This window comes from Acidimicrobiia bacterium, assembly GCA_040289475.1.
Lineage (GTDB): Bacteria > Actinomycetota > Acidimicrobiia > ATN3 > PSLF01 > PSLF01.
Map to the genome: position 1 here is coordinate 1 of PSLF01000001.1, position 57,671 is coordinate 57,671.

General features: G+C 55.3%; 48 protein-coding genes, 2 tRNA genes, 2 pseudogenes and 1 riboswitch (1 of these 53 running past the window's edge). Of the genes and pseudogenes, 16 read left to right on the plus strand and 36 right to left on the minus strand.

Annotated elements, in window-relative coordinates; all coding sequences use genetic code 11:
- Positions 1-124: 124 nt before the first annotated feature.
- The gene (locus tag C4318_00005) at positions 125-2,677 is read right to left on the minus strand and encodes a hypothetical protein (protein MER3453533.1); all 2,553 of its coding nucleotides are present in this window, start codon (positions 2,675-2,677) and stop codon (positions 125-127) included.
- A 161-nt stretch (positions 2,678-2,838) separates the two neighbouring features.
- Between C4318_00005 and C4318_00010 the strand changes: the two genes are divergently transcribed.
- The 10 genes from C4318_00010 to C4318_00055 all read left to right on the plus strand — a co-directional run bounded on the left by C4318_00010 (position 2,839) and on the right by C4318_00055 (position 10,047).
- Positions 2,839-2,911 (plus strand) — tRNA-Thr (locus C4318_00010).
- A gap of 24 nt (positions 2,912-2,935) precedes the next feature.
- A tRNA-Met gene (locus C4318_00015) sits at positions 2,936-3,010 on the plus strand.
- 59 nt (positions 3,011-3,069) lie between these two features.
- Positions 3,070-3,231, plus strand: coding sequence for a 50S ribosomal protein L33 (gene rpmG, locus C4318_00020; protein ID MER3453534.1), 162 nt, complete (start codon positions 3,070-3,072; stop codon positions 3,229-3,231).
- 41 nt (positions 3,232-3,272) lie between these two features.
- Positions 3,273-4,229 carry a hypothetical protein gene (locus C4318_00025; protein ID MER3453535.1) on the plus strand — a complete coding sequence of 319 codons (957 nt, stop codon included), beginning with the start codon at positions 3,273-3,275 and terminating at the stop codon, positions 4,227-4,229.
- 179 nt (positions 4,230-4,408) lie between these two features.
- Positions 4,409-5,011: an RNA polymerase subunit sigma gene (locus C4318_00030; GenBank protein MER3453536.1), complete on the plus strand. Its 603-nt coding sequence runs from the start codon at positions 4,409-4,411 to the stop codon at positions 5,009-5,011.
- A gap of 102 nt (positions 5,012-5,113) precedes the next feature.
- A complete protein-coding gene (locus C4318_00035) occupies positions 5,114-5,515 on the plus strand; it encodes a hypothetical protein (GenBank protein ID MER3453537.1) in 402 nt (133 codons plus the stop codon).
- A 158-nt stretch (positions 5,516-5,673) separates the two neighbouring features.
- Positions 5,674-5,794: riboswitch (SAM riboswitch) on the plus strand.
- Between the two features lie 140 nt (positions 5,795-5,934).
- Entirely contained in the window at positions 5,935-7,167 is a 1,233-nt protein-coding gene (locus tag C4318_00040; GenBank protein MER3453538.1) for a threonine synthase, read from the plus strand.
- A 138-nt stretch (positions 7,168-7,305) separates the two neighbouring features.
- Complete coding sequence (locus C4318_00045; protein ID MER3453539.1) at positions 7,306-7,581, plus strand: molybdopterin synthase sulfur carrier subunit; 276 nt, start codon at positions 7,306-7,308, stop codon at positions 7,579-7,581.
- Positions 7,582-7,767: 186 nt separating this feature from the next.
- The gene (gene groL, locus C4318_00050) at positions 7,768-9,384 is read left to right on the plus strand and encodes a chaperonin GroEL (GenBank protein ID MER3453540.1); all 1,617 of its coding nucleotides are present in this window, start codon (positions 7,768-7,770) and stop codon (positions 9,382-9,384) included.
- A 438-nt stretch (positions 9,385-9,822) separates the two neighbouring features.
- A complete protein-coding gene (locus C4318_00055; GenBank protein ID MER3453541.1) occupies positions 9,823-10,047 on the plus strand; it encodes a hypothetical protein in 225 nt (74 codons plus the stop codon).
- 13 nt (positions 10,048-10,060) lie between these two features.
- Here the strand turns inward: C4318_00055 and C4318_00060 are convergent, their stop codons facing one another.
- The 7 genes from C4318_00060 to C4318_00090 all read right to left on the minus strand — a co-directional run bounded on the left by C4318_00060 (position 10,061) and on the right by C4318_00090 (position 19,044).
- Complete coding sequence (locus tag C4318_00060) at positions 10,061-10,417, minus strand: hypothetical protein (GenBank protein ID MER3453542.1); 357 nt, start codon at positions 10,415-10,417, stop codon at positions 10,061-10,063.
- 233 nt (positions 10,418-10,650) lie between these two features.
- Positions 10,651-15,348, minus strand: a complete 4,698-nt coding sequence (locus tag C4318_00065) for a hypothetical protein (protein MER3453543.1) — start codon at positions 15,346-15,348, stop codon at positions 10,651-10,653.
- Positions 15,345-15,737, minus strand: coding sequence for a hypothetical protein (locus C4318_00070; protein ID MER3453544.1), 393 nt, complete (start codon positions 15,735-15,737; stop codon positions 15,345-15,347). The genes C4318_00065 and C4318_00070 overlap by 4 nt, the downstream gene beginning before the upstream one ends.
- A 3-nt stretch (positions 15,738-15,740) precedes the next feature.
- Complete coding sequence (locus tag C4318_00075; protein ID MER3453545.1) at positions 15,741-16,226, minus strand: hypothetical protein; 486 nt, start codon at positions 16,224-16,226, stop codon at positions 15,741-15,743.
- A gap of 64 nt (positions 16,227-16,290) precedes the next feature.
- Positions 16,291-16,839, minus strand: coding sequence for a hypothetical protein (locus tag C4318_00080; GenBank protein ID MER3453546.1), 549 nt, complete (start codon positions 16,837-16,839; stop codon positions 16,291-16,293).
- Positions 16,839-17,960 (minus strand): hypothetical protein, encoded by a 1,122-nt coding sequence (locus C4318_00085; protein ID MER3453547.1) that lies wholly within the window; start codon positions 17,958-17,960, stop codon positions 16,839-16,841. The genes C4318_00080 and C4318_00085 overlap by 1 nt, the downstream gene beginning before the upstream one ends.
- Positions 17,961-18,009: 49 nt before the next feature.
- A complete protein-coding gene (locus C4318_00090; protein ID MER3453548.1) occupies positions 18,010-19,044 on the minus strand; it encodes a hypothetical protein in 1,035 nt (344 codons plus the stop codon).
- 500 nt (positions 19,045-19,544) lie between these two features.
- On the opposite strand from C4318_00090, the gene C4318_00095 reads away from it, so the two are divergent.
- The 3 genes from C4318_00095 (at position 19,545) to C4318_00105 (ending at position 22,244) form a co-directional block, all read left to right on the plus strand.
- A complete protein-coding gene (locus tag C4318_00095) occupies positions 19,545-20,771 on the plus strand; it encodes a hypothetical protein (GenBank protein MER3453549.1) in 1,227 nt (408 codons plus the stop codon).
- A gap of 216 nt (positions 20,772-20,987) precedes the next feature.
- Entirely contained in the window at positions 20,988-21,395 is a 408-nt protein-coding gene (locus tag C4318_00100; GenBank protein MER3453550.1) for a hypothetical protein, read from the plus strand.
- A gap of 63 nt (positions 21,396-21,458) precedes the next feature.
- Positions 21,459-22,244 (plus strand): enoyl-[acyl-carrier-protein] reductase FabI, encoded by a 786-nt coding sequence (locus C4318_00105; GenBank protein ID MER3453551.1) that lies wholly within the window; start codon positions 21,459-21,461, stop codon positions 22,242-22,244.
- Between the two features lie 91 nt (positions 22,245-22,335).
- Here the strand turns inward: C4318_00105 and C4318_00110 are convergent, their stop codons facing one another.
- Positions 22,336-22,539: a cold-shock protein gene (locus C4318_00110; protein MER3453552.1), complete on the minus strand. Its 204-nt coding sequence runs from the start codon at positions 22,537-22,539 to the stop codon at positions 22,336-22,338.
- 466 nt (positions 22,540-23,005) lie between these two features.
- On the opposite strand from C4318_00110, the pseudogene C4318_00115 reads away from it, so the two are divergent.
- The 3 genes and pseudogenes from C4318_00115 (at position 23,006) to C4318_00125 (ending at position 27,512) form a co-directional block, all read left to right on the plus strand.
- Positions 23,006-24,226: pseudogene (locus C4318_00115) on the plus strand (hypothetical protein).
- Positions 24,227-24,268: 42 nt separating this feature from the next.
- A pseudogene (locus tag C4318_00120) lies at positions 24,269-24,607 on the plus strand (transcriptional regulator).
- Entirely contained in the window at positions 24,504-27,512 is a 3,009-nt protein-coding gene (locus C4318_00125) for a hypothetical protein (GenBank protein MER3453553.1), read from the plus strand. Before C4318_00120 ends, C4318_00125 begins: the two are co-directional and overlap by 104 nt.
- Here C4318_00125 and C4318_00130 read toward each other — a convergent pair.
- The 27 genes from C4318_00130 to C4318_00260 all read right to left on the minus strand — a co-directional run.
- Entirely contained in the window at positions 27,488-28,903 is a 1,416-nt protein-coding gene (locus C4318_00130; protein MER3453554.1) for a hypothetical protein, read from the minus strand. The two genes, C4318_00125 and C4318_00130, sit on opposite strands and share 25 nt — an antisense overlap.
- Complete coding sequence (locus C4318_00135; protein MER3453555.1) at positions 28,903-30,426, minus strand: NADH-quinone oxidoreductase subunit N; 1,524 nt, start codon at positions 30,424-30,426, stop codon at positions 28,903-28,905. Before C4318_00135 ends, C4318_00130 begins: the two co-directional genes overlap by 1 nt.
- Positions 30,423-32,108 (minus strand): Fe-S-binding domain-containing protein, encoded by a 1,686-nt coding sequence (locus C4318_00140; protein MER3453556.1) that lies wholly within the window; start codon positions 32,106-32,108, stop codon positions 30,423-30,425. The genes C4318_00135 and C4318_00140 overlap by 4 nt, the downstream gene beginning before the upstream one ends.
- Positions 32,109-32,110: 2 nt before the next feature.
- Positions 32,111-34,045, minus strand: a complete 1,935-nt coding sequence (locus tag C4318_00145) for an NADH-quinone oxidoreductase subunit L (protein ID MER3453557.1) — start codon at positions 34,043-34,045, stop codon at positions 32,111-32,113.
- A 19-nt stretch (positions 34,046-34,064) separates the two neighbouring features.
- Entirely contained in the window at positions 34,065-34,328 is a 264-nt protein-coding gene (locus C4318_00150) for an NADH-quinone oxidoreductase subunit NuoK (GenBank protein MER3453558.1), read from the minus strand.
- Between the two features lie 38 nt (positions 34,329-34,366).
- Positions 34,367-34,885 carry a hypothetical protein gene (locus C4318_00155; GenBank protein MER3453559.1) on the minus strand — a complete coding sequence of 173 codons (519 nt, stop codon included), beginning with the start codon at positions 34,883-34,885 and terminating at the stop codon, positions 34,367-34,369.
- On the minus strand, positions 34,878-35,507 hold the full coding sequence (locus C4318_00160; GenBank protein ID MER3453560.1) for an NADH-quinone oxidoreductase subunit NuoI: 630 nt from the start codon (positions 35,505-35,507) through the stop codon (positions 34,878-34,880). The genes C4318_00155 and C4318_00160 overlap by 8 nt, the downstream gene beginning before the upstream one ends.
- Positions 35,508-35,601: 94 nt before the next feature.
- Positions 35,602-36,648: an NADH-quinone oxidoreductase subunit NuoH gene (locus C4318_00165; GenBank protein ID MER3453561.1), complete on the minus strand. Its 1,047-nt coding sequence runs from the start codon at positions 36,646-36,648 to the stop codon at positions 35,602-35,604.
- 86 nt (positions 36,649-36,734) lie between these two features.
- Positions 36,735-39,350: an NADH dehydrogenase (quinone) subunit G gene (gene nuoG, locus C4318_00170; GenBank protein ID MER3453562.1), complete on the minus strand. Its 2,616-nt coding sequence runs from the start codon at positions 39,348-39,350 to the stop codon at positions 36,735-36,737.
- A complete protein-coding gene (locus C4318_00175) occupies positions 39,347-40,684 on the minus strand; it encodes an NADH-quinone oxidoreductase subunit F (protein ID MER3453563.1) in 1,338 nt (445 codons plus the stop codon). The genes nuoG and C4318_00175 overlap by 4 nt, the downstream gene beginning before the upstream one ends.
- Positions 40,685-40,715: 31 nt before the next feature.
- Entirely contained in the window at positions 40,716-41,255 is a 540-nt protein-coding gene (locus tag C4318_00180; GenBank protein MER3453564.1) for an NAD(P)H-dependent oxidoreductase subunit E, read from the minus strand.
- A gap of 21 nt (positions 41,256-41,276) precedes the next feature.
- Entirely contained in the window at positions 41,277-42,554 is a 1,278-nt protein-coding gene (locus tag C4318_00185; GenBank protein ID MER3453565.1) for an NADH-quinone oxidoreductase subunit D, read from the minus strand.
- Between the two features lie 67 nt (positions 42,555-42,621).
- A complete protein-coding gene (locus tag C4318_00190) occupies positions 42,622-43,275 on the minus strand; it encodes an NADH-quinone oxidoreductase subunit C (GenBank protein ID MER3453566.1) in 654 nt (217 codons plus the stop codon).
- 110 nt (positions 43,276-43,385) lie between these two features.
- On the minus strand, positions 43,386-43,868 hold the full coding sequence (locus C4318_00195) for an NADH-quinone oxidoreductase subunit B (GenBank protein MER3453567.1): 483 nt from the start codon (positions 43,866-43,868) through the stop codon (positions 43,386-43,388).
- A 125-nt stretch (positions 43,869-43,993) separates the two neighbouring features.
- Entirely contained in the window at positions 43,994-44,449 is a 456-nt protein-coding gene (locus C4318_00200; GenBank protein ID MER3453568.1) for an NADH-ubiquinone/plastoquinone oxidoreductase chain 3, read from the minus strand.
- A 256-nt stretch (positions 44,450-44,705) separates the two neighbouring features.
- Entirely contained in the window at positions 44,706-45,620 is a 915-nt protein-coding gene (locus C4318_00205) for a hypothetical protein (GenBank protein MER3453569.1), read from the minus strand.
- A 281-nt stretch (positions 45,621-45,901) separates the two neighbouring features.
- Positions 45,902-47,161, minus strand: a complete 1,260-nt coding sequence (locus tag C4318_00210; protein MER3453570.1) for a hypothetical protein — start codon at positions 47,159-47,161, stop codon at positions 45,902-45,904.
- A gap of 17 nt (positions 47,162-47,178) precedes the next feature.
- Entirely contained in the window at positions 47,179-48,069 is an 891-nt protein-coding gene (locus C4318_00215) for a hypothetical protein (GenBank protein ID MER3453571.1), read from the minus strand.
- 60 nt (positions 48,070-48,129) lie between these two features.
- Positions 48,130-48,675, minus strand: a complete 546-nt coding sequence (locus C4318_00220; protein MER3453572.1) for a hypothetical protein — start codon at positions 48,673-48,675, stop codon at positions 48,130-48,132.
- A 296-nt stretch (positions 48,676-48,971) separates the two neighbouring features.
- Positions 48,972-49,883 carry a hypothetical protein gene (locus C4318_00225; protein MER3453573.1) on the minus strand — a complete coding sequence of 304 codons (912 nt, stop codon included), beginning with the start codon at positions 49,881-49,883 and terminating at the stop codon, positions 48,972-48,974.
- A gap of 13 nt (positions 49,884-49,896) precedes the next feature.
- Positions 49,897-50,250: a cytochrome C oxidase subunit IV gene (locus C4318_00230; protein ID MER3453574.1), complete on the minus strand. Its 354-nt coding sequence runs from the start codon at positions 50,248-50,250 to the stop codon at positions 49,897-49,899.
- Positions 50,251-50,264: 14 nt separating this feature from the next.
- Positions 50,265-50,789 (minus strand): hypothetical protein, encoded by a 525-nt coding sequence (locus tag C4318_00235; protein ID MER3453575.1) that lies wholly within the window; start codon positions 50,787-50,789, stop codon positions 50,265-50,267.
- A 114-nt stretch (positions 50,790-50,903) separates the two neighbouring features.
- Complete coding sequence (ctaD, locus tag C4318_00240) at positions 50,904-52,802, minus strand: cytochrome c oxidase subunit I (protein MER3453576.1); 1,899 nt, start codon at positions 52,800-52,802, stop codon at positions 50,904-50,906.
- Between the two features lie 107 nt (positions 52,803-52,909).
- Entirely contained in the window at positions 52,910-54,034 is a 1,125-nt protein-coding gene (gene coxB / locus C4318_00245; protein MER3453577.1) for a cytochrome c oxidase subunit II, read from the minus strand.
- A 54-nt stretch (positions 54,035-54,088) separates the two neighbouring features.
- Positions 54,089-56,218, minus strand: a complete 2,130-nt coding sequence (locus C4318_00250; GenBank protein ID MER3453578.1) for a hypothetical protein — start codon at positions 56,216-56,218, stop codon at positions 54,089-54,091.
- A gap of 133 nt (positions 56,219-56,351) precedes the next feature.
- Positions 56,352-57,419: a c-type cytochrome biogenesis protein CcsB gene (gene ccsB, locus C4318_00255; GenBank protein ID MER3453579.1), complete on the minus strand. Its 1,068-nt coding sequence runs from the start codon at positions 57,417-57,419 to the stop codon at positions 56,352-56,354.
- A 111-nt stretch (positions 57,420-57,530) separates the two neighbouring features.
- Positions 57,531-57,671 carry the end of a hypothetical protein gene (locus tag C4318_00260; GenBank protein ID MER3453580.1) on the minus strand. Its footprint extends 1,647 nt past the window's final position, so the window shows 141 of its 1,788 coding nt (coding positions 1,648-1,788); its start codon lies beyond the right edge, outside the window; its stop codon occupies positions 57,531-57,533.

The window sequence follows — 57,671 nt, forward strand, 5'->3', positions numbered from 1 at the left end:
CTGTAGAAAAATTCTCTACAGAAGTCGTGTCACAGCTCGCGACAAGTTAGCTGATTGCTCTCTCGGTAACGCTTTCCGGGCGGGAAATGGGGCTGTCACGACCTGGGCCTAGCTACGCGCCGCTTTATAACTCGCCTTGGGTCTCGCCGAAGATTTTGCGCGCCGCAAGAAGGGGTCCCGCATGGGCGTTCGAGTTCATCACCGGATACTGCGACATGGGCGTAGCGGGGAGGTTGAAAGTCTCTCCGGGACGCTCCGCGTAGTGTGCGTTGTACGAGTCGGGTCCGCTCCAAATTCCGTACCAGATGTTGGGGTAGGAGCGGGCGTGGGAAGCTAGCGTCTGTTTTCTGAGGCACTCAATAGCGAGATCACGGTCGTACCGGGCCAGCCCCCAAGCCAGAAATGCGTTGATCGCCGCCCAGACCCCGCCGTTGCAGTCCCACCCGGCCGGAATGAGACCCAGACGAACCGGGTGAGGACGATCGAGTATTACAGCTCCTATGGGCGAGGGGTCTATGCAATTAACTTTGATTTCCTCTATGAGGGTTCTGATATTGGCGTCCGAGCCGACCCCGGCTATGAGGCAGAAAGCCTGTACATCAAGGAAAAGATGGGAATTTCCAAGAGGCTTGTCGTTGCCATCCCACCCTCTCAGATACCACGAGCCAGTCCAAGATCTCTCCATGGCCTCTGACAGCTCTTTAGCGAAGCTCTCCATCTCTGTCGCGAGGGCCGGGTCTCTTTTCCGAAGCAAGTGCGAGGCTCTGGATAGTGCATATGCTGCAAACGCCGTGTTGAGCCCCGACTCCCCCTTTCGGTGGAATGCCTTAGCATTGTCTACCATCATCGAGATTGGGTCGGCCCAATCACCTGAACCAACCCTCAGCATCCCGTGCGGTCCTCGCCCTAGCGTGTTTACGAGCCAGCGATAGGCCAACGCGATGCGCTCAGCGACAGTAGCCTCGGCCCTTTTATGCAGCGGGTAGAAGGGTACAGACACATCGAGGAAGCCCTCGTCCCCTGATCCCTCGACGTACTCGCAAACGGCCCATATCAAAAAAATGGGAAGGTCCGATGGATGGGGGTGCACCACAGCATCGGAGCACCAACCTCTACCGGCGTGCATGTAAAACATCGATCCCGACGGCGTGGTCATCATCATCATCACCTCGAGCGTTGATTTAGCCAGATCGGGATCCGCCTCCGAGAGGGCCGCAGCGGCTATTGCGTAGTCACGGGGCGCTCCGTGCGCACCTTGCAAAAATGTGTAAGCAGATCCTTGGGTAACGAAGCGTCTCTTGAAGTAAGCATCCGCCACTGCTAGCTGACGTAAGTACGAAAGATGCCACAACAGTTCTCGCGCTAGAGGCCTGTCTCGCACGGGTGGAATTCGCTCTGGAACACCTGGACGAATGGCGTGGAGACAAGGGGCTATCGCTTGGCTCGGAGCTTGACTTTGAGGCGGCAACAAAGCTTCGTCATCGGTCACCGAGATAGCGAGGGATAGGGTGTTCTCTTCGTTTGGCTCGAACTGAATCGTTATTTCTGCTTTGGCCCGCTCGGCTGATCCAAATACAGCCCCAGAGGCACCATCGCTAGAAGGCTTATAACTAGCCACGGTTCCGATAGGTCTGCTATCCGGACAACTCGCCTCCGCGGAAACGCTGTCTCCCTGTGGACCTTGCATTAGCCGGAAAGCGATTTTCGGAAATGAGGCGTCGACTGGAGCTGGTTCTTCGGGCCTACCTCCTTCTAGTGCAACCATCACGTCCCTAGGCCTCGCTGGAGGGAGCCTTGTAACTAATGGGAGTCTTCGGACCAGTGGGAGACCTCTATACAAGGGGAGTTCGTCACCAAAGGGGAGCCCGAAAGAGTCAGACGACAAAACGACAGCGCTCCTTCCAACAGGCTGGACTCGGAGGCGATATGCAAAGCGAGAAGCCGAACGAACGACAGAGCCGATTCCCCTTATTACACCGGATACCGCATACGCTACATACCTCGACACTATGTGGGAAAAGTTCGCGTCGGCGACCGGAACCGGTCCGCATCCCATCAATGGAATTGGGACTAGGGCTTCAGGAGCCAGGGTCCACTCTTCCTTGTAAAGGCAGTTCCTCGGAGCGCCTTCTACGATAATTGTCAAAGAGAGGCACCCTTCGGACTCCAGTGTGAGTCGCCTCCTAATTGAGATTGAGACCTCTTCACGCAACGGCAAGGACACTTCGGGCTGATAGGGCGCTTTCTGAGACTGCCCGGTCTGTGACTCCAAAACAGGGACTCGATACCGCCACTCGCAATATCCACATCCGAAGACCACCCGCTCGGGCTGATCAAGAGGCACTACCCTGGCTCCTATAGAGAGAGTCCTTCTCTGCGAACCGGGCTCTCCTGTGAGCTTCATGAGAGTGCGAGGAGTGAAATAAAGGGTGATGTCCCCCGATAGATGCGAGGTGGCCACCAAGCTAGCTGCACCAACCAAGTGCCAAAGGCGCCCCACTCCCCCCTCGGGTAGCACGAGTGTCGATAGGCCTGCGGGGTTGGCTTCGGTTGAATGACCATCCCCTAGCCCGCTCTCTTCCCACCCTAAACTTCCGATCATCGCGGGAACGATCTCAAAGGCGGGAAGCCCCGCGGTATCGGTAACCCACCTTCCAAAAGAGCCGCCATCGCTCATGGTTCGGGGACTTTACTGGCCATCAGAAGACATCCAGTCTCCAGCTCGCACGCACCAGAGTAGCGCCACTGTGTTGGTAGAGAAAAACGCGACAATCAAAGCCTTGAAGCACCCTGAATTGGGAAGGGAGACTTCGCCCCTTTACTTACAATGCATGCGACGCCCCCTTAGCTCAGTCGGCAGAGCGTCTCCATGGTAAGGAGAAGGTCTACGGTTCGAGTCCGTAAGGGGGCTCGGGCCCCAACTCGGGGCTGGCGCGGCGGCGTAGCTCAGAGGTAGAGCAAGCGGCTCATAATCGCTGGGTCGGAGGTTCGAGTCCTCCCGCCGCTACGAGCCGAGCCCGCATCGCCACGAGGAAAGCGTGTATTTGCTAGCGAACAAAAGGGGAAGTTATGGCCGGTGACAAAAGAGTGATAGTCACCCTGGCGTGTGATCAGTGCAAAAGGCGGAATTACACCACATCAAAAAACCGCCTCAACAACAGAGAACGGCTGGAGCTCAAGAAGTTCTGTCCGTTCTGCCGCCGTCACACCAGCCACAAAGAAACTCGTTGAGCTAAACCGACGTACACTTTCGTCCTCATTGAGCGAAAGCTTTGGAAAACGTATCCGATCCTGCATCACTCTCAAAGCCGGACCTATCCAGCGAACAGGTATCGCAAGCGGTGTCCGCAGCGATAGGCGCGCTGCAAGACTCGAGTCCGATACCTGTAAGGATCCTACCCGAAAAAGCTGGCGAACTCGAAGCTGCAGTACGTTTCTCTCTGCGCATTCTCCCCATCCCTGAAAACGACGAAATGCCAGGAAAGCCAAGTTCGCGCTCACGAAGCTGCCTAGGGCGAGCGGAAACATGGCCGGCGGTCGCGGGATTGTGCTCGCTAGTGAGCCTTAGGCCGCTCGGCGTCGCATTGGAACCGCTCGTGACCAAAGAGGGGGTAGGGGTCTTACACGCAGAGCAAACCTTCGAGTTACTGCGGATTCCCCGGGACGAAGAGCAGCTTACGGCATCCGCTACGCTTTCGAAAAGTAGACAAATGCGTGGTTCGTACATTCTCCAAGTCGTCGAACGGCTACAAGACTCGGAAGGAAAGGATGTGACAATCGGCTCAAGTACCCTTTTCGTAGGCGGGCAGAGGGCGCTCCGCCATGAAAACGGCTCTCGACGCTCCGCTCCTGGAGCTTCTGCTTCTACCGAGAACCGGCGAGTCGTAGCCTCTTCAATTGGAGTCGCGGGACCGGTCGAATTGGCACGTTATGGGGGTGCGAGTGGAGACTTCAACCCCATTCACTTTGATGCCGAGTATGCCACCAAGGCAGGCTTTGCACGTCCTATAGTTCACGGAATGCTCATTTACAACTGGGTGATCTGGACGTGGGCGTCCCTACTAAAGGACCTAGCCCCCTCCTTCAAGACAAAGATAAGATTCGTGAATCCGTTGCTAACATCGGAGCCCGCTACTGTCAACATCTACGACGAGTTGTCCTTCGAAGTCTTTAAGGAATCCAGCTCGGAGGCAGAACCAGTTGCGAAAGGATCTATCCGCACCTATTGAGATAGGCAGTCCGAGGCAGCCAGGCGCACGCCGGTTGCGAAGATGGTCCTAGCGGAGTAGTTTCGAATCGGGAACGACCGCCAAGAGCTGGTTGGCTTGTTCTTCCCTGGTAAATGTCGAGACAGGACTAGCAAGCGAAGCAAGCACAGTAACTACTATCGGAGACGGGCAGTCTTATTATGAGCGAAGAAACGCACCCCAATGGGGCAAGCCGCATCGATCCGGAACTGGTAACCGCAGCCCAGCAGGGGAATAGAGACGCTTTGGAACAGCTGATAAGGCTGACCCAGAACGATGTCTATACCCTTGCACGGCGGCTAGTGGGAGACCCAGAGGAGGCATTCGACGTTGCTCAGGAGGCATATATAAGAGCAATTCGCAGCCTCGACAAGTTTCGAGGCGACTCGGCCTTTTCAACTTGGATGTACCGAATCACAGCAAACGTCGCCTTTACCAACAGATCTCGGGCTAAGCGGAGGCGGGCCGAGTCTCTAGACAGACTCGCATCCGAGAATATGCCTGTGCCAGCTTCCCGAGAGGGTGGCCCGGAGCGGTCTGCCATTACGGCGATTGCGTACGAGGAAGTTGTCGAGGCATTGGACAAATTACCGGAGGGCTCTCGCGCGGTGGTGGTTCTAAAAGACGTTTACGGACTGTCTCATGAGGAAATAGCGGAGTCTTTGGGCATCACCGTGGCAGCGTGCAAAGTACGGCTTTTCCGAGCGAGACAGCGGCTGAAAGAGATGCTCACAGCAAGAGGATCGGCTGCGGCAGGGGCTTAGAGTTGCTCTTGCGGCTGGGCCCTAAAACCAAAATGACCGAATGGGAAGCCGTCCTTGAAGGAGTAGATGTTGACGCAGGGACCGAGCGAGGATCGGGGTAGAATGCTGGAGAAGAAAGAGCGAGGAGCGCTGGGGAAGGAAATGAGCAACGAAACAGCGTGCCTGAGGGCAGCACAGCTGCTTCCAGGCGTAGTAGACGGCGATATTCCAAAACCGGTTGCTAAGCACTTGCGGAGCTGCATCCGCTGCCAAGCAGAAGCCTCTCGCTACCGCAAGATCGCCCGCGAGCTGGCGAAACTAAACAGTCAGTTTGCCACACCGCCTATGGATCTTGTAGGTCCGGTGCTGGATGCTTTAGACAACGCCTCCGCCCGTAGGTCCAAGCTCAAGATTGCTGCCGTCGGCCTCGGCCTCGGCAGCGTCGTGGTGGCTCTGGGAACTGTGGCGGGAATCGCTATAAAGCTTCGGCACCGAGTCGCCCCCGGACTGGCACCAGCTAGTTAAAAAGCACGCTGCAAAGACCAACTTTTCGTTGGGTTTGTGAGACGAGCAACCCCACGTAGACTCCTCCAAAAGACCTGACGTAGACTTACTTTTCCAATACCTGCTTGACCCCTACTAGTAGTCATGGTCTAGGCTTTTTGAAATCCGCGATGAGTGGACGCTCATCAAGAGAGGTGGAGGGACAGGCCCTGAGAAGCCTCGGCAACCTCCTTCGGGGAAGGTGCCAACTCCTGCCCGGCGGTTTCTATCCAGACTGCAGGAGCCCGGGAGAGATGAGCGGAAGGCAAGGTAATCTGAGAATTAGTTCCTAGCCTCGTATCCGTCTCTCCTAATCACCCCTCCGCGGCTCTTGGTTTGCGCGCCGGAATCGCCAGTGTCAGTGCACGTATTTACGTGTGGAGACGTAATCGGAGCGCTAGATGTCGTACCTGACTGGGCTGAGATGCAAAGAGTGCAACAGCGAGTACCCCGCAGAGGCTTTACACGTCTGTGAGTTGTGTTTTGGCCCCCTCGAAGCCGAGTACGACTACGAGAAAATAGCAGCCAATATCTCCAGAGAGGCCATTGAAGCTGGTCCTCACACACTTTGGCGTTACGCCGATTTATTGCCAACCTCGGCCTCTGATCGCATCGAGTTAGGTGCAGGTATGACTCCGCTTCGCAAAGCGCCACGCTTGGCTGCCGAGCTGGGACTTGAAGAACTGTACCTAAAAAATGAGATTCCCAATCCCACTAACTCTTTCAAAGATAGGGTAGTCTCGGTTGCTTTGACGAAAGCCAAAGAGCTCGGCTTCACAGTGGTAGGTTGCGCCTCAACTGGCAACCTTGCAAATTCTGTGGCAGCTCACGCGGCTGCTTCGGGCATGCGTTCGGTAGTTTTTATTCCTCATGACTTGGAGGCGGGAAAAATTGTGACCACCGCGGTCTATGGCGGCGTCGTAGTCGCAGTGGAAGGAAACTACGACGACGTCAACCGCTTGTGTGCAGAGATTGCCGGTAACTACCCCTGGGCGTTCGTGAACGTCAATATCCGCCCGTACTACTCCGAGGGATCAAAGACCATAGCGTTTGAAACAGTCGAGCAGCTGGGATGGTCTTACCCCGATCATGTCGTCGTGCCGGTGGCGTCGGGATCATTGCTAACTAAGATCAAGAAAGGCTTCGAGGAACTCCACAAGGTAGGAATCGTCGAGGAACCACCTTCCGTGCGTGTCTCGGGCGCCCAGGCAGAAGGCTGCTCCCCAGTAGCCACTGCGTTCTTGGAAGACTTGCCTTCAATTAAGCCGCAAAAGCCCAACACAGTAGCCAAGTCGCTAGCTATTGGGAATCCTGCCGATGGTTACTACGCCCTCGATGCAGTATCTTCGACAGGCGGAAGCTTCGGGAAGGTTTCCGACGAAGAGATCGTCGAAGCCGTCAAGTTGCTGGCTCGCACCGAAGGAATTTTCACTGAGACTGCGGGGGGGGTGACGGTGGCCTCATTGATACAGCTCATCGAGAGAGGAGTGGTACGGCCAGACGAAAAGGTCGTAGCTTACATAACGGGATTAGGCCTCAAAACGTTGGAGGCCTTCGAGCCCGACAACAAGCCGAGTATAACGGTCAAGCCAACTCTCGATGACTTCGCTCGAGCCTACGAGTCTCTCGGGTGACCGATGAATACAACGGGACGAGTAGCGCCAGCGGTAACAGAGGATTCGAGAGGCTGGTGCAAGGGCCCGTGGTTTGATTGGCGAACCGCTCGCAGCTTAAAGCAATCGTTTTAGTCCGAGCCATTACAGGAGGAGCAGATGCCGAAAGTCCGCATCCCAACACCGCTGCGAACCCTCACAGGCGGGGTAGCAGAAGTCGAGGTGCCGGGCACCACCGTAAAGGAAGCTCTCGACAACCTAGAGAAGAATCATCCGGGGATGGCGCAGAGAATTTACGACGACTCCGGGGAATTGCGTAGGTTCGTAAACGTCTACGTTGATGACGAAGACATTCGCTTCGTCGACGGACTTTCCACTTCCCTCCGGGAAGACTCAGTTATCTCTATTGTCCCCGCCGTAGCAGGTGGCGGATGATATCCGCAACTGCACAGCCGTCGGTAAGCACGCAAGCGCTCCTCCAAAGACCGTTAGACAATTTCCTATAGGGCTTGCACTAGCCGGCCAATGTTTGATAGAAGTTTATTAGCACTCTCAAGGCCTGACTGCTAATGGAGCTCGAGTAGGAAACGAGCGGCAAGTAGACAAGAGGAGGAGTTCCATATGCCCAAGATCATGGCGTTCGACGAAGAGGCAAGGCGCGCACTCGAAAGAGGGATGGATCTTCTGGCCGACGCTGTACGAGTGACCCTAGGACCCAAGGGTCGCAATGTGGTGCTGGAGAAGAAGTGGGGCGCCCCCACCATAACCAATGATGGAGTCTCCATCGCCAAGGAGATTGAGCTGGAGGATCCTTACGAGAAAATCGGTGCCGAGCTAGTCAAAGAAGTAGCCAAAAAAACCAACGATGTAGCGGGAGACGGAACCACCACCGCTACCATTCTGGCAAAAGCGCTAGTTCACGAAGGATTGCGCAATGTAGCTGCCGGCGCCAATCCAATGTCGCTGAAACGGGGCATCGAGAAGGCTGTGGCTGCCGCGGTCGAAGCCATCTCGAAACTCGCCAAAGACGTCGAGTCCAAAGACGAGATCGCACAAGTCGCTACGATCTCGGCAAATAATGACGAAGAGATCGGGGCAACCATAGCCGAGGCGATGGAAAAGGTCGGCAAAGATGGCGTTATCACCGTCGAAGAGTCGAACACCTTCGGGCTAGAGCTTGAGCTCGTCGAAGGGATGCGCTTCGACAAGGGGTACATCTCCCCATACTTCGTGACCGATCCAGAGCGGATGGAGGCTGTTCTAGAGGAGCCCTACATACTGCTCGTTCAAAGCAAGGTTTCCTCGGTTAAGGACCTGCTACCGGTCCTTGAAAAAGTCATGCAGACAGGAAAGCCTCTGGTTGTCATAGCAGAAGATGTCGAGGGTGAGGCGTTGGCGACGTTGGTGGTCAACAAGATCCGTGGCACCTTCAAGAGCGTGGCTGTAAAGGCGCCTGGCTTCGGCGATAGGCGCAAGGCCATGCTTCAGGACATGGCGATCCTGACAGGCGGCCAAGTAATCTCCGAGGATGTCGGTCTCAAGCTTGAGAACACCACGCTTGATTTGCTGGGTAGAGCCCGCAAGGTGGTTGTCACCAAGGATGAGACGACCATTGTCGAGGGGCAGGGTGACCCCGAGCAGATCAAAGGGCGAATCCAGCAGATTAAAAATGAAATAGAAACGACCGACTCGGACTATGACCGTGAAAAGCTCCAGGAGCGACTGGCTAAACTGTCCGGCGGAGTCGCGGTCATCCGAGTAGGAGCCGCCACCGAGGTCGAGCTGAAGGAGAAGAAACACCGGATAGAAGACGCTGTTTCTGCGACTAAAGCAGCTGTCGAGGAGGGAATCGTACCCGGAGGCGGAGTCGCACTCTTGAGAGCCCAAAAGGCCGTTGAGGCCCTTGACTTGGAAGGCGACGAGCTGACCGGTGCAAAGATCGTCGCACATGCTCTCGAGGCCCCGATCAAGCAAATAGCGCAAAACGGTGGCTTGGAAGGCGGCGTCGTTGTAGAAAAGGTGCGGACTCTAGAGGACACGTGGGGTCTCAATGCTGCCACCGGGGAGTACGAAGACCTGATGGCCGCCGGGGTGATCGATCCAGCCAAGGTAACCAGGTCTGCCCTGCAAAACGCAGCCTCGATAGCAGCTTTGTTCCTAACAACCGAGGCAGTCATTGCGGAAAAGCCCGAGGAGAAGCAGCCAGCGCCGGCAGGTGCTGGGATGGACGAGTTCTGATCTAGGCTCCCCGCCGCAAAGCGCTATAACGCGCTACGACATGGCGTCCTCGTCGCGAATCGGCTGAGGTCGAGTGAACGATAAAGCTCACCTCGGTCGTGAGGTTCGTAGCCATAAAGCGCCCTGTCCGGGATGATCGGACAGGGCGCTTTCGCACTACTCGATTGACTCACATCTGCAGCATTTGACAGCGAGTAATAGAATTCCAAGAGAATCGAAAAAGGGTGCCATCGTAGCGGTAGCTCTGACTCATTGAAGAAATGATTGGCATCGTCGAGATCCTCAAAAATTACTACACAAGAAGGCGCTAGTGTGACAGGTGCTCTCACCTCGGGACGCGAAGGCGGGTCAGCAGAGCAGACCGAGGACCAAAACATTGATCGAGATAGCAATAGTGGCTCGGAAGCGGGCGAGGGCGGTGTTTCTAAGCACAATGATTTGGATCGTCCCAAGCTCACTCGAGCCGAGGCTGGCCGATTGGGAGGACTCAAGACTCGAGAGCGCTATGGCTCACAACACTACAAGGCCATCGGGCGGCAGGGTGGCGCCAAGGGTGGGGCTGTCACTAAAGAAAAGTACGGATCTGACCACTACAAACGCATAGGTTCGTTAAGAGGAAAACGTAAGAAATCAAAAACTCAAAGCGAGGGGCTCGAGGAGTAGCGTGTCCGGATGCCTAAGCTTCTTCGCCGTCCCAGAGGTACACGAGAGCGTTAGTGCATCGGCTCATCGACACCATATCCATACCTGTACATCGTAAAGATCCAGCAACTGCCGACCCATGCTCCAATGCTTGTGCTATTGCGGACTCCAAACGTTCCCAGTCGAATCCTTGGGAGGTGCAGCTCGGGTTCAAGCACTCGATATCTACCCGTCTCGTAGGAGGCCAGTCAATCCGAACCCACTCCGAGTCATAATCTTGTTGCGAAACGATCACTTGCCCGCTTACGAAACCTACGGGGCGATCGATGACGTTATCTTCTGCGGAGTAGCCGCTTTCTTCGGAATGACGTTTCCGCTTGCGTGAATCCATGCTTCGACCCAGTATCCCCTGTACCTACACGAGCACAACGCATGCCCGCGCTTCGTTCAGCTAAAAACCACGAATCGATAGCCCAGTAGGAGAAAACACGGCTGTACATGTCGAGGCAGGAACCACCGCCTCTTGGGGCATCCCCGGCACCGGGCGGACGCGGATCACAACGAGAGGCCACGATGCTAGCCGTATGCTTCTTTGGATCTCCCTGACGCACCGGCTCAGTGTCGTCAGCCCTGTTTCGCCGCATTAGCGGCATGCATAACAAGGTAACCCAAATTGTCCTTCGTGTACATAGCACGTTCCACGACAACGGGCCTTGATGCCGAGACTACGACGGATACGTCTACTTCAGGTACGAGAGCGTTCAAATAGACCGTGAGTCGAGATCCGGGTCCCACCACAAACGAGTTCGTGCCATATTCACCCGCCTCAGTCCTCAGTGACAGTTGCACCCGAGCTTCAGCGGATCCTGGGTTCTGAACGAGCACGAACTCATGGAGTCCGTGTGCAGTGCTCCCCTCTGCCAAGAGCCATGAATTCGCAGGCGCGGAGGATCCCTGGGAAGCATGACCGGATCTAGAGAGTCCGGCGGGCGACCGGTCGGGAGAATAGTACATAGACCTCTCGGCAAGAATCGGTTTGGATGCCCTCACATAGATGGCTGAATCCGATCGTCCAATGTCCCATCCCATTGAAATCGACTGCCGAGAATGAGGGGGCATGGTAATCCCTGGGCGAACCCGAGGTCCTGCTTGCGTCATGTACACAACGTCCACGGCAACGGAAGAATCGCTGGGGTTTTGAAGTAGCAACCACGTGTCGAATCCCCAATCAGAACTACCCTCGGCAAAATACCACGTGTGGGAAGGTGCCACCAGCCCCATAGAGGCGGATCCCCCGGCGGATGCGGGATATGGTCCGCCCCAATACATTGCTCGCTCTGCGACGATCGGGGCACTTGCGCTAATCTCTGTGGCAAGGTCGGCCGCAGGAAGTACATCGGCTACTCTAATGGTGGCTCTCCGCCCCTGCTCTATATTGAGGGTGCGCTGGGCTGTCCGGCCGTCCTGAGCCACAAAATTGAGCGTCACCGTCGCGCTAGAGGATGTCGGGTTCTGAAGCAAGACCCACTCGTCGAATCCCCAATTTGTAGAACCTTCGGGTAGATACCACCTCTTCGAAGGCCTCCTGGTGGCTACCACCGCGTGGCCCTCTCTCCATGCACCATCAGCTCCCCGCCAGTACATAGACCGCTCGACAACAATGTCTTGGTCCGAGCTTAGATGAGCGGCGACTTCTGCTCGCGGCAAATCGGCCGCCACTACGATCGTACGGCGAGATTTAGGGGGAACAACGAGAGGAGACCTAGAAATTGGTCCCTCAGGAGTCATGTAGGTAAGTGCAACGTTTGCTGCCACGAGACCAGGGTTATGGATCAGGATATAGGTTTCGAATCCGTAGCCGGTCGCGCCCTCCGCCAGGTACCAGTCTCTGCCAGGCCTAGCAGAGTTAGTGTCCACTGAAAGGTCTGCGCAGAAGGGCTCCTGGAGAAGATAAGGAGCGGGTCGATTAGGTATGACACAAGCAGTTCCCTTTGAATCTGCTACAGCTGCAGTGCCGGAGATACCGTCCCAGACGTAAGAGACGGGCGGCGAAGCCGCGCTCGAATAAAACCAATTGCCAGCGTGGCCGGCTGACAAAGAAACCGGCGACGGCAGCCCCGTAACCAAGATCTGAGAGGATTCACCCAAAGAGGGAGCGAAAGTGTCGGGGGTTATTTGCAATGAAGATGTCGAGCGAGGACGGGCGAGAACAGTCAGCGACGCGGAGGCGAGGGTCGGTTTTTCGACGTTCAGAGTTGGGGGGTCCGTAGCTTGCACTACTGCAACTGGAACTGTACCGGTGGTCCAGTCGGCGAGGGTGTACAGGGGCACTCGCGCCCCTGGACGTGCCCAAGGAAGCGCCCCGATGATCCCCGAGGCTCGGTCCAAGGTAATGCCGGCATAGGACTGCGCGAACGCAAACAAAACTGCCCCTCGGGGGTAGTAACCCAAAACGCCTCGGGCCCTCGACTCATAAACAGCCGCGAATCCAGTCTCGGCCGATCCATCGTAGGTGAAAGTCTCCCACCACCCGCCATCACCATTCTGCGACAAGAAGTCCTGATAAGTCAGGTACCGAGATAGGTTGGATACGAATCCGTCGGTTGGAGCTGCCCCGAGGGCTAAAGCAGCCATATCACGCAGAGCGCTTTGTGATATCCATCCTGTGGTTTCTCCTCGCTCCATGTGCAACGACCCATACGGCCCCGTGCTGCGGGAGGCCACAGACCGAGCGTCGTAGAGCATCCTCTCGCGCAGTCCCTCTGAGAGAGGAAGATCTCCGCCGTACAAGAGGTTGTAGAGGAGCGTCCCAGCAGGATATATAGATCCGAAATTTCTCAAAGAAGCCGAAGCTGCGGACGCATCTAGCGAGACGGCGAAGTGATCTCCGCGCCAGGCAGCGTTGTCCAGGGTATGGAGAACTCTGTGTTGTAAAGAGTCCATTCGTTCCCTGAACGACTGATCTGGATCGCCCACAGCATAGCTGATCTCCTCAGCTGCACGGGCTGCAGCCGCAGATTTGAGGCCCAAATACACCTGGTTTGACGAGCGGAACAGCGTGAGATTTGCAGCGTCGATTGTGTTCGTCACGCCTTCTTCGGGCAGCCCGTCGCCGTCGCGATCCGATGCCTCGACAAAGCGCATCAGATCCTTGATCAGTGTCAGCCTCGCTGCAGCCGATGTAGAGTCCCCAGTGGCTTTCCAGTGGGCGTATTGCAGGAGCGTGTAATTGGTGTTCTCCTCGACAGGCATCGAGATGTACTCCTGCCCCCACAGGCGCTGCGCGGAACCGATGTCATGTGGGATCACCTTGCCGGGGAGCGAGCCGCCGGTTGAGGCGTAGAGCGGCCATGTGTCCAGCATCTTGCCCACCAACTGTGGCCAGAGAGCCAACAACAAAGCCGAGTCGTTGTAGGACACATCCACCGTCGATTGCAAACGACAACAGGGCCCTGCACCTTCGCCGACCGTAAACAGATCTGACGGAAGCATCCCCGACCCAGACGACCTCGACAACCACCATGTGTTCGCTGCATAGGATCGGAATGCCAGGACTAGAAGCCTGTTTAAAGCAGCGTCCTCGCTCTGCATGGAAGGCCCTAGGCTGGCCGACTCGCTCCCCGAGATTAGCGAGTCGAAACGGGAAGCCTTGTCGAGCTGTGCCTGCTTCTGGCTCACTGAGACCTGGACAACTGACGTCAGGTCTGCGAAGTAGTCTTTATATCGGAAAGAGTATCCTGCCTCATCGCCCGAGGGGATTTTCGCGGATACCACTTCATCAGACACATGAGACGCAAGCACTGCGGTGGTCTGCCAGCTTGTGCCTGGGGGAAGTATCGAGGGTTTCCACACAATGCCGGTGTGTCCTCTCTCTGCACGGCGAAACAAGCGCTTACCGGTATTTGCAATTCCTGAGCCCAGCGAAGCTGGAAGCCACTGCGATGAGGCGAAGCCGTCATTACCGGGGATGCCTGACACCGCCACCTCGGTCAATGCTGGGCCTACAGAAACCAGGGCATACTCTACTCTTGTCGTTCTAGATCCCCCGAAAAAGCCATACCCCGGGGTGCTCGGCTCTCCCACGGCCTCCAGAGCAGACCACGACACGCCTACACTCCCGCTCACAGGAGTAATTTCGTACGGAGCACACGAGCCACAGTTCCCGGCGTCTTTTCGATCGAAAGTGACCGGCACAGCCAAAGTCACTTCAGGAGTCAGTGGTATAGCTGTGGTGTTCGTCAAGGTGAGGTCCAGATATGTGGAAGGAAGTAGGCTTGTCAGCTCGTCTTGGGGCCAGAACGGGGCTTTGATGTCCAAAGCCACTTCCAGACCGAGAGAGGGATCCTTTCCTAAAAATCTCACGCCCGTTGGGGTGTCGGTCTGCGTCACGGTGTCGAATAGCGGGTAGCGATCCGTTAGAGGCAACGCACGCTGGATACCGGCCGCTGACACGAGTATCACCAGCTCTCGTAAATCCGCGGCGTCTATCCCCAAGGCGGAATACATAAAAGCGAGCCGCTGGGGAGCTGCTACTACGGTGTGGCGTGACCCGAACCTTGAGATCACTGCCTCTCGCACGTCTAGCTTTGAGAAATCAAGGGGCCTGGTAGGCAGAGAGTTTCCCGAGTAGTGGTGTCTGTAAGCGAGTCTTGACTCGTCCACGGGAATTATCTGCGTAGCTACGTCGGTGGCACCCTCTGGAGTAATGCGAATGTGGCTCACCGCAGCACTACCCCGAGTCGCAACGAAGTAAAAACGAACTGCTCGGCCACCAAGGCTAGCGCCCAGAATTGAAAGCTTGGCAACTCTTACGATCCCGTCGAGAGTTCCCGATGCACAAAGGTCCAAATTGAAAAGGGGATAGCCCAAAGGGCCATCGGGATCCGAGGCAAAATAAACCTTGAACGAACCCGCAGCCGGGCACAGAGAAGCACGCTCTGAAAAGTAGACCTCTATGTTGTAGCGACCGCTAGCAGACGGCGCCAAATTCCTAACCGAGTATCCGAAGGAAGGCCCCCTTCGGATGCTCGAGTACCGCTCCGGGTTTGGTCCAGGTATAAGCTCCTGTGGCAGTACATCGAGCGTGGACCAGCCAGCAAGCTCTATCTCTATAGGACCCGTTGAGCTAGTCTCGGACACAGTTGAGAGACGGTCGAGAGCAATGGTGCCTGCAGTTCCGCTCGAGTTTTTCTCCGCCGATTTGGCTCGGTTACTCGAACCCTGAAACTGACTCGACGAAAACAACGGAATCGGGAGCGTAGCCACTGCAATTAATAGGGCGAGGGCAGCCGTGATAAGCCGCAGTGCGTTTTTGACTCTCACTGCCTGTTCCTACGAGGCGCGTCTAGGACAAAAACAAGTTTTCCTTGGAAAACTTGTTTCAGCCAGACCATGCCATCTTTGTCGGCCCACAGACTTCTATCGTTTTGGGACACTACAATCACTCCCGCAGGAGCGAGCTGAACACGCCACGCTTCCTGCGAGTCTTGCAAGCGGATTCCGCCACCTATATCTCGCTCTCTCGCCGACTGGCGAATCCTTTTCCCGAGAAGGCGACTAAGATCCTCCAAAATGTCGTCGAAAAACTCGGCCTCCTCGGCGTCTATCTGGTCGTGCCGACCAGCAGCTAGAAGCTGTCGGATCTGGCTCGACGAGTGAGGTGAGATCCGAAAAACGTCACCGTCGGGTTTGTAGTAGACAGTTCGCGCCAATGATCACTTCTTTTTCCCTGTCTTTTTAACCGGAACACACACGTCCACAATCTGCTTATCCGGATGACGGACACCTAGGCTATTTCGGTGCAAGGTAAGTATCGGGCCCTCCGCCTGCTCATAACCACTATTTGGAATCCATTCGTCCGTCACTACCCGTATGGACTCCTCGATCTTGCGAAGATCCCCTTTGTGCCTCAATACAGCATACGTGCCTTCGGGAGTTTCCCCGATCTTGACACCCCGTGCCGTTTCTACTTCGCCATCCACTGGCCAGGCTGCTTCGTACTTGTATCCCCGATCACCGGGCCTTCCCTGGATTACTCCGATTCCGCCGCCGACAGAAGTCTTTGCCAACGCTCTTTTGGAGCCCAGCCAAGATATAAGCCTTGTCCAAGCCTCGGCGATACCTTCGGGATTCACGGACTTCGCTCTCACATATGCAACTTTGAAGGAGCCGATCCGTTCGATCTTTACCCTCGGAGCCATCCGAGCATCCTTTCATGCTGAGCTGGAGGGCCATGCCACAAATACATCGCCGTAGAAAAATCCGTTACTGCCTCTTCAAGACCATCCTGACGTTTTGAAAGTCGGACCACCTAGCCTCTATTTGGAACCTTTCGGATCGCAGTACGCCGACGATGCTACTGCGCTTGCGCTTTGGGGACAAGGGGCGCCACAGATGAAGGATAATCATTCCCCCAGGGGCTACAAGCCGGGAAGCTTGTCTCAGTACTATCTCTGCCTCCGGTATTTCTTCGATTGAGTAGAAAAAGCAGATCGCATCGAAGCGCGATCGCTCCGAAATTGGCAGTTTTGTGGCATCGCCTACTACCACTCGAGCCGCTGGGACATCTTTGTGCAAAAGGCGCGCCGCTTCTTCTGAGTACTCGATGGCAACGACGGCTCCGTCGGGTCGAACCGCTTTCTCTAGGGCCTGGGTGTACAGCCCTCGCCCCGCTCCGAGCTCGAGAACTCGCATACCTCGGCGAACACCTGCCCACCGCACATCTCGCTCGGGAAGGTCGAAACCGAGAACGCGCCGTATGGTTCTGTTACCAACAATAAGAGCGGAGAGTCTTCCGGCAGGAGTGAGAGGCACTATCCGTTTCCTAGCGGCATTTCATTCACAGTAAATGACTCAAGTGCTGCGGTTTCAGCCAGGCCCGGTTTATCGCCCCCTGCAATCGTGTAGAAATTTTTCTCTGTGCCGGCTGCTCCTATCCCGTGACGGGCGACGTTCATTGGCGGGAGGCTCATCCATCTCCCAGCGCTTTCGTCGAAGCACTCCGCATCCGGATATGTTCGAGTCTCGTCCTCCCCCCCAGCGACACATGCAAACCGTCCGCCAACACCCGCACCAGCTACTCCTCCCCTCGGAGTGGGCTTAGGCGGTAAAGACTCCCACGAGTCTTCATCCGGATCGTACCTCTCTGCAGCCGCGGTTATAGGATGCCTTCCCCCTATGGCATATAAAAAGCTTGAGGTCGCGGCAACAGCGAGATGCTCCCTGGGTGTCGGCATATCCCTAAGGCGCCGCCAGCTGTTGCCATCAAAGACGTACAGTCTCGAAGACGTTTTGCCAGAGACGTCTACTCCGCCAACAAAGTAAATCTTGCCATCGAGTGCTGCTGCTCCCCCAGCCCCAAGGGGTTCCGGAAGCGGAGCAGCGAGGCGCCATCTACCAGATTCCACATTGAAGGCGAACACTTTAGAGTCGGCAGTGAAAGCCATATCAGAGAACCCTCCGACCACGTAGACGGTTTTATCCAAAGCCGCTACCGCCGCATGATGTCGAGGTTCGGGAAGGTCTGGGAGGCGTCGCCAGGTAGAAGATGAAATGTCGAAGACCTCGAAGGTCGACAAAACTCGACCGCCACCACCTGCTTTTGCGATCCCACCCGCCACATAGATCGATCCGTCGAGAAACACGGCGCCCACTTCGGTTCTGGCAGTTGGCGCATCGGGCAGTCGCAGCCATTCCGCTGGTGTTGCTCCGTAGGCTCCGCCTTGCCCAGTAAATGTGCCGTCGCCACGTTGCCCACTTGGAGATCTGTCAAATGTCCCACAGGCCGCGAGCAAAAAAGCTACAGAAAAGACGAGGTAGCAGATTTTGGCGTTGCCTGCGATCGAGCCTTGCCATGGTTTTCTTGCGCCAAATGCAGCCATTGAGATTCCTGACGGGGCATACACAACTTGCCGCGACACCTCACAATTGATCAAAGCTCTTTCCTCCGAACCCCTTCAGTTAGGATTCCCTGTTTTCTCGCCCCTACAAATCCAGTGTTTCTCTGGACCCGCTTTCCACTTCTGGGTTTCGAGCAACCGTAGAATGAATGCTAACTTCTAAATCCTTCAAGTTATCCTCTCCCTCTACTCGATCCTCTTCACCGTCAACAGCTCCAGATGAAAGGACATCTACGAGGTGCTGGGTCTTTTCCGAAAAAGCAACGAGCGATGCTCCGAGCAATGCGAGCATAATCCCGGAAATCCGCAATGTTCCTAAGATGACACCGGGCGCTAGTTTCTCACCGAACACTGCTACCCCCGACAAGAGTGGCAACATGTCTGCACTCAGGCCCATAACGCCCCCTACGATAAGGGCGCGGCCATGTTCAAAGCCGACTTGTAAGAAGTAAGTCCCCAAAATACCGAAGAACAACAGGCCCGCTGCTATCGACCATGTATGGGGCTGCGCCAGTAACGAGATGGACATCCGGTGGGGCCCATGGGCTATCTCGATGCCTATGGCTTTTGTCAACACTTCCGCTCCGGTGAATGCCACGCCCGAGGCCAATCCCAACACTACTTCTGACCGCTCCGCGAGGCGCATTCCGACTAAAAACAAAGCGATACTCACCACTGCCGAGGAAAGGAGAACGGTTTCGAGCCGTCCCCAGGCAATCTTGTCGAAAGCAACCATGTCCACGTCTGGCCTAGCTGTCGCCACGACCATCGAAGCGCCCGCCACAGCCATGATCACGCCAGTCCACTCGAGGCGGGAAAACCGCTCTTTGGCCACTAGCACTGAAAAAACCGCCAAAGTAGATAGGCCAGCCGTATAAACAGGCTGAAGCAGAGCAAAGGGAGCGATGGAGAAGGCAACTAGCTCGCTCGCGTAACCGCATATCGTAATCGACGTTCCGGCCAGCCACCTCTTGGAGGTTAGATATCCCTTTATCCAATTGAAGCTCAGCCGCCTGAGTCCCTTCTGCTCTCTAGCGCCCTGCTTTTGCAGGACAAGTCCGAAATTGAAGAGGACAGAGGAGACCGCAGCGAGCACCACCCCTAGCGTCAACAAGAACATGCAACCTATTATGATCTGCTGCTCACGAAAACCGCCTCCTCGGCTTGTGCCAACCTTCGTGGTTTATCTACTACAAAGACGCGCAAGGCAAGGCGGGAAGCAGCAAGCGAAAAGTTATCAATGCCTCGCCATACCCAACTCGCCATGCATAAAAAGAAAGGCTCCGTCCGCCCGGACTACTGTGTCGGGAAAGCGAGACGAAACTAGTAACTAGCTGACTAACTGGCCTAGCCCCGAGAACGAACTATGTGAATTTCAACACGCGTCGATACCTCGCTCGGATTGGGTCAGAGCCACAGCGAAATCGGCTTGGAGGAAAACGGGTTTCGACAAAATCGCCTTGGACGTTGTCATTCTTGAACAAATAAAAGCTTGTCTGGGTGTACGCTAGCGTCGAGCTTTCTGCGCCACCGAGTTCGAAGCAGCGACCGCGTCTGGTCCTCACAAAACCACAGGCCGCGTTGGAACGGTAATGCAATACGGAGGGTATCAAGCAAAACATGGAGTGTCCTCGCTGCGGGTTCGAACAGCATATCGGCGCAACGTTTTGTCCCAACTGTGGGTGGCTGTTGGTCGGTGGCGAGAATCCCGACGATTTCTGGAGGATCGACAACCCTGCGATAAGCACTCTTAGAAAGACCGCAAAGAAACGGCGGCGGAAGGGAAAGGAACCCCTGGCCGACAAGCCAGTAATCGAGACCGCTGGGCAAGATCGCCAAAACGCGGCATCCGAACAAATTTCCAGCCCCCTAGCAGAGCAGAGACCAGCCAAACCCGAGAAAATAGACAAAAGCACGAGCCCCCTTGAAGGGAACGAAGGGAACGGCTCATTGCATTCGGAGTACGCCGGAGAATCGCCAGAGCCAGCAAGTAGCGACCTTCCCTCCGACCGCAGCCTCGAACAGACAACTTTCCCTCGAACCACCCCTCAGGCGGCGGCCGTCCCCCGGCATGAAGGATTCGTCATCAAGCCGCCTCGCGAGGTGGGCGTGCCTCAAATTCTCGTGCCCGCTGTGCTTTTTACGGTGGGAATCCTGCTAGGTGCTGCGCTCATGTACATCTTGACCCCCCCGCAGCGGTACATAGTTTTGGATCCCCTGCCTTCACCGTCGGACCAACCTCAGCCAAGGCCCATTGGGGGTATCGCGGCCATCCCCGTCCCTAGAACTTCTCCGGGTCCACTGCCGATCGCCGGGCCGGACCTCTCGGCACAAAACGACCTTCGAAACGCTTTGATTGCCGAAAAGCAGCATTACGCCAGGGCCGGACATTACACCGCGGAGCTCGAGGTGCTGCAAAAAGAAGCTCCTAATGTCGTGTGGGAGCCGGGAGTTACCCCTTCCCGACCCGGCGTGGTGTCCGTTATGGTGTGCGGCGGACCCGACCCTGCCTCGCCCCTACTCCTGCAGGCTCAAGGCCCAACCGGACGATACTACGGAATTTACGACGTGCCATCTGGTCCGGCAGCAGCGGTTTATTACGGAATGTCTCAGCAAGCCCTTAACTGTCCAAATGCTTCTCCACCTCAGGCCCCATGGATGGCATCGCTCGCGGGATGGGGTGTCCAGCAACCCAGGGTTCAAGAAGAAATTCCCCGACCCAGAGCGCCCGAGCCCTCTCCCCCCTCAGACGAGGAAATTTTGGGAGGCAGTCCTCGCACTTCCACGCCTATGCCCGGCCCGACCAGTCCAACCACCTACCCTACTCCTCCCCTCGTTGTTGGTTAGAACATGCCAGTTTATTGCAGCGCCGCTTAGGCTTGGACATACAGCTACCATCGCCCGAGTCGAGGTGCGGCTTGCTTGCGGATCCGGTATACCGAAAGAAGGCGCTAATATCGACGAGCGCCTAGCGTGGGCGAGAGCAGCGTTCGACTCCCCCCTAATGGAAAGCCAATTCAGCGCTGCCAAAAAGATGAATATCGTGGCGAAGGGTGAAGAGCATTGGCAGCTGTAGTCGGGCTTGTAAAGGATCTTCTCGACCGGTCGCGCATACAGGGAATGGCGAGGGCTGTAGGCTCGAGGGTCGACTTCGTATCCAGCATCGAAGAGCTAGAGCGCGCGGATATATCAGAGGTAACGGCGGTGTTCGTGGACCTCACTGACAAAGATCTACATGGTGTGCGAGCGCCCGATGTTGTTGCCAGAATCTCTCAGGGTAAACGCCCTAAAATAATCGGATTTATAGCCCACCACGATAAGGACGGTATCTCTAAAGCCGAGGAGGCGGGTTTTGACGAAGTCCTCACAAGGGCAGCATTTTTCAGACGGCTATCAGTATTACTAGCCGAAGCCCGCGAACGCTTTTCCGGTCAGTCGCACAGGGGAGGCGCTTGCCCAAAAGACGAGTAGACCCGAGAGGGGAAACCGACACTTGAGATCCCTTTGAGGGTAAGGGACGAGAAAGGAAAACGGGTGTTGCTGAAAGGTAAAACTCTGCTTATCACCGGAGTACTGACCGACGACTCCATTGCATTTCACGTGGCCAAGGCTGCCATATCTCACGGCGCAAACGTCTATCTCACCAGTTTCGGAAGGGCGAGGTCGCTAACAGAAAGGTCCGCCAAGCGGCTACCTTTAGAAAACCCACCCGAAGTGTTCGAGCTTGATGCATCCGACGAAGAACATCCTGCACGTATCGCAAAGACGCTCTCTGAACGAGGGAAAAGGCTCGACGGAGTGTTGCACGCCATCGGCTTTGCACCTCAGTCTTGTCTCGGAGGGGGATTCCTGACTGCGCCCTGGGAAGACGTTTCTGTAGCCCTACAGGTGAGCGCCTACTCTTTAGCATCGATCTCCAGAGGTCTGAAACCAGTACTCGATCCGGGATCGAGCATAGTCGCCCTAGACTTCGATGCATCCGTAGCATGGCCAATTTATGACTGGATGGGTGTAGCCAAGGCTGCTCTTGAGTCGACTGCGCGCTACTTAGCTCGCGACCTCGGGCCGCAGGGGATCCGTGTCAACCTCATCTCGGCGGGCCCTCTCAGGACAATGGCAGCCAAAGGCATCCCCGGCTTCGATCGCTTCGGTCACCTCTGGGAAAGACAAGCACCCCTTGGATGGAACGAGAAGGATCCCTCGCCAGTCGCCGACGCGTGCGTCTTTCTCTTCTCGGATCTGTCGCGAGGCATTACGGGAGAGATCGTGCACGTCGACGGGGGCTTCCATGCCCTAGGTGCCCCAATCGAAGGAATCTAGACGGCATTCTTTAGCAGCGCGACACAGCCCCACCTAGTCTGGGGACGGCAGGAGTGCCGATTATTTTTACAGCGCTGTATTTGTCCGGTAACTATTCAATTACCCGCACGTTGCGGGCTTCTTCGCCCTTGCGGCCCGGGCCGATCTCGAACTCCACTCTCTGTCCTTCCTTGAGGGTGCGATAGCCCTCTCCCTGGATGTTCGAGTAGTGAACGAAGACGTCGTTTCCATCTTCGCGTGTTATGAATCCGAAGCCCTTCTCGGTGTTGAAGAACTTCACGGTACCTTCGGGCATTCTTTGCTATCTCCTATCGGTCCGGGCGGGCCCCCTTGGCCTCACCAGTCCTTGAGATCGTACATCCTAAGAAGCTCTGAGCAACAATTGATACTTTTCGGGGTGGGCAACGAGGCACCTGCTTAGGTGGGGTAGTCGGTCACGGATTCCCTTCCCCGCTGCTTTTTAGCTGTGATCCGGGCCTCTGACCCATAAACGACTCTCCTAGCAAATTGATGCAATAACGGCGAGGATACGAACACCGCAAGGGGGAGGTGTGACCGAAACAAACCGTTTGCCTTTCAGAAACACCCCAGAAACATCGGCGGCTTAGCTTTTGAGCGGGCTCTGTGCCGAACCGAGCAGAGTGCTCGAGAAGCAAAGCGAGAAATGCTCGGACATCACAAGGTGTCGAACGAGGCCCACAAAGCAGGGAGGAGAAATGCCCGCAGAATCGATAGCGATTTCAGCCGCAGACACCGGTTTCATGCTTCTATGTGCGGCTTTCGTGTTGTTCATGACGCCAGGGCTTGCCTTCTTTTACGGAGGAATGGTCCGCCAAAAAAACGTTTTTGGGATCCTCATGCAAAACTTCTTCACCATTACGATCGTGACGTTTACTTGGGTACTCATCGGCTTTTCCATAGCATTTGGGCCGGGAGGTAACGCTGCCCTAGGAAAGCTCACTTATTACCTCAAAAGGGGTGTGGGCCAGGCAATAAGTCAACCGTGGGCGGACATGTGGGGAGATAGCGTTCCTAGAATCCCCGAACTCGCGTACCTTGCCTATCAGTTGATGTTCGCCATTATCACCCCGGCCCTCATGACCGGAGCATTTGCGGAGCGCCTGAAATTCAAGGCTTTCGTTCTCATCATTGAATTGTGGTCGATATTCGTGTACGCACCCATCGCCCATTGGGTGTGGTCGCCGGAAGGGTGGCTGTTCAAGGCGGGAGCTCTTGACTTTGCGGGCGGAACCGTTGTCCACATAAACGCAGGAATTGGCGCCCTAGTGATAGCTCTCATGTTGGGGAGGAGAGTCGGATGGCCGAACTCACCCGACCTAAGACCGCATAGCCTTCCCCTTACCCTGCTCGGAACATGGATCTTGTGGTTCGGCTGGTTCGGCTTCAACGCTGGGTCCGCCATGGCTGCATCTGGATTGGCCGCTCAGGCATTTGTCAATACCCAGATAGGCGCTGCCATGGGAGCTCTTGGATGGGTAGCGGCCGAGTGGATAAAAGACAAACACCCGACGACCTTGGGCGCAGCATCTGGGGCAGTGGCGGGCCTTGTCGCCATTACTCCCGCTGCGGGATTTGTCAACGAAGCAGGTTCTATAGTCGTCGGAGTAGTGGCTGGCATAGTCTGCTACCTGGCCGTGAGCGTCAAGTTTAAGCTTGGCTATGACGACTCGCTTGACGTCGTCGCCGTTCATATGGTGGGCGGTATAGTAGGCGCCCTCCTGACGGGGGTTTTGGCGCTTGATTATATAAACCCGCTAGGTAGAGGAGTCGTTCAAGGCAACATCAAGCAGCTCGGCATACAGGCCCTGGGAGTGTGAGCCACCCTCCTTTACAGCGGCGTCGTAACGGCGATCATAGCGACCGTCGTCAAGGCACTGGTGGGCCTCCGAGTAGACGAAGAGGCAGAAACCACTGGACTCGACTTAGCCGAGCACAAGGAGCAAGCGTACGTCATGCAATAGGGAACAAGAAAGTATCGATTCGACGTCCACATCGGAGGGAAGATGAAACAGATTGTTGCGATCATAAAGCCGCACAAGTTGGAGGAGGTGAAACAAAGCCTTCAGAAGGTAGGTGTCCAAGGGCTTACGGTAAGCGAAGCTAGAGGCTTCGGGCGCCAGCGGGGCCAGACCGAGGTGTACAGGGGCGCCGAGTACAAAGTGTAGTTCCTCCCGAAATTGCGTCTGGAGATCGCGGTCGCCGACGACATGGTAGATGCGGTTATCGAAGCTATAGTCAATGCCGCTCGTACAGGAGAGATCGGCGACGGAAAGATCTTCGTATTCCCGCTTGAAGAGGCAGTTCGCATCCGAACAGGGGAGCGGGGTAGCGACGCTCTCTGACAATTTGCCCGGTCGACACAGCCGCGCCCAGCGAGCCCATGACGCAGGGCGCAAAATTCAAAAACTTCGGATCGAGCTTGCAGAGGAGCACTTTGCCCGGATCTCGGCAGCATTAGCCGATTCGTATATCGAAACGGACACCGCGGTGGGAACTGCCCTCGAGACGAGCGACGGCGTCGACCTTTCGGGATTGGCACTGTGCCGCAAGCTTTCAGATGCGACCGACACCTGCATTGAGGAAATCTTTGCTGCGGCTGTAGGAATCGACCCATCCACTGGACCTAGCGACCCTTCGAGCTCCCAAGAGACGAGTCACTCTCCCGAACGAGAAATTTCCCGTCAGATCGAGCGTTTCAGGACCGCGGCCAAAGGTTCCGCAACTCTCGTTGCTCTAGTAGCTACAGGAGGATACGGTCGAAAAGAGGTCTGCCCTTACTCCGATATCGACCTGACCATTTGTTATCTCCCTGGAGTCAAGGGAATCAAGGAAATTTCGGCGGCAATCCTCTATCCGTTATGGGACTCGGGGCTAAAAGTGGGCCACTCGGTTGTTACCCCGAAAGAGGCAGTGGCAATTGCATCCTCGGAGCTCGACACAACCGTAAGCCACCTAGATTCTCGTCACATCATTGGTGCACCATCGCTATTCCAGGAACTTTCCGAGCGAATCGAATCTTTGGTCGCTAAGCGCCGAAAGAGAATCCTTCAGGACATCCTTGAAAAGCGAAAGAGGCGGATTAACGCTCTTCCCGTCTTCGACGGTCTCCGCTGGGGGGCAGGGTATCTGGGAGCGGACCTAAAACTCGGTTCGGGAGGCCTGAGAGACCTCTGCAGTATAGAGTGGGTCGCTAAATGCCTCGGCCTCGACCTTACCGAAGTCCTATCACCAGAAGATCAAAAGATTCTGCTCCGCGCCAAGAGCGATCTCTTGCTTCTTAGATCCGCCCTTCACCTCTGCTACCGGCGCTCCCAGGATGTCCTGGATACATCTGCAGTAACCCGGCTGCAAGCTCGCTTCGGAGAGGTACTTGCAAAGTGCATAACTCAAAGGGCGCTCCGAGCCGCTGTTGCCACCGAAGTTTTGGTCGAGAGAAACCTGTGCCTTTTAGTAAACGATGCTAAGGCTCAAGCACGGCGGTTGTCGCCAACGATGATGTTGCCTCAGGTACTCAAAGCCAGCGCAGTATCTAATGCGAGGGTACCAGACGAAGCCTCGGGTCAGACGGCCAAACGACAGCCGACAAACGCGGATGACGCCCGAAGCCAATTACTCAGGGTTCTACAAGCTCCATTGGACGAAATACTCGAAAAAGGCCGGTTCCTCCAGGCTTACGGAATTATGCAGAAAGCCATCCCGCACTGGAAAAACATCGAAGGATTGTATCAGAGCGATCAATACCACACCTTCACGGTCGGCGTGCACTCTTGGGCCACCCTTTCCCGCCTCCTATACGCATTCCAGAAGGCAGTCCTCGATACACCCGGAATCTGGCCCTCGATGCTTGTTGAACACCTTACCGAGCTAGCAGAGAGCGCAGATAGCGAACGAGCGCTTACCCTCAGACTTGCATGCCTGCTTCATGACATCGGAAAAGGCCTAACTGCACGAGCCTTCCGTTCAAACTCGAACTCGACGTCAGAGCATTCTTCTCACGCTAAGATCGGTTCCCACATCGCACATCAGGTAGCTATAGAGCTGGGATACAGCGACGATTCGGCAAAGCGCTGTGCCCATTTAGTCCTTCACCACCTGGTGTTGGCCGAAGCCGCCTTAAAAAGAGACTTTCAGGACCCCGCTACAGTCGAAGCAGTCCACAACGCTTTGGAAAATCCGTCACTTCTCGACGACCTATACCTACTCACCTTGGCCGATGCCTCAGCTACCGGTCCTCAGGTGTGGAACTCCTGGCGTAGGTCTTTGGTGACTCAGCTTTACATGGCGTGTCGCGCCAGACCATCCGTAGATGCGATGGGTAGGCACGCTCTCGCCAGTGCCGATCGCGACCAGATCATCGCTGAATTCGAAAACGCTTTGAGGCGGGCAGGCGTTGGGGAGTCCGTTGCCCGACACTTGTCCAAAGCATCTCCCTTAAGCCTGACGGCGTCCATAGCGTCAAGGATGCCAACCTTGGAGCTCACGGCTGCTGCTCTCGCTCGACACCTCCGAGAAGGCGGAGCGCCGGCAGTAGAAGCGCGGGACATCGGAGACAGCTACTACGAGCTTGTGGTCGTAGCTCAAGACACCCCCGGGTTGTTCGCGAAAATCGCTGGCTGTACTGCGCTCAGTAGTATGTCCGTAGTGTCTGCTCAAGCGCACTCACTAGAAACACAGCCTCGGATCGCGGTCGACTTGTTCTTTGTTCACACTCTCTCCGGCAAACTGTCCTCTGAAGAAGGACTATCGGAACTACAGAACCAGATCAGATCGGTGATCGCGGGCAAAATCGCTCTCTCCTACCGGCTCGGCCTCAAGACCACTGAGTGGCGGCAGCAATTGGATGCGCAGGCTCGCAGAGCTGGTAGTTTCAAGGTCATGCAAGAAACGACCAAAGAACGCAAAGTCGTTTACAAGCTCGACTCGGACAAGACTGCGCATGAAGCTGCCGAGCTATCTGCCTTACGCAGCCCTCATAGCGAACCGCTCATCCACATCGACAATGCAAGCTCGAAAAATCGTACGATAATCGAGGTCCAGTCTCAGAACAGGCCGCGGCTCTTATACGACATAGCGAGGACCTTGGCGGAGTTGGGCCTTGACATTCGTGCAGCCAAGATTGCGACGTTGGCCGAGACAGCCGCAGATGTCTTCTACGTCGTCGACTCGTCGGGGTCGAAGGTTGAAGACCCCGAGCACATTCGGGAGGTACGGAATGCACTTACTCACGCTCTTTCTTCGGGACTGTGACCACTGTGGTCCGGAGCTGCAGGGCCGAATCCTCTAATACCCGCCTGAAGGGACGTTCGCATCGAAGACCTCAATTTTGAGATGTCTGGACGCCTGTAACGCTGGGGCAAGTCTAAGAAGAGCAGGCAAACAAGAGCAGCAGGACATCCGAAAATCAAGGGAAGCCACACCAGTCTCCAGTTCCCAGTGACCTGTATACCAATGCTCACGCCATAGGACACTGCAATCGACCCAATCGTGGTAATGGCCGTCCACAAGCCCGCTATCTCGGCTAAGACTTCACGAGGAAACAGAACGAGCAAAAGAGTTCCTAGCGACACTGCAATAGCCACGCCAATTAGAGCTGCCACAACTCCGTATGCTGTGATAGTGACAATGTCCGACGCGTTGTACGCTTTTATAGCAAGAAAGGTTGCAATGGCGAGGCAGCCCACACCTACGACTTTCCTGTCAAGGCGGGCAGCGACAATTCCGACGAGGGGAACAAGGGGAAGAGCTACGAGGGAACCGTAAATGCCAGCCGCCGCTACAGTTCTAGCTCCCACTCCCAAGACCTTACCAGCGTACAACACGTAGAGCGGTGCTACCGGAGACGCGGCAGTACTAATGATTCCTACAGCCACTAGCAAAACGAGAAGGTTCCGGTGGCTCGCAACGTAGTGCAACCGTTCCTGGATGGTCATTCCTGAAGCTCGTGCAGCCGCAATCTCTTGCTCTACCCGGGGTTCCTTGACCCTAAGCAAAACGTAGATTCCCCCAATGAGAGCGACTACTCCAGCAAAAACGAAAGCTGTCGAGTGACTCCGCTCCCAAGTCCTGTTGATCACTACCTGTATGAAGAGGTTGGGCAGGAGCCCCGCTATTGCTAGAGACACTTCCATTCCAGCCCAAATGCTCTGCCCGAACAAATCTGGCGTCGCCGAAAAGCGGGGGATACGATACGAAGTCCAACCCACCGAGGCAATTGCCACTATAAGTACCATCGGCCAATATGAACGCGGACCCACGCCTAAAAGAACCGAAGCGACTCCGATAACGATAAGCCCGGCCGCCATAAATGGCTTTCTGCGCCCACCTAGACGGGCGGACCGGTCCGAGAGACGCCCAATGAGCGGCGCGACAAGCGGGCTCAGCCAACGATGGGCTGTAGCAGCAAAAGTAATTGCGAAAACCGTCGATGAAACCGGCTCGAAGACAGCACCCAGGTATCCCGATCGTAGGGTTAGAAACCCTGCAGCAGCGGCTTCACTAATCACTATTGCCCAGTAGTTTTGGCGCACTTCGTGACGGTGCAAACCTCTAACTACATGAGACTCTCCCGGAATTGGCTCTACTTCTGGCGAGGTCGGATCTGGCAAAACGGGATCTGGAGTCGACCCTTCCGAAGCCATCAACCGCCGCCTATTAGTCGGGCTGCTTCCGCGAAGCCGAGAGCTGGTTGGGGGAAGACACCCAGTATCAAAGTCACTGCAACTGTCGCAAAGATGGCAGCCGACAAAGCTCCAGGAGCAATGGCATCGAGGTGCACCGCTGGCAACGCAGTGTCGACAACGTTGGCACTCTTCTCCTCTGGCTGATACAAAACTATGACGAGACGGATGTAGAAGAAGGCAGCCACGACCGAGGCTGTCGCGCCGGCCAAAGCGAACCACACAAGGCCCGCCTGTACTGCCGCCCGAAACAAGTAGAGCTTAGCTATAAAACCTGCTGTCGGAGGAATTCCGGCGAGGCCCAATAGTAAAATGGTTAATCCCACACCCAAAAGTGGGCGCTTTCTTCCCATCCCCCTGAAATCCACCAAATCTCCGGCGTCGGTTCTCTCCCTCTGGAAGATGGCGACGATCGCAAAAGCACCAAAGATCATTGCCGCATAGGTAACGATGTAGAACAGGGTTGCTTGGGCGCCTCCCTCAACCGGCGAGGCGACTCCCAAAAAGAGGTAACCCGCGTGAACGATCGAAGAGTACCCGAGCATGCGTTTGACGTTTTGCTGACCTATCGCAGCTGCCGCCCCGACAATCATCGTCACGACCCCCACGCCCACCACGAGTGGGAGCCACAAATCCCTGCTGGGAACCAGCGCTGCGAATATCCGCATCGCAGCTCCAAACCCCGCTGCCTTGGCACCGGCCGCTAGGAAGCCCGAGGTATAAGATGGCGCCCCTTGATATACATCTGGCACCCACATGTGGAAAGGAACCGCTCCGACCTTGAAGGCAAGACCGGATAAAAGCAGTGCTGTACCAGCAAGCAGTAGCCAGGAAAAAGATCCTCTGGAAGACACAGAGGAAATCACACCGAGGTTCAAAGAACCCGTGCCGCCGTAGGCGAGTGCAATTCCGTACAACAAAAAAGCCGAAGCAAAGGAACCGAGCAGGAAGTATTTGAGGGCTGCTTCTTGGGGCGCAGGACTGTCTCTCAAAAACCCGGCGAGAACATAAAAACTGATAGAAAACAGTTCTAGAGCGAGAAAAACAACGATGAGGTCCACGGCGGAGACCATCGCCATCATCCCTGCGCAAGCTAGTAGTACGAGTGCCCCGAACTCTTCACGAACGCGTCCGTCCCTCGACAATCCGCTGTAGCCCATAGCGATCGCGAGGACAGCCATGGCAGCAAAGACCAGCTTGAAGCTGGCTGAATAGGCGTCGTTTGCTATGAGACTACCCGCCGTCAGGCTAGGACCTTGGCTTCGAACCCGGACAAGGTCTGCTAGCGCCAACCCCAACGCGACAAGGCTTGCGGAGTACGAGAGAACGAGAGACACTACCTTGCGCGCACGCATCTCGACCGAGCGCACCATAATGGCCCTAGCGATGAGCAGAAGGCACGCTCCTGACGCGAGCGCGATCTCGGGACCGAGCGCAAAAAAGTCAACGATGGGTAGGGCGATCTTTGTGCTCGCCGTACTCATCGGCCAGACTCCTGCGAGGCTAAGGATCCAAGCGAATGAGAGATTTCGACGGGCCCGTTGCTAGCGGCGGGTGTTCCCCTCGAATTATCTAACTCGTCAGAATCGCCCGAGGCATCATCGATCGCACCTTTGGAGCCGTCAGACGCAGTCTGGGCGACGACAAGGTCGGGGCGGTCGATTCCAGCTTCTGAAGCGAAATTTCTTACTACTTTATCAAGGGATGGCTCGGAGCGCTCGATCAACGGCTCGGGATGCAGTCCTACCAGGAGCATGAGAGCGACCAGGGGGACCAGCGCCACCACTTCTCGACCCCGTATGTCGTATGCTTCCGAACCGACTCTCGGACCGCGCACTCCTGTGAAAGCCCGCTGAAATGCCCAGAGCAGGTACACGGCGCTCAATATCACGCCCAAACCAGCGATTGCAGCGATTACCGGGTTACGCAGGAAGCTACCCGCAAGAACCAGAAACTCGCCCACGAAACCACCCAATCCAGGAAGTCCTATAGATGCGAGAGCTGTCAGTAAGAAGATGCCCCCATAAACTGGCATCACCGACCAGATCCCCCCCATCTCCTCGATCCTGCGGGTATGCAGCCTGTCGTAGACCATGCCTACAAGCAGGAAGAGTGCTCCTGTGGATACCCCGTGATTGAACATCTGCAAAAGGCCACCTTGAGCGCCCTGGGAAGTAACAACGAAAATACCCACTATTGCAAAGCCCAAATGTGAGACCGACGAGTATGCAATGAGGCGCTTGAGGTCTTTTTGCACTGCCGAGACTAGGGCTCCGTAAACAATCCCCACCAAACCTAGCACCAAGAGGAGTGGTAGCAGCGCCTCGGCACCCTGGGGAAACAGCGGGAGAGAGAACCGCAGAAATCCGTATACCCCTAGTTTTAGTAAGACGCCCGCCAGAATGACCGATCCAGCGGTAGGCGCTTCCGTGTGAGCGTCGGGTAGCCAGGTATGCAGCGGAAACACCGGAACCTTGACCGCGAATCCGGCTCCAAATGCGGCAAAAAGAGCAACCTGGGTGGCTTTTGAAAATTGACCTCCATCGAGCAGCCGCAGATCAAAAGTGAACGTCCCGGACAGATGCGAGTGTGCGACGGCTAGATACACGATCCCAACGAACAAAAAGGCCGAACCGAGCATCGTGTACAAGAAAAACTTGATAGCCGCATACTGCCTCCGATCGGATCCCCACCCCGCGATGAGGAAGTACATCGGCACGAGGACGGCCTCCCAAAACACGAAGAACAAAAGAAGATCGAGGGCGAGAAACGCCCCTAAAATCGCCGACTCGAGAACGAGCAGCAAGGATAAGTAGGGCCGTTCTCCCTCTTTTATGGAAGGGGAGTCCAACGTGGCCAGGACAGAGACCGGAAATAGCACAACAGTAAGCCCTACCATTAGCAGGCTGATTCCGTCGATTCCGAGGATGTACCGGGACGAAATCGTCGGAGCCCAGGGGTAGTCCTCCACAAACTGAAATTCAGCTGTGCCCTTGGCGAAGCCAGCTGCCACAGCGATGAATGCAATCAGCGAAACCGCCATCGCCACCCCGGCGATGCCGCGCCTAACCAATTTGGAGTTGCCCGGGAGCACAGCTATCAATACCGCTCCGAGAGCGGGAGTCCACACGAGTATCGACAGCAAAGGAAGCTCGCCGAAACGCACCGTCACGACCCCATCGCTACGATTCTGGCAACTGCTGCTCCTGTCAACAACAGCAGCACTCCTGCGGCGATTGCCAGAGCGTAGCGCCTGGCGTAGCCAGTCTGAACCTTTTTCAACGCCCGTCCAGCACCGGTGAATAGGGCGCCGACTCCATCAACGATCCCGTCGATTAGGTTTCGATCAACTGTGGTTGCCAAAAACGAAGCGGCTTTGGATCCAAAAGTAACGAAGATCGCCTCGTACAACCGGTCCAACATCCATCCACTAGCAAAGAACCGGTAAGCTGCATTTCCAAACGGAAGGGACGCCAGCAGTTCCCCACGTTCCTCGGCAGTGCGGCTGAGCCACAAGCGTCCCCCCGCCCAAATCGCCGACACTGCCAAGACCAAAGCGGCGAACCCCACAGCGAGCTCTCGTGCTCCGAATGCCTCGGGATGGATGCCAACAGAGGGCTCTAAGAAGTGAGACAGAAGAGGCGCTATCCTCGGGATCCCCGACACTCCAGCAATAGCCGATCCACTCGCTAGGACAACGAGCGGAACCGTCATAACCGGAGGAGACTCATGTGGGTGAATTTCAGCCTCGGAGTAGCCGGGCGAACCATAGAAGGTCCGCATAAAAGCCCTAGACATGTACAACGCTGTAAGAAAGCTGGAGGCAGAAAGAACGACCCATAAGGCCTGGCCCTTGGTGCCAGATCCAAAAACTGCCGTAAGGATGGCGTCCTTCGAGAAAAAGCCAGCCAGTGGGGGTATCCCCGATATCGCCAGAAAACCCACCAAAAAAGTGGCAGAGGTAATAGGCATATGGCGCCTCAAACCTCCGAATCGGCGGATGTCCGTCTCGCCATTTGTAGCGTGCATAACCGATCCAGCACCCAAAAACAAGAGAGCCTTGAAGAATGCGTGAGTGACTAAATGGAAAATGCCAGCGGCGAGAGCACCAACTCCTACAGCAGCGAACATCAACCCGAGCTGACTCACCGTGGAATACGCCAAAATCTTTTTTAGATCTGTCTGAGCGAGTGCGGCTGTTGCTGCTACAAAAGCAGTGAGCGTTCCAATACCGGCTACAGTCCAGGAGGCGGTTGGCGAGATAGCGAATACAGGCCCTAGCCTCGCCACCAAAAACACACCCGCCGTCACCATAGTCGCAGCATGAATCAGGGCAGAAACTGGAGTAGGACCCTCCATGGCATCAGGTAGCCACACCAGAAGCGGGAACTGAGCTGACTTGCCGGTCGCCCCTGCGAAAAGCAAGAGGCACGCAACAGTTGCTGTACTTCCAGAAAGCACCAGCGGCGCTTTAGCTATCAGCCCCGATCCCGCTTCGCTAGCAATCCTCACAGTTCCGGTGTGGCGAAACAAGAGAAGCGCCCCGAGAATAAAACCAAGGTCTCCCACTCGATTGGCGACGAATGCCTTCTTGCCAGCAGCTGCTGCTTTCGAACGCTCGAACCAGAACGAGATCAACAGATACGAACACAGGCCGACGCCTTCCCAACCCAGGAACATCAAAACGAGATTGTTTGCCAAGACCAGAACAGCCATAGATGCCACGAACAGATTCATGTAAGCGAAGAAGCGGCCAAAGCGCGCATCCCCCTTCATGTATCCGATCGAGTACAGGTGAATGAGCGCCCCGACTCCGGTTATTACGAGAACCATGGTTATTGACAATGGATCGACAAGAAGCTCGAAGGGGGCTTCCAGAGAACCTGAGGCTATCCATGAGGCCAACTCGAATATGAATAGTCTTCGATGAGCCTCCAGAGAAAGAAGGTTCCAGAAGAGATATGCCGCCCCCGCGAAGGATGCCGTCACGGATAGGGTTCCCAACACCCCGCACACACGCTCGCCCAGCCGCTTTCCGAAGAGCAATAACACCGCAGCCGAAACAGCAGGCACGAGCGGAATCGAAAACGCCGCTACTTTCATTGACTTCCAGCCCTACCCGTTAGCCATTGAGGGCAGCCAATTCGTCAGCGCTCGCCGACTCCCTACGTCGATAGATCGCGACAATGATGGCGAGCCCTACAACGACTTCCACGGCTGCCGCAACCATCACGAAAAAGACAACTACTTGCCCAGCGACGTCTCCAAATGTGCGAGCAAAAGCCACGAATGCCACGTTGGCCGCGTTAAGCATTAGCTCTATACACATGAACATGACCAGGACAGAGCGCCTGAGCATGAAGCCGGCTACCCCTGTGATAAACATCGTCGCCGAGATCGTGAGGTAAGAGGAGGCTCCCGCTCTCACTTTGGGATAGCCTCCCTCTTCGCCAGTACTATGGCTGCTATCGCAGCACCCAATAGCAAAACCGATGTCAATTCAAACGGATAGAGGTACTCGCCGAACAAAACTTCGGCTATTTGGCCCACGTTATCCTTTGCTACAAGATGCCTCAAAGCTCCAAAGTACACAGGGTTCCCGCCGGCTAAGAGAACCAGGGCTATCAGCGTCGCCCCCAGCGGAACTGCCACCGCCAGCGCGCCAAATCTTTGGGCTCGCAAAGTTTCTTTTAGTTGCTCCCTACGGTCGACGCCCAGAAGCATAATCACGAATAAAAACAACACGACAACGGCACCGGCGTAAACAATTAGCTGTACCGCAGCCAGAAACTCAGCTCCTTGAGCTAAAAACAGCACGGCCACACCCAACATCGATGCAGCCAGCCACAGAGCAGAGTACACCGGGTTCTTTGACGTCACGACCCCAAAGGCGGCGACAATACAGAGGGCTCCCGCCACAGCGACCGTCACTGTCTCAGCCATTTTCTGAATCGATTCCTAGATCCGACTTCTCCCGCCGCTGGCCACGCTCTGCAGGTCGCAGGCCAAAGAGCTTTTCCTCGGACCACATCGGAATCCCTTCAAAATCAGCGTTACCAGCGGGACTGGTCGCCCTCATCCAGCCGCCCGTTTCAGTGAGCGCCTGGATAGCCCACTCAGGCTCCACACCCTCCTTGAGGCGAGGCATGCCGTCCTCTCCCACCAACAGATCCTCTTTGGTGTAGATCGCATCCTTGCGGTCATAAATCTTGAACTCAAACAAATTCGACATCGTGATGGCCTCAGTAGGGCAGGCCTCAACGCACAGTCCGCAAAAAATACAACGGAGCATGTTGATTTCGTAGACATAGCCGTACCGCTCACCCGGCGAGATCGGCGCATCTGGCGGGTTTTCCGCCCCTCGCACATATATACAACGCGCAGGACACACCCCCGCACATAACTCGCATCCGATGCACTTCTCCATTCCATCCGGATAACGGTTGAGAACGTGCCGGCCGTGGAAACGCTGCGGGCGAACACGCTGCTCCTCGGGGTACTGTGTCGTGACCGGCCTTCTGAAAAGGTGCCGTAAGGTTACTTTCAATCCCGAGAACTTGCCCATCTTCTTGCTACCAGTCTCGCTCTTTGTGGCTAATCCTTCTCTTCAACACTCGATCCCTTTCGTGTACTCGCACCCTCCTGGCCGCCTTCTCTATCTATCTCATAGACGAGAGGTACGCCTGCACCCCTGCCGATCCCAACAGCCACAAAAGGGCCACAGGAATGAGCACTTTCCAGCCGAATCGCATCAGCTGGTCATAACGGAATCGAGGAAGCGTCGCTCTTATCCAGATAAAAACAAATATCAGAACTCCGAGTTTGACGAAGAACCACACCATAGGCCAAAGCCACGGCAAAACCTGAAGCCGCGGCCCGTTCCACCCTCCCAAAAACACCGTGACAGCTATCGCCGACACAGCGACCATCCCGGCGTACTCCGAGAGCATAAGCATGGCGAAGCGGATCCCGGAGTACTCGGTGTTGAAGCCGCCAACCAACTCCGACTCCGCCTCTACTAAGTCAAAGGGGGCCCTGTTAGTCTCGGCCACCGCACAAGCCATGAACACTAAAAAGGGCACGATATGGGGGAACACCATCCACTTGGGGACGAACCCAAACCACGTCCCCGCCTGTTGAAGCACGATGGCTCTGGTCGACAAAGAACCTGCCATGATCACTGGCGGGATCAAGGCTAACGCCATGCCAGTTTCGTAACTGATCATCTGTGCCGATGCGCGAACCCCTCCTAAGAGCGGATACTTAGATCCCGACGACCAACCCGCAAGGGTGACCCCGTACACAGCCATCGACGACATGGCCAAAAACACGAGGAGTCCTACACTCACATCTACACCCTGTAAGTACACCTTCCTTCCGGCAATTTCGATAGCGTCACCGATGGGAACTAACATCAGCGTGATGAAAGGCGGGGCAAGCGTGAGTAGGGGAGCCATCACGTAGAGAGCTCGTTTGGCCTCGATAGGCGTTACTTGCTCCTTGAAGAAAAGCTTGATGCCATCGGCTAGCGTCTGAAGAAGCCCCTTGGGGCCAGCACGGTTAGGTCCAATCCTCACTTGCATAAAAGCCACTAGCTTGCGCTCTGCATAGATGAGAAACAAGATGGATAGCAGCGTGGCACCAAAGATCACGATGACTTTAGCGATTCCAGTGATAATCCAGAGGAGATCTACAGGTCCTTCCACGGCTCGTGTTCAGACTCCTCGCTCTAAGGTCGTTGGGTGCATATGCCTTTTTATCCCTATCTCTCCGCGATCAAAAGTTTCATCAATCATCCTTGAGCGTCGGATCTTGGTTTAACTGTCTCTACGCGTACCTCCGTCACGCGCTGTGCACACTCGATCAACGTCGAGATCTGAGAGCGGGCGACGCTGCTATCGCCTACGGTCACGGATGACTCGGGCAAATCTTGGTTGAAGGTAACTCCAACGGATCCTTCGCTGAGCGACACATCCCTCCGAGCCGGCAAAACGCAAGTCACGTCTCCGTTTGTCAAGCGCAGCAAGTCGCCGTCAGTGATGCCCAGCTTGTCCATGTCTCTCGGAGCTAGGCGCACCGCTGGCGAATCCCCCAGGCTCGACAAGTGCTCGCAGGCGTTGTTTACAACACCGTTTCCATAAAGCTGCCTAGTAGCGACGAGCCTGAATGCGTATTGAACAGGAGCCGGCGGCGGAGTCACTTCTGACTCAATTTTGTAGGGTTCGAAGCGGTGGCTGAGAAGCACTCCATCGCCAGTGGTCGACGCCAAAGCGAGGCTTCCGAGTGACACTTCACCCTCGACCCCTGCGCACCTGGCTAGCTCCTCGAAGAGCTCCCTTGTGCCCTCCGGAAAAGTACAGTCTCCAAACCGCTCAGCGAGTTCTTGGGCCACGTACCACTCGGGTCGGGACAACCTGTAGTGGCGAACTTTTTGGTTGTTCCAGAAAATGCGACCTTCTAAATTCATAAACGAGCCAGAGTGCTCGCCGTGAGCTGCGGCGGGAAGCACAACATCAGCAGCCTGTGCTGATGGAGATAAAAGAGCATCAATTGACAGAACGAACTCAACGCCATCAAGGGCCTTGCGGGCCAACCGCTGATCCGGAAAGTCACCTAGTGGATCAGCCCCCAAAAGAATAAGGGCTTTGATCTCGCCAGTGGCCGCGCCTTGAAGAATGCCTACTGCGTCAGCCCCCTGTTCGAAGGAAGGCGTGTGTCCCCACATGCTCTCGCATCGAGCCCGCGCCTCCGAGTCTCCTACAGATCGCGCTCCAGGTAGCATCGTAGGGCTCAGCCCTGACCAATAAGCACCCAAGATGTTGCCGCGATGCTCGACCGGTAGCACCTTTGCTGAAGTAACTTTGGCCAGCGCCACAGCGGCCGCCTCCAAACCCCCCGCTTGGGCGGCCAAGTTATCTCTTCCCACCACGATAACCGGCTTTCCAGGCCGCTTTTGGTACTCCAACGTCTCTATGGCCTGGTCCAGAGAGGACTTGTCCACCTCTTCTAATGGAAGACGCTGTGCTGCTCCGATAGCTCGCGCAAGAACCCAGAGCGCATATGCGACCTCTCCTTCCCTGGTCCTAATGACTGTGTGGGCATAAGGCGTCAGAGAGGTGTCGCGCCCCGAAACTTCAATCACGGGAACACCGTAAGTTACAGCGGCTTGTCGCACCCTGAGGTAGAGCACAGGAAGTTCTTCTTTTAGATCAGGCGCGGCCAGCACGACGCATGATGCCGAGTCTAGATCCGAAATGGAAGCCCTCTCGCCTGCGCCAGATGAACACAAAAATGCCGAATCGAGTCCGTCCCCCATCTGGGCATCGACATTGGGAGTTCCGATCACGCCTCGCGCTAGGCGTGCAAAAGCGTAAGCACTTTCGTTGGTACTCTTTGCTCCGCCGACCACAGCGACGCTGCGAGGACCCCACTTTTCGACAATTGCTTCGAGTCGTTCAGCACAAAGATCTAAAGCCTCCGACCACGATGTCTCTTTCCTCCGGTCACCTACCCGCAACAGCGGAGCGGCGACACGATTATTTGAGTTCGCGTACTCGAACGAGAAGCGCCCCTTGTCACACAGCCACCCCTGGTTGACCGGATCGGAGTCGATTCCTAAAAACCTCACTAGCTTTCCACTGGATGACTGCATCGATATGCGACAGCCGACAGAACACTGGATACAGCTCGAGTCAGTCTGTTCCAAATCCCACGGCCTAGCTGCAAAGCGATAAGGGACAGCGGTGAGCGCCCCGACAGGGCAAATCTCCACAGTGTTGCCGGAGAAATAAGAGGAAAAGGGTTCGTCAGGGAACGTCAGTACCTGCGTACCGTTCCCGCGGCCAACGAAGCTAATTAAAGGATCCCCAGCGATCTCTTCTGCAAAACGAGTGCACCGGGCGCACAAAATGCAGCGCTCTCGGTCGAGAAGCACCAGAGGAGAAATAGGGATTGGCTTTTCGAAATGACGCTTTTCTTCGACGTAGCGAGACTCCCCAGGCCCGAAAGCCATAGTTTGGTCTTGGAGAGGACACTCGCCCCCTTTGTCACATACCGGACAGTCAAGCGGGTGGTTGATTAGAAGGAATTCAAGTACACACTGCTGAGCTTGGGATACGGTCTGGGTCGCGGTATGAACGACCATCCCGTCGGTAACTTTGGTAGTGCAAGCTGGGGGTAATCCTCGGATCCCTTCGACTTCTACCAAGCACAACCGGCACATGGCGACGGGTTTCATCCGTGGATGCCAGCAGAAGTGCGGAATATAGACTCCGTTGTCTATAGCAGCTCTAATCAAGAGCTGCCCTTCCTCTGCCTCAATATCACGTCCATCGATGGTGATGGTTATGATCTTCGGCCCAACCTTTAGCTCCGTGTTGTTTTGAGTAGAGCTGTGGGAATCGCTCATGCCGAGATAGCCTCACGTCGGGTAGCTACCTTGGGGCAAGCGCCGAACTCTATGTGCTTTTCGAACTCTTCTCTAAAAAGCCTCAGAGCCGAATTGACGGGGACTACTCCCGACGGACCCAGCAAACAGATCGTCGTATAAACTGCGAACTCGGCCGGACCACTGGGAGGGGGAGACTTGATAGAAGGCGAGATACCCGCGCCTATCTCCAGGAGCAGATCCAGATCTTCGGGACGTCCGCCACCCGCCTCAATACGCTTCAGAACGTTATACATCCACGTGCATCCCTCTCTGCAAGGAGTGCACTGGCCGCAAGACTCGTGAGCAAAAAAGCGCACGAGGCGCGCAGCGGCCTTTACTGCGCATGTGGTTTCATCCATCACAACGACCGCTCCAGATCCCAACATGGAGCCTTCGGCCATAACAACGTCCATGTCTAGCGGTACGTCTAGCTTGTCAGGGCCGAACCACGGTGCAGAGGCTCCGCCTGGAATGAAACACTTGAGCTCATTGCCAGCTCGAATTCCCATTCCCTGGCCGTAAATGAGGTCCCTAAAAGAAGTTCCGAGCTCAACCTCGTAGTTCCCAGGTTTGTTGACGTGACCCGAAAGACAAAAGATCCTGGTGCCCTTCGACTTCTCGGTTCCAAAGGCTGCGTATTTTTCAGGACCCTCCAAGACGATGTAGGGAATGTTGGAAAGCGTCTCGACATTATTGACAACTGTAGGCTTTCGATAAAGCCCCTCAACTGCCGGAAAAGGAGGTCGAAGACGAGGCTCTCCTCGGCGACCTTCCAGACTAGACAGCAGGGCAGTTTCTTCTCCGCAAATGTACGATCCGCCGCCCCTGTGAACCACCACCTCTAGACTGAAGTCGGTTCCCAGAATCTTCTCGCCTATGTACCCCGCTTCTCTAGCTTCCTGTAAGGCTCTCTCTAATAGAAACGCCCCAAGGCGCATCTCCCCTCTTATGTAAATAGCGGCCCAGTGGACATCCAAGGCGTAGCACGCAATCGCCATGCCTTCTATTAGCTGGTGAGGGTCTTTTTCGATGAGCTCTCTGTCCTTGAAGGTGCCGGGCTCTCCCTCGTCCGCATTAACCACCAAGTATCTGGGCCTGACGTCATGCGGGAGAAAAGACCACTTTGTTCCTGTGGGAAATCCGGCTCCTCCCCGACCTCTGAGCCCGCTTTGTTTGACCGCTTCTACGATGTCTTCTGGCGACATCTCCCTTAAGGCCTTCTTTAGGGCTGCGTATCCCCCCAGCTCCTCGTAGCGCTTTAGCTTGTAAGCCTCCGGATCGTGGATGCGCCTGTGGACCAACTTCTCGGGCAATGCCAAATCCTCCGCTTTCCCTTGTCGATCGCTATCCACCCGAGCTTCGACGGGCTGAGTCAAAGTCGGAAGGGAGGCCTAATCCGCCTGCCGGCCTCGTCCCTCGCCTCAGCGCTTGCGCCATCTCCGCTGCTTGTTTCACCGAGACGTTTTCGAAGTACTCGTAATTGACTTGAACGCAAGGAGCACCGCCGCAAGCAGCCAAACACTCTGCCTCCTCCAACCAGATTTTCCCGTCGGCAGAAAGCCCGTCTGCACTCGTTCCGAGCTCCTTTTCGAAAACCGCAAGAATATCTTCGGCTCCGCACAGCAGGCATGAAATGTTCGTGCACACAGACACGATGTGATCGCCTACCGGGCGAAGCTTGAACATCGTGTAAAAGGAGGCTGTGCCCAACACCTCCGCAGGCGTGATCCCAACAAGCTCGGCAATTTGACGCATCGAGTCGGGCCGCACCCACCCGTCTTGTTCTTGGGCAAGGTGCAGCAGCGGAAGTAGGGCCGATCGCTTTTGGGGGTACCGAGCGACAATCGCCTCGGCACGTTTTAGGTTTTCGTAGCTGAGCGCCATAATGTCTCGATATGGTCTGATTCAGCGATCCACATCGCCCATGACCGGATCGGTCGAGGCGATTACAGCGACGGCGTCCGCGATAAGGCCACCCTCCATCATTGCTGAGAGACCTTGCAGGTTAGCAAAAGACGGTGCTCTCACATGAAGTCGGTAGGGTCGGGGGCCTCCATCTGAGATTATGTAGTGCCCTAACTCTCCTCTGGGGGACTCGACTGCTGCATATGCTTGCCCGGGCGGAACTTTGTAACCCTCGGTAAAGATCTTGAAGTGGTGTATCAAGGCCTCCATGGACTCATCGATTCGACCTCTGGGGGGAGGGGTGACTTTTTTGTCCTGTGTTCTGTAGTCACCATCGGGCATTGACTCCAGCACCTGGCGGACAATTCTGACGCTCTGGCGCATCTCTTCGATGCGCACCTTGTACCGATCGAAAACATCTCCCGAACTCCCAGTGACGACGTCGAAGTCGTAGTTTTCATATCCGCTGTAGGGCATCTCCTTCCTCAGATCCCATGCAAGACCAGTGGCCCTCAAGTTGGGACCTGTAACTCCCAGGGCTAAGCACTCCTGTGTGGTTATGACGCCAATTCCAACCGTGCGTTCGCGCCAGATCGGGTTGTCGGTAAGCAGCTCCTCGTATTCGTCAATCTTTGGGGGAATGTAATCGCACAGAGAAACCACGTCATCCTCCCAGCCATCCGGTAGGTCTGCAGCGACACCACCCGGACGTATGTAATCGTGATTCATCCGCAATCCCGTCACCTTCTCAAAGAACCTGAGAAGCACCTCTCGTTCCCGGAAGCCATAGAGCATCATCGAGATGGCTCCGATGTCCATTCCCTGAGTCGCTACCGCTACGAGATGAGAAGAAATCCGATTGAGCTCACACATCATCACCCGGATGGCTTGAGCGCGAGGCGGAACCTCGATGCCCAACAACTTCTCGACTGCCAGCGAGAAGGCAAGCTCGTTGAAAAAGGGGGCCAAGTAATCCATTCGAGTAACGTTGGTCGCACCCTGGACGTAGGTAAGCATCTCGCCAGTGCGCTCCATGCCGGTGTGCAAATAGCCTATGATTGGCTTGACTCTGAGGACTACCTCCCCGTCCAGCTCCAACATCAGCCTCAGAACTCCGTGCGTCGAGGGGTGCTGGGGACCCATGTTTATGACAACGGTTTCCTCGTCTTCGTGGATCTCGGCCCAGGGCTCTGTCGTAACGACGGCCCGTTTGACGCCAGCTGCTCGTCCTTCTTCGTAGGCCAGTTCACCCTCCGGAGTTTCACCCCGGAGCTTCATCTCCTGTGCGCCTGCGTCGGTGCGGGCGGCTAGATCTAGCTCTTCCGGACTCGTCTGTTTTGTCTTGCTAGAACTGTCCGAGCCCACGTCGGTCACTCTCTTCTTCAGGTTGCATCCCGCTCTCTACTGGCTCAGTGCGGAGACGGAATTGGGTGGGTAAACCAGGTCGTGGCGACTCCTTGAACTGCACGGAAATCGAGCCTGCGGGATAGTCCTTGCGCAGGGGATGTCCCTCCCAATCATCGGGCATCAGAATACGGCACAAATCTGGATGTCCATCGAAGCGGATCCCGAACATGTCAAAGGCCTCGCGCTCGTACCAGTCAGCGCCGGGCCAAACGTCGGTGACTGATCGACACACTGGTTCGGCACCAACAAGGGGAATTCGCACCCTCAGCCGCTGCTTTTGAGAGATAGAAAGAACGTGGGCTACAACTTCGAACCGAACGGCACTACCTATGGATACCGCGCCCTCCGGGTACTCGAGGTAATCAACCCCGCACAAATCGACAAGCATCTCGAATCCCTCTTCTTTCAGCCGCCGAGCAAGGTGGGGCCAGCCCAGAGCGTCGACGACGACTACTGGTAGGTCCTCGGTACCTACAAACCGCGCCCCGGGGACCTCAGAGACTGCGCGGGCGATGCTATCCTCCCCACGCGTTACCGTATCGTCGCGAATCCTAGTTGGCTTGTCGCTACCAGTGTTCAACTGTTCTCCCATTCGCAAGTCTTATGTTGGCACGAGCCTTCCGCCCCAGCGCACTTTCGCCTCAAGGGCAAGTCGTATCGAGCTCTAACTCGAGCACCGCTTTTATAACCCAGAGAAGGTTCTCACGCTGTAGACCGCTTGAGGAGCGGCTGCGAGCGGATCTTCTCGTGAAGAGCGATGATTCCTGCTATGAGAGTCTCCGGGCCAGGAGGGCACCCCGGAACATATACGTCTACTGGAACAACTTGGTCTACGCCTTGGAGCAGGGCATAGTTGTTGAACATCCCGCCCGTCGAGGCGCAAGCACCCATGGAAATCACCCACTTGGGTTCTGGCATCTGGTCGTAAATCTGGCGCAGGACTGGGGCCATCTTCTGACTGACTCTCCCGGCGACGATCATCAAATCGGCCTGCCTGGGGCTGGCCCTGAAGACTTCCATCCCGAACCTGCTCAAATCGTAATGAGCGGCGCCAGTTGCCATCATCTCTATGGCGCAGCAAGCGAGACCAAACGTGGCAGGAAACACCGAGCTCTTTCTGGCCCACGCAACCAGCTTCTCCAGCTGGGTAGTGAGGATGTTGGCGGATATGCTCTCTAGACCCACCGTCTCTACGCTCCCATTTACTCCTCAGTCTCTTCGGTTATGTGTTTTCCTTACTGATCCTGGCCACGCAGTTCGTTTATCAAGTACCGCTCGTTTTTCTCGCCGCACTCTTTTGCGCCAATGTCTCACGCCGCTCGAGTCTCCATTCGCTCGGCAGACGAGTCATCGGGGCGAGCGACGCTGTCTCGCTCGCCTGGCCCGGAACCGCCTCGCTCGATGATCCTCTTGGCGCCCCAGTCGAACACACCTTCCCGCCAGAGGTATCCAAAGGCCACGAGGAGAAGTGCCACGAAGGCGAGCATTTCTCCGAATCCGAACAGACCGAGGTCGTGCAATCTCACTGCCCAGGGATACATGAAAACTATCTCGATGTCGAATAGCAGAAACATCATCGCTACGAGATAAAACTGCACAGGAAACCTCTCGGGTGGATCGTGCTCTGGGACTATCCCACACTCGTAAGGAGCGAGCTTTGCCCGCGTCGGTCTATGAGGGGCCAGAAGCCGTGACGCCAAGAGGGATACAGAGCCAAAGAGTCCCACGAGCACCAACATGATCAAGAGAAGAAAATAGTCAGACATTTGCCATCTACCACCAAGTACCTGGACCGAGTTGAACGCCGTAGGAGAACCTTATATCCAGCCTATGAACGCCGGACCACTTGGTGCAAACCGCCTCCGTGAGCGGTCCTAGTCTGCCAAAGAGTTGGGTGGCAGCCGCGGATCGATAGTCCCTTAAAAGACTGTCCCAGAGAAGCCGCAAGAAGTACTTGCCTGCTGGAGCTAGCTCGAAGATACCGATACCTGGCCTGCCTATAGCGTATAGCGGGCTTCGCTGCTAAGAGGCGAATCGGTCGTGGACAAAGCGGCCAAAAGCCTCCCCTGTGGGACGCAAGGATCCATCGAGATTCACCAATCCTCGCGCCCGAGGCCCATCCAAACCAAACCACACTGCTATCGGAAGCTCCAGTTCAACGATTTTCGCTAGCACCTGGGTAGTCTGGTTTGGATCGTCATTTAGCTGACCCACTTCGTTAGTAATAACCGGCTTTCCTGTCTCGGATCTCAGATACTCGACCGCCTCTTCCAAAGCCTGAGTATCTGCTACGTACCAATGGAAATTGATGAAGTCCGCATTAGACAATCGATAAGCCTCCAAGAGCGCCTTTCCCTTGCGAATCTGTTGTTGGGCTCGTTCCGATCCCAGCTGTCTTCGTAGGTCTTGTTCGATGCCTCTAGAGGCAAAATCCTCGGCCCGAGCCACCTCCCCTTTTTGCAGATAATTGTCGTAAACCAAGAGCGCGACGAGTGTGCTTACCAGCCCGCCGTTGGTACAGGACACTCCCTTTTTGTGAGAGATCTCGCAGGCCGCCTCAAGCTGTGCTGCGTACTGATCGGGCGTCCCAGCGTAAAACGTCGCAGAGCTCTCTTCGTTTTCCACCACCAGTAGCGCAGGAGAATAAGCATCAATAATCTCGGCTACCACCCGCTTGTACTTTTCCAAATCTGACGGGGGCCTCGTAGATTCTCGGCCCGAATTACGTACCGTCAAAACGAGCTTGGCCCCCGCTGCCAAAGCTGCATCGCACTCCGGGCATCGGCCATCCCATTGTTCGACAAACGCTGCCGCTGGACGTACAAAAACAACTCCAAGCTCTCGAAGCACTTCGCTTGCACGAGAAGACAACAAAACTCGGGAAGGAAGCATCACGCCAAAGGGATTGGTCGAACCCCCAGGCGCTGTAGGTGTCAAAGCCTCGGCGCCCCTAGGGCCACCGCCACGCTCGGCTCGTGGTGGATGTGAGCTAAGCCTCCCTGGGAGCGCGCAAGAGGCGCCCAGCAACAGGGCGAGGGCAGATAAGGAAGAGATGACTCGAAAACCCCGACCTCCCAAGCGCCATGACCCTGGAGAATTCGTCCGAGTTCCAGAATCTCTAGCAGCCACAGGAATCGTCGAAGGGGTTCGAAGGGAATGCGACGCGGGACAGACTCCGAGTGCTTCCTCCCCAGCTTTTCCAGAGTAGTACTCCTCTCTCAGGCAGCTACGGAGGGATACGCCTTTATGACCTTTTCGATCGTGTAGTAAAGGCGGGAGACCGCCCCTCGATCCAGTGGATTTCCCAAGTGTCCCGCCACTACCAAAAACCACGACATTATTCCCTTAGATCGCATCCCCACTTTTCCGAAGAGATCCAGTAACTTGGGCTTCCCTATCAGATAAGCGAAGAGTTGTGCAGCTTTATAGTAGGGACCGTAAAAATTCTGCAAAGTCCGGGCATACTCCGTCTGACACAAAGCCTTACCTCTTCGCTTCGAGTCGATGATCATCTCCGAAGCTATCTCTGCCATCTCTAGGGCATATCCGATTCCCTCACCGGTAAATGCATTAATCCCCGCAGCCGCATCCCCTATTGCTAGCCAATTAGCTCCGGCCTTTGGATCAATAGCTAGTCCCATTGGCAGCTTTCCGCCTTTCGGCTTTGATATTGCATCTTCGGGTAGGACTCCCCAATCCGGACCGATCGCCTCCACAAAAGTGTCTTGTAATCGCGCTGTGTTTACCTCCTTCCAGCCTTTATAAGAAGTCAGTAATCCCACCCCCACGTTGATCGAGCCATCCCCGAGAGGGAAAATCCACCCATAAGCAGGAAGGCGTTCGCCCCGGTGCGACAGGTCGAGCCGGGCCTCTATCCACGGATCGCGGTCTTTGGGGCTTTGGTAGTAGCCTCTCATCGCGATCCCCATTGGATAGGCACGATCCCGCACCGCTCCCAAAGCCCTCCCTATGCGGGACAGTGATCCATCGGCGACTACCAAAAACTCTGCCTCAATCGTTCTTTGCATCAAGGACTTTTTGTCCAACACGTGGACCCCTCTCAAAACCCCGTTTACAACCAACGGGCGTGTCGCTTCGTGTCCATCTAGCACCGCGGCACCACACTCTTTCGCGAACTGCGCGATATCCGAGTCGAGCATGCTTCGAGGGGATGTGAGTCCGAAACTCGGGTATACCGGGTGATCTGGCCAAGGAAGCTCTAGACGCTGACCGTATCCGATGGCCCTTAGTCCGATGACTTTGTGGTAAGACGAAAAGCGGTGCGAAAGGCCTAAGTCGTCGAGGGCTTTCACGGCTCGGGGAGTTATGCCATCCCCGCACACCTTCTCTCGGGGATACTCAAACTTCTCGAGAAGTACCGTGTCCAATCCTGCGTATGCAAGGCGCGCCGCAGTCGCTGCGCCGCCGGGACCACCCCCGACGACTACAACATCGGCAGTGTCCGGTACGAGAGACACCCGGCTCTCTCACTCCCTTAGGAGCTACTAGCAGCGGCAGCGGCTTCGCCGGCCAGAGACCTCTCGAATTGAACAACTGCCTGGATCTCGTCGGGTGAAAGGGTGTTACCAAAGGCAGGCATGACTCCCCTAGGAGGCCTGGCATTGGCTCCCCATCCCTGCGGAAAGGCTTGATTTCCTTTGGTGACAAACTCGATCTGAGCCGCAGCGGTTGGAAAATCCTCCAACAGAGTCGTGCCGTTGTTTTTGTTGAGCGGCCTACCGACTCCGCCTTCACCGTTTGGTCCATGACACGCCGCGCAGCGCTGGGCAAAAATCTGGGCGCCGTCGGGGCCTTGCTTCTTCGTACCCCCCGCGCCAGGCGAAGGAAGTGGCTTTCCATCACATGTCTGAAGCTGGCCATTGCCTCCCACTTTGAGAGTGCCAGCCTGTCCACACTGTACGCCGTGGGAAAACTGGGTCAGGTACAGGATCGAGACAATGGGTATTATGACGAACGCTAGCACAAGCCAGCCTGGAGCTCTAGAGGACGCAACCTCTTTTATCCCCGCCGCACTCTCCACCAACTCTTCGGGCGAGTATCCACCTGCAGCGGCTAAATCCGCGCTGGGAAACGGACTCCCAGCCTCGTCCACCTGCCCGCTAACAGCGACGCCAGGCTCCGGCTTTGGCGCAGCCTGCAGAGCTGTTTCCAAAGTAGTAGCAGGTGACGCAGCAGAAGGCTCGGGGGCAGGAGCTTCTGCCGAATCAGGCCGCGCCTCTGCCGCGGCTGGCGGCTCGGAGGAAGCTGCCTCTTGAGCCTCGGGCGACTCTTCTTCTACTGGCTCGACAGACTCGCCCTTTGCAGCCTTGGCTCTCGCCATAGCCTCTCGAGATCTCTTTAAGAGGTGTTCAGGAATTTCTACCATCGCCCTATTTCTCTATTGGTCTTGTTCGTTACCCGGTTTTCTCACTTGCTTGCCCATCTGCTACTTAAGCGACTGAAGATAAGCGACGAGATCTGCCATTTCCTCGTCGCTCAAGTGAGCAAAAGATGGCATCGTAGACCAGGGTCTGTCTTTGCGAGGATTACGCAAGTAATCAGCTAAGTCGTTGCGATTCTTAGCAATTTCCCTAACTCCAACTTGAGATAGGTCAGGACCAATGCGCTGGTATCCCAAAGCTACAGGGTCGTCGTAGGCATAATCGCCCGCCGTAGACGCAGGACCTAGGTAGGCGTCCGTCAGTATGGGGCGTACTTGTTGGGTGTGACAGGAGTAGCATCCTTGGGATATGTAGATCTTGCGGCCTCTATTTTCAGGCGTACCTGCGATCGCAGCAGACTTTCTCTGCTCGGCAACTGAAGAAGGTGTTTTATAAGAAGGGTCGGAGGAAGGACCCGCGACCGCAAGAGCCCATCCGAGTCCAATCACCAAAAGTGCCCCTATTACGATTGGGACAATGTTCTCGTAGCGAGTCCTACTGCCAGTCCCCGAAAGTTGACTTTCTTCTTCTCGATTGCCCAAATCTTCCATCTGTCAGTATCTCTTTATGAATGTTCGCACGAACTTTCTCTACCGATGTCTTCTTCCCCAAGGTAGCCTTTTTTCCCTAAGTATCCTTTTCCTAGCTAGCTCCCTTCGTTCGAGGCTTTCTCATCTAATGGGCAACGTGCCTTGTCGACGCTCTCACCCGCAGTCTGGTGCCGTATTCCGCGGCACTAGACCACAATCTAGAACCAAGTGCGGTAAAAGCTGCCGAACGGCCCCAAGCAAAAACTCCTCAGAACGGACCGCACCTACAGTACGAAAACCAAAATGTGAAATTCCAATCATGGATGCCCCGACACAACCAGAGCATCCGTATCATCCCTGGCCTCAGTCGGGGATGGGCCGGGGTGCGGCTCCCAGCGCGGATTCGTCCCTCCCCCTCCGCCGCCCCTAAAGCGAGAGGGTATGCCAGCTTCCTGTCCCTCAACTGCGTACCATCTGAAAAAGATCACAGCAAGATAGGTCCATATTACGAGTCCTCCTATCACTTTCATTACAAAGCCTGCCATCTGCTGATCCGACAAGACACTCACTCCATACAGCCTGGGCGCCTCACCATAAAAAGGAACTATGACGCCTTGCGCGAACGTAAAAAACGACGCCGGAACGGTTGGCAAAATCGATTGAACGAAGAGATAAAGCATTTGAGCCGGAGGCGATATACGCCGTATGCGAGGAGTAGGACTATAGACAGGAAGCCACATTATAAAAGCGCCTGCAATAATTAACAAATGCATGGACTGGTGAAACAAATTAGATCTACTCATGAGGTCAACCAGTAGTGGCCAGTGAGAGAGGGCTACGACCGAGTTGTAAGCGAGAGTCGCAGCGACAGGACGAGCAATCTTTCTTAACGCTTTCAGTACAGGGGTCGGTAATGCGCGCTCAATCAACCATGCGGGGGTACCCCATAACATAAATGGTGGTACCACGAGCATTAGCAAAATGTGTTGCACCATATGAGCGGAGTAGAGGTAACCGTCCGATATGTCATGGAGTGGCCACGTAGTTGCAAGGAACGCGACCCCCACTCCGCTCAAAAACAAAACCTTCTGACTTATCGTGGCTTTCAGCCTCGATATGCTTCCGAAGTAAGCAAGGCTAAAAAAGTAAAGAAGGCATATAAGGACCCAAAAAAGAATGGTCTCTAAGTGAAGATGAAAGGGCGGCAGGCCAACACTGGGTTGCTCCACCGCGAAAACCTCCTCACGCTTTTATAGTACCGAACATAGCTAAAACAGCTGCGTATATCGCAATAGCCGTGACTATTCCGACCAAGAAGAGGCGTCTGAATATAGGACTGTCAAATCGCAAGTGCATGTAAAAACCTGCTACCAGAGCAAATTTTGCCGCGCTTAGCGCTAAAAGAATGGGAACAATAACCTGTCTTACTCCTTCAAAATAAAACACCCACACCTCAAGCAGTGTAACGACGCCCAGCACTACTGCAACTAAAACGTAAATGCCGGGCCCAGGATGTGACCGCTCCCTGGAGTGACGATGGGACTCTGCTACCACAGCAGAACCCGCACCCCCAGACTGAGTTCCCAACTGCGCCATCTATAAATGCTCCCTCAAGGAATCAAGTAAACGACCGTAAAAATCACTATCCACACTACATCGACAAAATGCCAGTACAAACCCACCAATTCTACTGTTTCTGCATGCTCGCTATTCAGCCGTCCCAGCAATGATGCGCCGAAAAGAGTCAAAAGCATTATGATACCCACGGTGACGTGAACACCATGGAAACCTGTCAGAACATAGAAGCTCGTCCCAAAGAGATTCGTGGAAAGCTTCAGCCCCTCGTGAACGAAGGTAGTGAACTCGTAAACCTGCCCGGAAATAAAGGTCATTCCCAAGGCAGCTGTGGTTAGCAGCCATATGCGCGTCTGACGTTGATCTCCTCGCTGAATTGCGGATAGTGCTAGTACCATTGTTAGTGAGGATGCTAGAAGAACAAACGACGAAACCGAAGTGTAGGGAATGTCATAAATCTCGTGCGGCTTTGGCCCTGTAATGCTTCGGCCCTTGTATAAAAGATACGTGGATATGAGCGCACCGAAAAGCAAGCATTCGGAACCTAAAAAAGCCCACATGGCGAGCTTTTTATTTGAAAGACCCGTATAGGTCGCTTCTTCGACAGGATGAAGCGCTTCTATTTCTTCGTCAATGTGAGTTTGAAGAGTTGCTGTGTCTTCTGTCATATCCAATCACTCCGCAACAGGCTCTAACGCCCAGCCATAAAGACCTGTCACTGAAACCAATCCGCCGAATATTGCCAGTGGAATCCAATAGAGCAAACCGAATGCAATCAGTGGTAAACCTAGCGCTGCGACAAGTGGAAAGTAAGAAGGCGACGGCATATGAATGTGCAAGTCCTGTGAGTGTCCGTGCTGGTCATCCTTTTCTGAAACCTCGAGGTTGTTTTCACCATCGTCTGCTCCCTGTACCACCCGTACCGCGCTCTCGTCTTCAGTGACAGCATACTTCTTATAGAAAAAGTCGTCTCTTGACTCGATCACAGGAATCTCTGCGAAGTTGTACTCCGGTGGCGGCGACGGAATCGTCCACTCGATTGTCCTGCCATCCCACGGATCCGAGCCAGCTTTCACCCCGCGTTTAGCCGAGTAAAGCACGTTCACTATAAAGACAAATATTGACGAAGCTATTACAAATGCTCCGACTGTCGAAACTATGTTCCATAAATTCCAACCCATTTCTGGAGAGTATGTATAGATTCTCCGAGGCATACCTTGCAGCCCCAAAAAGTGCATAGGAAAGAAAGTTAGGTTGAACCCAATAAACTGAAGCCAAAAGTGAAGCTTACCAACCCGCTCGTTTAGTAGCCGTCCCGTAACCTTCGGCATCCAGTAATAAATCCCAGAAAATATACCAAACAGTGCTCCGCCGAAAAGAACATAGTGGAAGTGGGCAACAACATAGTAGGTGTCAGTTTGCTGAAGATCTGCTGCTGAAAGGGAGTGTGTGACCCCACTCAAGCCACCGATTACAAACATTGCTATAAAGCCCAACGCAAACAACATTGCAGTTGTCAAACGTAGTCTTCCGCCCCATATAGTTCCGAGCCAGTTAAAGATTTTCACACCAGTTGGAACCGCAATAAGCATGGTGGAAAGCGAAAAAGCAGTCACTGCTACTGGACCCAGTCCTACGGCGAACATGTGGTGTACCCACACCCCCCAGCCGATAAATCCGATCGCGATGCCAGAAAATATGACAAACGGATATCCAAACAGCGGCTTCTTTGAGAAAGTAGGAAGGACCTCAGACACGATTCCCATGGCCGGTAGCACCAAGATATACACTTCTGGATGACCGAACAGCCAGAAAAGGTGCTGCCAGAGCACCGGATCTCCTCCAGCTGCGACATTGAAGAAGTTTGCGCCGTACATGCGGTCAAACATCAACATAAACAAGGCCACCGCGATAACTGGCATAGCGAACAATGTCAGAAAGGCAACCACCAGCGTCATCCAAACGAATGCGGGCATCCGCATCAGAGTCATGCCAGGCGCTCGCAAGTTGATAATGGTGACTATGAAATTGACCGCGGACGCTATCGAGGCAATACCGAGGATTTGAATGCCCAGTACCCAAAAATCTATTCCATGGCCTGGCGAATAGTGGCTGGTGAGATTTGCGTATCCGAACCAACCGCCATCTGGAGCCCCACCGAAGAAGAACGAGGCGTTGAGAAACAGTCCTCCCAACAAAAACACCCAATAGCTAAATGCATTTAGTCTTGGAAACGCAACATCTCTTGCGCCAATCATCAAAGGAACGAGGTAATTAAAGAACGCGGAGGAAAGTGGCATCACAACAAGAAAAACCATAGTGGTACCGTGCATGGTGAAAAGGCGATTGTATGTTTCCGCGCTTACAACGCTAGCTTCGGGATGCGCCAGCTGAAGACGGATGATCAGAGCCTCAATCCCGCCGACGATGAAGAATAAAATCGCGGTTGCTCCATAGAGTATCCCTATCCTTTTGTGGTCGACAGTGGTCAGCCAGCCAACCAACCCTTCTTTCGTTCGAGGCCTTGAAAATATGCCGGCTGTTCTAGTTCTAGGTAATGTCGCTACAGCCATATCGTTACCTCGCTACAATCTCAAGCTCTCCCGGTCGAGGAGTAAACCGAAACGAGTGTGTCGTTTGGGCTGGAACCCGACCGGCTCGCCGACAGACAGCACACTCCTCACTCCAGGCTTCGCAGATATGCCACTAAGCTTTCAATCTCAGCCTGCGACAATCCTAGTTTAGGCATCTTTGCACCCGGCTTGACTCCAGGGGGATTGTGCAGCCAAGCAGATAGGTTCTCGTCGTTGACTTCGAACAGCGAGCCCGCGAATGTCGAGCGGCTTGCAAAGTGGGTCAGATCGGGTCCCACCCGACCTTGAGCATTTGTTCCTGCAATCGTGTGGCAGCCTATGCACGCGCCGGTCTCGAAAATTCTCTTTCCGTCTGCTGCCTTGGTTCCCTCAGGCGGAATCCGGGCGGGCTGTTTCTGCCTCTCTACCCATTCCCGGAAATCGGGCTCGTTCTGAACAACGGCTCTAAGACGCATGTTTGCATGTGACATGCCGCAGAACTCGGCGCATTGTCCGTAGAGAGGTTCGCTTTCTGGCTGGTCTGCCTTTATTACAATTGTGCGCTCCTGCCCAGGGAACACGTCTTGCTTTCCTGCTAACTTCGGAATCCAAAAGCTGTGCACGACATCGACAGAGGTCAGCGTCAATTTCACTTCCCGGCCTGCTGGAATGTGGATTTCATTGGCAGTCCTAATTCCTTCCTTCACATACTCGTACTCCCACCACCACTGGTGGGCAATCACTTTGACGTCTAGGAAATCAGCTTCACGGGGAGGGCTATGTTGTTTCCAAATCAGGCGCACATTAGGAACAGCAACAACAATCAGGATCAGAAAAGGAATAATCGTCCAAACAATCTCCAAACGGGTGTGCCCATGAATTTGCTTCGGAGCCGTACCTTCGGTCCGGGGATCTCCCTTGTCTCGAAAGCGAAACACCGCCACCAAAAGTATCGTTTGAACCACAATAAAGATGATTCCGGCTACGACAAGCACCGGAACCATAAGATTTACGATGTCTCTTGCGCCTTCGCCGGATGGCTGCATCCAGTTCTGTGGCATTCGCTCAGCGCAAGAAGTCAATCCAAGCGCCAGACCTGCCACCGACCAGAGCGGCAGCCATTTTGTTGCTTGAAGACAAGGTCTTTGGGAAATGTAGCCGCGTCTTGTAATTTTTTTCTTGCTCCCTACCATCATCGCCACATCGCAAAAACTATCAGAAACATCCGACACATCGCCTCACACGCGCATCGGCTTGCTAGCCGAATAAATAGATTCAATTTCACCTCATGCGACTCGGAAAATCCCTTTCATCGTGGGATGGACATCGCAGAAAAAGTAATAGGTACCCTGTTCGGATGGCGCGACGAAACTATATGTGATGGAGCCCTGACCTTGTAACGACCCCTGAAACACCGGATTCTTCATTTGTTCATCTCTGTAGACTGAAAAATTGTGTTCGAGTGGATCTTTGTTTTCGAATGCCAAAGACACTGCAGCCCCAGCGGGTACCTCAAGCGATGACTTATCGAAAGCAATGTTCTGGGCGGTCAAAGAGACAGTCACTGATGTCCCCGCAGCTGTTTCGCCAGAAGCCACTTCTTCAGCTGCCTTTAGCCTCCACTGGGCGAAGGCTCCTCCTCCTACAACTGCAAGCACTCCAACTATAAGAACTCCTGCTGCCACACCCGAACTGAGGCGCCGCCCAGCCGCTAGAAGCGAGGCGACACCGAGGACCACACCGGCCATAGCCAGCGCCACAGCCGTCGCGTGTGCTTTGGATCCATACCGTTGGACAGCTAGGAGAATCCGAGAAGCGGAATATACGACCACAACTACCGTGGCTGCCGAAGCCAGCGGAAGCATGACAGGCTCCACTAATCGCCGGCGGGCTTCTTCGGGCACTACCTCCGCTTGCGGGCGAACACTGGCAGCCTCCTCGGGAAGACTGACCGTCTCGACAAATCCAGGCTCTCCTCCGATGAGAGTCTTAATGCCGTTAGAGAGTGCTGAAACCGCAGACACTGCCATCGCTGCCCACCCAAGGGTTGCCATACCCGCGAACCACCTCTGGGGGCCAGCTATCGTCTCCCACGCCTTCCCCGAGGAAACCGGAAAAGCCTGTGCCGCACCCGAATTGGCCAGGAATCCCTGCACAGCACCGCCAACGATCTCGGCGATCGCTACCGTGAGGAGGCCCGCCACAAAAAGTCCGAGCTGCCAGTCGATCACCCGAGGATATCCCCAAAGGCGACCGGTAATTCTAGGCAATGCAAAGTATGCACATCCGAACAGCCACGACCCGACTACACCGAAAAGCAAAACCCTTTCTATTCCGTACCCGGCGCCTGTCAGTCCAGTGATTTGGTTTACCGAGCGCAGGACTGAAATCGGAAGCAAAACGGTGTACAGCAATAGCAATACAACTCCAGTGGTCATCCAGCGAACAACGGGGGACGTTGCCACTTGAGGCCACGTTCCTTTGAGACTCTTGGTAACGTTCGCGACCGTTGCGAGAAGGGGAACGGTAGCCGAGATAGCAAAAGCAATGGAAACACTTTGGTAGGCTCCAGAAGCGGGGGAGAAAACAAGACGAGCGCCGCCAGCAAGCCCCCAGAAGATTGCAAATCCCCACAACGAGAGCTGGGCAAGCCTGCGCGAGTATAGAGGGCACCCCGTCTCTTTCGGGAGCACATAGTAGGCAACACCCGTCCCCACAACAAAGAGCCAAAGCCCTAGTACGTACTGAGCAACAAAGGCTCCTTGGATCGCCTGACCAATACCCGCATAGATAGGAAGCGACCCAAGAGTGAGAGCAGCGGGGAGCCACATTAGAGCCGCCACAAAGTACCACAGAGAAGGGTAGAGCCGCTGCTCCACGCGGGTAAGAATCGACAACATCACGCTCACCAGGACCACGAGACTAGAGGCGGCCATCGCCAAATGCAACGGAGCCGGATACTCGAGAAGCCACAAGGGTCTTCCAAATCCCGCAGCAACTGTCAGTGCTCCGACTCCAACCAGCCCTGCCCAGGCAAGAGCGTTGAGAGCGAGTATTTCCCCAAAGCGTAGCGGGGTTCCTGTAAGACGCGGGACTATGTACAGAATGGCCCCGAAAGCCGCAGATGATAACCATCCGTAAACGGCGATGTTCCAAGCGACAGGAAGGAGGTTGCCGTGGGGAGCTAACTTTGCATTAGCTTCGGCTAGGCTAACAACTCCGGGAGACATCACTGAAGCAGCCCACACGAACCCCGCGAGGCATGCACCGAGAAAAAACACTCCCGACACAACGAAGTACAGACGGGATGCGAGGTCTCCCTTTGAGCTTTCCAGCTGAGCGGAGCTCCTCGACCGTTCGTCAGTTCTCACGGGTGTGGCTTCAGTTGCAGTCTCTTGTGTGAGAGTCGCTGTCACGTGATTCCTTCGAGCGATCTACGTCTATTCGACGTCTATTCGATGTCTACGACTACTGGCGGATATTTTGGGCTTCTTGACGAGGAAACGTCAAAGCTGCCCATTGAGTCCTCGTACAGCACCAGGGATCGACTCACACTCCCGCATAAGAGTGAAGGCCGGCTATCCATAAATTAACAGCGAATGTGTTGAAGATGATCGCGGCGCCCCCCACGATCGCTAACACCGCTGCGCCCTGTCCTCTCCAACCCCGTGTAGCTCGTGCATGAAGATAGGTCGCAAATATCATCCACACGATAAATGACCAAACCTCTTTTGGATCCCAACCCCAGTAGCGCCCCCATGCTTGCTCGCCCCAGATCGCTCCTGCAATAACTCCGAGAGTCCAGATTGGAAACGCCACCATTACGAGTCGATATGCGAGCTGATCCAGCTTGCTAGAAGAAGGAAGGCGCGCCACGATTCCAGTCGCCCTGGACTCTCCCGTGCTCAAGGGAGCAACACGCCCTGCGGCAGTGGCTGTCATCGCGCCAGGGCCTTCGCGTCGTACAGAGCTCCCGCCGGTCTCCGCCAGGACTTCTTCCAACTCGCCTCGGCCCAATCTCGCCTCCCTGATCTTTTCGGAGTCTAAAACATGCTCTGGGATTTCATGGTCGATCATCAGTGGCTCTGTTTGATGTAGGCCATGCTTGTTCTCCCAGCCGAGACGGATTAGATACAGCACAGAAACGACCGATGCCAAAAGGAGAATGCCCGCCCCACTCATGACCAAGAAAACGTGGAAGAGAAGCCAGTTGGAGCGAAGTGCGGGTTGGAGTGGTCCAGGTTCTGCGTAGAGAACCCATCCCACGCCCATCCATACTGCTACGCCCGATAAAACAAATCCCCCTATATAAGCGGCCTCGAATCTCTTGGCCACTGCTAGATAAGCAGCTACCATCACGAACGAAGAAGCCATCGAAAACTCGTACATGTTTCCCCATGGCGGCCGGCCAGCGGCCATTGCTCTAGTAGCCAAGGCAGCTAGATGGGACGTGGCGCCGATGCTGGTCACGACAAGAGCGACCGATCTCAGCAGCTTCGAGTTCCAAGCAAGGCTTGCAAAATGAACCCCGACAGCTAGTAGGTACAAAGAGACGGCGACAACGAATGCAGTGTTAGATAGGGAGCTGAATGTCGCTTTTGGACCGCTGAGTATCATCCTAATTCCGCTCCTACTAGCAAACCATCATCGCTTTCCACACCCGCGCGGTGCCGACTCTTAAAACGGTGTCAATCCAATAGCCTACCCCGACCGAACGAGATCTCTTCGCTAGCTAATGCAACAACGCTTTCCGCTTCCTGAAACAGCATCAGAGATTGCATTTACAACAGCGTCAAACTCGGCCTCGAATAACTCTCTTCGCTGAAAGGCCTTTCCCCGAATCTCCACTGAGGCGCCTGATCGCTCACT

What these genes read in the sequence shown, in the direction of transcription:
- C4318_00005 (MER3453533.1), bottom strand. Translation starts at nt 2,677, where the DNA reads ATGAGCGATGGCGGCTCTTTTGGAAGGTGGGTTACCGATACCGCGGGG.
- rpmG (MER3453534.1), top strand. Translation starts at nt 3,070, where the DNA reads ATGGCCGGTGACAAAAGAGTGATAGTCACCCTGGCGTGTGATCAGTGC.
- C4318_00030 (MER3453536.1), top strand. Translation starts at nt 4,409, where the DNA reads ATGAGCGAAGAAACGCACCCCAATGGGGCAAGCCGCATCGATCCGGAA.
- C4318_00035 (MER3453537.1), top strand. Translation starts at nt 5,114, where the DNA reads ATGCTGGAGAAGAAAGAGCGAGGAGCGCTGGGGAAGGAAATGAGCAAC.
- C4318_00040 (MER3453538.1), top strand. Translation starts at nt 5,935, where the DNA reads ATGTCGTACCTGACTGGGCTGAGATGCAAAGAGTGCAACAGCGAGTAC.
- C4318_00045 (MER3453539.1), top strand. Translation starts at nt 7,306, where the DNA reads ATGCCGAAAGTCCGCATCCCAACACCGCTGCGAACCCTCACAGGCGGG.
- groL (MER3453540.1), top strand. Translation starts at nt 7,768, where the DNA reads ATGCCCAAGATCATGGCGTTCGACGAAGAGGCAAGGCGCGCACTCGAA.
- C4318_00060 (MER3453542.1), bottom strand. Translation starts at nt 10,417, where the DNA reads ATGGATTCACGCAAGCGGAAACGTCATTCCGAAGAAAGCGGCTACTCC.
- C4318_00075 (MER3453545.1), bottom strand. Translation starts at nt 16,226, where the DNA reads ATGGCTCCGAGGGTAAAGATCGAACGGATCGGCTCCTTCAAAGTTGCA.
- C4318_00090 (MER3453548.1), bottom strand. Translation starts at nt 19,044, where the DNA reads ATGTTCTTGTTGACGCTAGGGGTGGTGCTCGCTGCGGTCTCCTCTGTC.
- C4318_00095 (MER3453549.1), top strand. Translation starts at nt 19,545, where the DNA reads ATGGAGTGTCCTCGCTGCGGGTTCGAACAGCATATCGGCGCAACGTTT.
- C4318_00110 (MER3453552.1), bottom strand. Translation starts at nt 22,539, where the DNA reads ATGCCCGAAGGTACCGTGAAGTTCTTCAACACCGAGAAGGGCTTCGGA.
- C4318_00125 (MER3453553.1), top strand. Translation starts at nt 24,504, where the DNA reads ATGCCGCTCGTACAGGAGAGATCGGCGACGGAAAGATCTTCGTATTCC.
- C4318_00130 (MER3453554.1), bottom strand. Translation starts at nt 28,903, where the DNA reads ATGGCTTCGGAAGGGTCGACTCCAGATCCCGTTTTGCCAGATCCGACC.
- C4318_00135 (MER3453555.1), bottom strand. Translation starts at nt 30,426, where the DNA reads ATGAGTACGGCGAGCACAAAGATCGCCCTACCCATCGTTGACTTTTTT.
- C4318_00145 (MER3453557.1), bottom strand. Translation starts at nt 34,045, where the DNA reads ATGAAAGTAGCGGCGTTTTCGATTCCGCTCGTGCCTGCTGTTTCGGCT.
- C4318_00150 (MER3453558.1), bottom strand. Translation starts at nt 34,328, where the DNA reads ATGTTTATCACAGGGGTAGCCGGCTTCATGCTCAGGCGCTCTGTCCTG.
- C4318_00155 (MER3453559.1), bottom strand. Translation starts at nt 34,885, where the DNA reads ATGGCTGAGACAGTGACGGTCGCTGTGGCGGGAGCCCTCTGTATTGTC.
- C4318_00160 (MER3453560.1), bottom strand. Translation starts at nt 35,507, where the DNA reads ATGGGCAAGTTCTCGGGATTGAAAGTAACCTTACGGCACCTTTTCAGA.
- nuoG (MER3453562.1), bottom strand. Translation starts at nt 39,350, where the DNA reads ATGAGCGATTCCCACAGCTCTACTCAAAACAACACGGAGCTAAAGGTT.
- C4318_00180 (MER3453564.1), bottom strand. Translation starts at nt 41,255, where the DNA reads ATGGCGCTCAGCTACGAAAACCTAAAACGTGCCGAGGCGATTGTCGCT.
- C4318_00185 (MER3453565.1), bottom strand. Translation starts at nt 42,554, where the DNA reads ATGAAGCTCCGGGGTGAAACTCCGGAGGGTGAACTGGCCTACGAAGAA.
- C4318_00190 (MER3453566.1), bottom strand. Translation starts at nt 43,275, where the DNA reads ATGGGAGAACAGTTGAACACTGGTAGCGACAAGCCAACTAGGATTCGC.
- C4318_00200 (MER3453568.1), bottom strand. Translation starts at nt 44,449, where the DNA reads ATGTCTGACTATTTTCTTCTCTTGATCATGTTGGTGCTCGTGGGACTC.
- C4318_00215 (MER3453571.1), bottom strand. Translation starts at nt 48,069, where the DNA reads ATGGTAGAAATTCCTGAACACCTCTTAAAGAGATCTCGAGAGGCTATG.
- C4318_00220 (MER3453572.1), bottom strand. Translation starts at nt 48,675, where the DNA reads ATGGAAGATTTGGGCAATCGAGAAGAAGAAAGTCAACTTTCGGGGACT.
- C4318_00230 (MER3453574.1), bottom strand. Translation starts at nt 50,250, where the DNA reads ATGGCGCAGTTGGGAACTCAGTCTGGGGGTGCGGGTTCTGCTGTGGTA.
- C4318_00235 (MER3453575.1), bottom strand. Translation starts at nt 50,789, where the DNA reads ATGTGGGCTTTTTTAGGTTCCGAATGCTTGCTTTTCGGTGCGCTCATA.
- ctaD (MER3453576.1), bottom strand. Translation starts at nt 52,802, where the DNA reads ATGGCTGTAGCGACATTACCTAGAACTAGAACAGCCGGCATATTTTCA.
- ccsB (MER3453579.1), bottom strand. Translation starts at nt 57,419, where the DNA reads ATGATACTCAGCGGTCCAAAAGCGACATTCAGCTCCCTATCTAACACT.